We start from the raw sequence: 56,315 nt of genomic DNA on the forward strand, positions 1-56,315 counted from the left end.
GCGGCATGAGCCCCGAGATGTCCTTGAGCCGCCAGGGGCTGTCGCCACTGCAACCGGCTACCAGCAGCAGGGCTCCGAGGAGCAGCAGGGCGGGGAACCGGCGGCGGGGCATTATCCGGGGCATGGGGCGCTCCTCAGCGCGTTCCCGCGGGGTCGGCCATGGTGGCCCGGCCCCGGGGCCGGTGGCCTTCCCGCATCCACATGCGCAGCACGATGAGCCCCACCACCACGCTCATCATGGCCGCCGGGATCCAGGTGAGCAGGCCGCCGATCTGCTGGTCGAGCAGGGGCGCGATGGGCCAGGCCCGCCCGCAGACCTGGTAGATGTCGAACAGCACCTCGTTGCTGAGGCTGATGTAGGCGCCCAGGGCGATCTGGGGAAGCATGATGGCCCACAGCATGATGATCCGCGTACCGAAGCCGACGCCCCCGCGAGCCGGGGAACGCGGGTCCACCGCCAGCCACCAGAACAGCAGGCCTTCCACCACCATGCTCCAGTTCATGGCCTGGTACAGGGGGAGGCTGAGCATGGCGTCGAAGTGGACGGGCGGATACAGCCACAGGAAGATCAGCCCCACGAACAGCAGGGGGGCCACCAGGGGATGCTGGATGCCGCGGTAGGGTCCCCGGATGGCGGGGTGCCGCCAGAGGCGGCGCAGGCCCTGCTTGAGGCGCCCCTCGGGCAGGCCGCGGCCCAGGATCTCATGGGGCGTTGCCAGCACCATGAGCACCGGGCCCACGTGGTGCAGCACCAGGTGCTGGGCGCGGTGGATCCAGAACATGTTCTGGGCGTAGTAGTCGATCTGGGTCTGGAGCATGGCGTAGGTGAGGCCCAGACCCAGGAGGAAGGAGGCGGAGCGCCAGAAGCCGGTGCCCTCGCCGGTTCGCCGGCGGATCAGCAGGCCGCGCAGGAACAGCGCGGCCGCCCCCAGGGTGACGGCCAGCACGGTGGGGGAGAACTCGTAGGGCAGCAGGAAGCCGGCGACCGATTCCATGGGTGGGCGCGCCCGCGAAAGCCTGGAACTCGGCCAGAATGCCTCGGGGCGGAGGCGGGGGCAAGCGGGGCGCGCCGGGGTCCGGCCGCGGCCCCGCCCGGGCAGGGGGTGCGTTCCGCTTACTTCCCCGCGGGGCGCTGGATGCCGCCGGAGGGCAGGCCGGCCTTGCCCAGCATGGAGTCCAGCGGGCAGAAGCGGGTGAAACCGCTCTGCAACAGGTTCAGGCCCACGAAGCCGGTGAGCAGCAGCCACCACTGGCTGTGGTAGATCACCAATGCAACGGACACCAGGATCACGGTGCCGGCGAAGATGCGGACCACGCGTTCGGTCGTCATGGACTCGTTTCCTCCGTTGTGCGGTTCAGGGTGCGAACGGACCCGGCTCAGCCGGCCCGGCCCGCCTCGATCACCCGATCCATGCGCTTGCGCATGAAGGCGAAGTACATCACCGGGATCACCACCAGCGTCAGCAGGGTGGCGGCGGCGATCCCGAACAGCAGGGAGATGGCCAGACCCTGGAAGATGGGGTCAAACAGGATCACGAAGGCGCCCACCATGGCGGCGGCCGCGGTGAGGACGATGGGCCGCAGCCGCACCGCGCCGGAGCGGATCACCGCCTCCTGGAAGTCCACCCCTTGAGCCGTCTCCTGGTTGATGAAGTCCACCAGCAGGATGGAGTTGCGGACGATGATGCCGCCCAGGGCGATCATGCCGATCATGGAGGTGGCGGTGAAATGGGCGCCGAACAGTGCGTGCCCGGGCATCACCCCCACCACCGTCAGCGGTATGGGCGCCATGATGATGACGGGCACCAGGTAGCTGCGGAACTGCCCCACGATGAGCAGGAAGATCAGCACCAGGCCCACCGCGTAGGCGGCGCCCATGTCGCGGAAGGTCTCGTAGGTGACCTGGGCCTCGCCGTCCCACTTGAGGGCGTACTTGTACTCCTGCTCCGGCTGCTGGGTGAACAGCTGCGGGATGGTGTAGCCCTGGTCGAGCGGCTCCTCCTGCAGGCTGTCCCAGATGTAGTAGAGGCCGTAGAGGGGGCTGTCGTTGGGCTGCGCCTTGTCGCCCGTGACGTAGACCACCGGTTTCAGGTTCTTGTGGTAGATGGTCTGGTCCCGCGTGGTCTCCACGGGGGTCACCAGCTCCGCCAGCGGCACGAGGGCGCCGTCGCGGGACTGCACCCGCATCTCCAGCAGGGAGTCGATGCGCGCCTTCTGGGCGTCGGGCAGCTCGGCGCGGATCAGCAGCGGGTACTTCTGGTTCTCGCGGTGCAGCGCTGAGATGTCCTCGCCCTCCAGGGCCATGGAGATGGCCTGGGCGATGCGCTGCTCGGAGACCCCGGCGCGGGCGGCCTTCTCCTTGTCCACCACCAGCCGCACCTTCTCGCCCTGGGCCTCCACCGTGCTGTCCACGTCGGTGACGGTGTCCACTTGGCGGAAGCGCTCCTCCACCTGCCGGGCCACGTCCAGCTGGCCCTCGTAGGAGGGGCCGTAGATCTCCGCCACCAGGGGGGAAAGCACCGGCGGGCCCGGCGGCACCTCCACGATCTTCACGTTGGCCCCGTGCTCCTCGCCGATGGCGTGCAGCTCGTCGCGCACGTCCAGGGCGATCTCGTGGCTGGAGCGCTCGCGGTGCTCCTTGTGCGCCAGGTTCACCTGGATGTCGGCCTGGTGGGGCGCCTCCCGCATGTAGTACTGGCGCACCAGGCCGTTGAAGTTGATGGGCGAGTGGATGCCCACATACTCCTGGTAGTCGGTGACCTCGGGGACGGTGGCCAGGTACTGTCCCAGCTCCTGGGTCACCTGGGCGGTGGTCTCCAGGGCCGTGCCTTCGGGCATGTCCACCACCACCTGGAGCTCCGACTTGTTGTCGAAGGGCAGCATCTTGAGGGTCACCAGCTTGAAGTAGGCCAGCGACATGGCCGCCCCCATGAGCACGAGCACCACCGCGAACATGGCCCAGCGCTTGCCGCGGCTCTCGAAGAACGGCGTCAGGAACCAGCGGTAGAACCGGAAGGTCCAGCCTTCCTCGGGATGGCGGTCGGCGCCCCCTTCCTCCAGGGGCTGCTCCCCGCCGGGCTCCCCCTCATGGTGGGTCCCGCTGCGTTTGAGCAGCAGGTAGGCCAGCCAGGGCGTGATGATGAAGGCCACCAGCAGGGAGAAGAACATGGCGAAGGAGGCGTTGATGGGGATGGGGCTCATGTAGGGCCCCATCAGCCCCGTCACGAACGCCATGGGCAGGAGGGCGGCGATCACCGTGAAGGTGGCCAGGATGGTGGGGTTGCCCACCTCGTCCACGGCGTAGGGGGTGGCCGCGTCCAGGGAGCGCTCGCCGAGCATGTGGTGGCGGTGGATGTTCTCCACCACCACGATGGCGTCGTCCACCAGGATGCCGATGGAGAAGATCAGGGCGAACAGCGACACCCGGTTGATGGTGAAGCCCCACATGTAGGAGGCGAACAGGGTCAGGCCCAGGGTAATGGGGATCACCACCAGGACCACGGTGCCCTCCTTGCGGCCCAGGGCCAGGCCGATGAACAGCACCACGGAGACCGTGGCCACGCCCAGGTGGAACAGCAGCTCGTTGGCCTTGTGGTTGGCGGTGTAGCCGTAGTCCCGGGTGACGCTGTACTCGATGTCCTCGGGGACGATGTGGCCGCTCAGGTCCTCGAAGCGCTCCACCACCGCCTCGGCGACCTCCACGGCGTTGGTGCCCTTCTTTTTGGCCACCGCCACGGTCACCGCGGGGGTGCGCGTCCCGGCCTCCAGACCCTTCTGTCCGGCGGACGGTCCGGTGCCCATCCACACGTACTGGTCGGGATCCCCCGGGCCCTCGGAGACCTCGGCCACGTCCTTGAGATAGACCGGGGCCTGCTCGTGCACCCCCACCACCAGGTTGCGGGTCTCCTCCACGGTGGTCAGGAAGGTGCCCGTCTGCACGATGACGGACTGGTTGTCGCGGGTCAGCTCGCCGGAGGGCAGGCTGCTGTTGGAGACCTTCAGGGCGTCCCGGATGGCCCCCGGGCCGACGCCGAATTCGGCCATGCGGTCGGGCTGCATGTGGATCCGGACGTTGTGATCGGGGCCGCCGAGGGTGTAGACGTCGGCGGTGTCCTGCACCTTCTTGAGCTCCGCCTCCACCGCATGGGCGGTCTGGCGCAGCTCGTACCCGGTGTACTCGTCCGAGAACAGAGTCAGGTTGACCACCGGGACGTCGTTGATGCTCTTGGGCTTGACGATGGGCTCGCCCACGCCCACCGCCTGAGGGATCCAGTCGCGGTTGGCCATGACCTTGTTGTAGGTCTTGACCAGGGCGTCGGTGCGGTCCGAGCCCACCTCGAAGCGCACCGTGATCACCGCCATGTCCGGGCTGGAGGCCGAGTAGACGTACTTGGCGCCCTTGATCTCCGAGAGGACCTGCTCGGCGGGGGTGGCCACCAGGGACTCCACCTCCTCCGCCGAGGCGCCCGGGAAGGGGATGAAGATGTCCACGAGGGGCACCTTGATCTGGGGCTCCTCCTCGCGGGGCGTCAGCATCACCGCCAGAAGGCCGGCCAGCAGGGCCAGGATCCCTAGCAGCGGGGTGATCCGGGCCCCCATGAACTTGGCGGCCATCCGTCCGGCGATGCCGTAGGTTTGCTCGGCCATGGGCTAGTCCTTGCCTGGTTCGCTGACCGTGGAGCGATATAAAGGGGGGCGCGCCCGCCGCGCGGCCCCGGCGCGTCCGGTTAGTGGGCGGCCTCCGTGGCCTCGTCTCCCGCGGCGGGCTGCTCCTCCTTGAGGTAGCGCAGCGCCCGCTCGGGGTCCAGGGCGATGCGGTCGCCTGCGCGCAGGCCGGCGAGCACCTCGCGGCCCTCCTGGGAGTGCTCGCCCAGTTCCACCAGGCGGAACACCACCCGGTTCTCCCGCACCACGTACACCCCGGTGATCTCGTTGCGGTGGACCAGGGCCCGACGCGGCACCACCAGGGAATCCTCGGCGCCCATCAGGAACTCCGCCCGGCCGAACATCCCAGCGGACACGGGGGCTTCCTCGGGGAGCCGGAGGCGGACCTGGAAGGTGTGGGTGGTGGGGTCGCCCTGCGGCACGATGGTGACCCGCTCGGCCGGGAAGCGCTCGTCCAGGGCGGGGATCCAGGCGCGGGCCTCGCCGTCCGCCAGCAGTTCGGGGATGCGGCTCTCCTGGACTCGGGCGGTCAGGCGCAGCCGGCTGGGATCCAGGACCGTGATCAGGGGAGCCCCGGGCTGGGCCAGCTCGCCCTCCTCCATGTGGGTCGCCGTCACCACGCCGTCCACCGGGGCCTGGATCTCGGTCTTGTCCAGCCGGATGCGCAGCTTGCGGATCTCGGCCTCCGCTTGGCTGCGCTGGGCCTCCGCGCGGCTCAGGGCCGCGCTGGCCTCGTCCATCTGCTGCTCGGAGGCGGAGTTCTGCTCGTAGAGGCTCTTGGTCCGCTGGAAGGTGCTCCGGGCCTCCTCGGCCCGCGCCTTCGCGGCCTCCAGGGCGGCCTCGGTCACCGCCAGCTGGGCCCGCAGGCTCTCGTCGTCGAGGCGCACCAGGGTGTCGCCCTTGGCCACCGAGTCGCCCACGTCGTAGGGCATGGCCACCACCTGGCCGCTCACCTCCGCGGAGATCCGGGAGGCGCGCCGGGACTCCACGGTGCCGGGGGCGCTGCGTATCCGTTCCACGGGCTGGGGCTCCAGCACCATGGTCTCGAAGGGCATCTCCGCCGCTTCGGCGGACACCGTCGCGAAAAGGGCAGCTCCGGCCAGGACAACGGCGAGCCTTTTCATGCGGTGCTCCTGTGGTTGGGATCGTCGGGCCGGGGCGCGCCGGGCGCCCCGAGGGCAATGGGGCGGCGGTGCGTCAACCGTGGGGGGCGCCGCCGGTCCCGTCCGGGCCCGCGAGGCGGTCCAGGACGGGGGTCTGGCCCACCGCCTTCTGCAGCCGCGCGTGGCTCAGGCGCAGGTCGTAGAAGGCCTCCACCTGCCGCAGCCGGGCCTGTTGGCGGGCAAGCTGGGCGTCAAGGACCTCCACCATGGTGGCCGCTCCCTGCCGGTAGCGGTCCGTGTTAGTGCGCAGGCTCTCCCGGGCGCTCGCCACGGCGTGGCCCACGGTGTCCAGGCGGCGCCGGGCGGTATCCAGGTCGAGCCTGGCCCGCTTCACCTCCAGCCGGACCTTGCGCCGGATGTCGGTGAGCCGGGCCCGGGCGGCGTAGCGCTCCGCCTCCGCCGCATCGCGGCTGGCCCAGCGGCCGCCGCCGAACAGCCGCCAGTCCATCCGCACCCCCGCCAGCCAGCTCTGGTCGGCGGTGCTGGCGCGATGGTCCTCCAGTCGCGCCTCCAGATTCACGTGGGGGAGGAGCTCCGCGGTGGCGGCATCCACCCCCGCGCGGGCCGCGCCGAGCTGGGCCTCGGTGGCGGCGATGGCGGGTCGCTTGGCGATGGCCCGCTCCACCAGGGCGTCCAGCCCGGGCGCCTTGGCGGGCAGGTCCTCGCCCAGGTCACGGTCGAGGTTCACCGGGGCGTCGAGGTCGCGCCCGAGCCGCTCGTTGAGGGCGCTCTTGGCCACGGCCACCCCGTTGCGGTGGGCGAGGAGCTGCTCCTCCAGCTCGCTGACCCGGGTCCGGGCCTGGAGCATGTCCCCGCGCATGGCCGCGCCCGTCTCCAGACGGTTCTCGGCGATGCGCAGGTGCTCGCGGGCGGCCTTCAGGGCCTCCTCGGTTACCGCCACCCGCGCCTCGGCCAGCTGCACCCGCAGGAAGGCCTTGGTGGCGCCCAGGGCCACGTCGAGCCGGGTCTGATCGAGTTGGCGGCTCATGGCCTCCCGGTTGGAGCGGGCCCGGCGCACCTCGGCGCTGGTGGCCCCGCCGCGGTAGAGCGGCTGGCGCAGCACCAGGGCGGTGGCGAGGTCGCTGGTGGTGTCGGGGTCGTTGAGGGTGCCGAAATCCCCCTGGGTCAGGTCCCCGAAGTCCTCGCCCTGCACGTCCCCCTGGCTCAGCTTGGCCATGAAGGCCTGGGCGGGGCTGTTGGTGGCGCGGGCGCCCACCTCCAGGTCCACCACGGGCAGGTAGCCGCTGCCGGCGGCCTCGGCGCGGTATCCGGCGGCTTCCTGCCGGTAGCGCTGGGCCTGAACCTGGTTGTTGTTCTCCAGGGCCTGGCGCACGGCCTCGGGAAGCTCCAGGGCCTGGGCGGTGCCCGGGGCGAGAGCGGCGCCGAGGAGGCCCACGGGCAGGAGTCGGAGCAGGTCTTTAATAACCATATTATTAAATTACCATTTGCTTATATTAAAAACCATAAATAAATCCGAGCACCTTGCCCGGACGTTCCCGTACGGCCATCTGGGAGAACCTTTCCCGCATGGGCCTGTCCTTCGCGGTCAGGTGGGGGCGGCCGACCCGTTCCCCTGGGGTCCGGCCGAGCCGGACCCACCCATGATAGAAGTTACGCGTGATCGTCGTCGAATGGGCAAAAGACCTCGCGCATCAGGGAGATCAGCTTCAGGGTGCGGGGGTCGCCGACCCGGTAGTACACCTTGTTGGCGTTCTTCCGGGCCTTGAGGATGCCCTTGTCGCGCATGATCCCCAGGTGCTGGGAAATGTTGCTCTGAGACGTGCCCACCTCCTCCACGATCTCCTGCACGCTCATCTCCTTGTCGTTGAGCGTGCACAGGACCTTGAGGCGCAAGGGGTGCGACATCGCCTTGAGGGAGCGAGAGGCCTGCTCGATGTTCTCGTCGCCCTCGAGCAGGTGTTCGGTGGACTCCATGACCTTCCTCCCCCAGAATTCTGGGCTGTTTTACTGAGTAATAATAATATTATATGTCCGAGTCAAGGAACCTGGGGGTTCCCCGGGCGTCACATGGCTATGGGTTTTTGCTAGAATTTAGAACCTTTCTATAAGTCCCGCGGGCTCCCGCGGGGTTGTCCGTGACCGCGGCGGGAGACGAAGAGGGAGGCCCGATGGCGCTGCCGCATCGTCCTATGGTGCTTATGATTCTCGATGGCTGGGGGTACCGGGAGGACCCGGAGTCCAACGCCGTCCATGCCGCGCATCTGCCGGTGATGGACGGCCTGTGGCGCGATTACCCCCATACCTTGATCCAGGCCTCCGCCGCTTCCGTGGGGCTGCCCTCCGGCCAGATGGGTAGCTCCGAGGTGGGCCACCTGAACCTGGGCGCGGGGCGCGTCGTGTACCAGGAGTACGCCCGGATCAATCGTGCCATCGAGGACGGTTCATTTTATAGCAACCACGAGCTTACCGCCGCCGTGGACGCGGTGAAAGCCAGTGGCAAGGCCCTGCACATCATGGGGCTGCTCTCCGACGGCGGCGTGCACAGCCACCAGTCGCACATCGAGGCCATGGTGAAGCTGGCGGTGGAGCGCGGCGCCCCGGAGGTCTATGTCCACGCCTTCCTCGATGGCCGCGACACCGCGCCCCAGAGCGCCCACCGCTACGTCCACCGCCTGCAGAAGTTCATGGCGGAGGTGGGCGGGGGCCGTATCGCCACCGTGGTCGGCCGGTACTACGCCATGGACCGCGACCGGCGCTGGCAGCGGGTGCAGGCGGCCTACGACCTCCTCACCCAGGGCACGGGGCACGCGGCCCGAGGCGCCATCGAGGCCGTGGACATGGCCTACGAGCGGGGCGAGACCGACGAGTTCGTGGAGGCCACGGCCATGGTCGACGATGCCGGGGCCCCGATCGGGGTGGTGGGTGACGGCGACGCGGTGGTGTTCATGAACTTCCGCTCCGACCGCGCCCGGCAGATCACCCAGCCCTTCATCGAGCCCGGGTTCGACAAGTTCGAGCGGGCGGTGGTCCCGGACCTGGCGCACTTCGTGTGCCTGACCGAGTACAACGACGCCTTCGACGTGCCCATGGCGTTCCCGCCTCAGCGCCTGAAGCGCATCTTCGGCGAGTACCTCGCCTCCCTGGGCATGGGGCAGCTGCGCATCGCCGAAACGGAGAAGTACGCCCACGTCACCTTCTTCTTCAACGGGGGCGAGGAGACGCCGTTCCCCGGCGAGGACCGGATCCTGATCCACTCGCCGCAGGTGGCCACCTACGACCAGCAGCCGGAGATGAGCGCCCACGAGCTCACCGACGAGGTGGTGAAGGCGGTGGACGCCGGCACCTACGACGTCATCATCATGAACTACGCCAACGCGGACATGGTGGGCCACACCGGCAACTTCGACGCCACCGTGCAGGCCCTGGAGGCGGTGGACGAGTGCGTGGGCCGGGTGGTGGAGTCCGTGCGCGCCCACGGCGGGGAGCTGCTGGTCACCGCGGACCACGGCAACGCCGAGCAGATGGCGGACCCGGAGACCGGCAAGCCGCACACCGCCCACAGCATCAATCCTGTGCCCTTCATCTACGTGGGCGACCGCAAGGTGACCATGGCCGAGACCGGGGCCCTGGAGGACGTGGTGCCGACCATGCTCCACCTCATGGCGCTGCCCCAGCCCCACGAGATGACCGGCCACGCCCTGGCCCAGCTCGACGTGGCCACGGAACAGGCCGAAGGGGTGTGACCGCGGGGCGGGCCGCGCGGTCTCCCCTGCCGCGGGCCGCCGGGCTGCTTTTGCTCGGTGCCCTGGGGGGGCTGACCGCCTCCGCCGCGGCGGAGGACCCGGAGGCCCGCCTGGAGCGGAAAAAGGAGGAGCTGGCCGAGCTGCGCCGGGCCGCCCGGGAGATCGGCGAGGAGCTGGAGCGCACCCGGAAGCGCGAGGCGGACGCCCGCGAGGCCGTCTTCGAGCTGGAAGAGCGCATCTCCGTTCTGCGCAACCGCCGCCGGCGCAGCGAGCGCAACCTGGCGGCCAACACCGAGCGCCGGGAAGAGCTGAAGGCCGAACGGCAGCGCCTGCGGGAGCGGGTGGACCGCCACCGCGACCGCCTGGAGGCCTATCTGCGGGCCGCCCACCGCGCCGGCCAGAGCGGGTTCCTGCGCCAGCTCTTCGAGCACCGGGATCCTGGACGCATCCGCCGCGCCCTGACCTTCATGAGCTACCTGCACGAGGCGCGCCGCCAGGAGATGGAGCGCCTGCGGGAGGCCCGCGAGCGGGCCGCCGATGTGATGGACGAGCTGGCGGCGGAACGGACGGAGGAGACGCGCCTCCGGGACCGGCTGGCCGAGCAGAAGCGGGCCATTGCCCGGCGCCTGGAGGAGCGCCGGGCCCTGCTGGAGGAACTGGAGGCCCAGTCCGAGCGGAAGCGGAACCGCCTAGCCGCCGTGCGGTCCGACCAGCAGGCCCTGAAGAAGGTCATCGAGCGGCTGCGCGGGCTGCGCGAGGATGGGGTCCTCGAGAAGGTGGGCGAGAAGCACATGGCGGCCCGCAAGGGGGAGCTTCCCCTGCCCGTGGCCCGGCCCGAAATACTGGCCCACTACGGGGACTCCCGGGAGCGCCGCTCCATGCGCTGGAGGGGCCTGCTGCTGGGCGCCGAAACCGGAGCCGAGGTCCGCTCCATCTTCCGGGGCCGGGTGGCCTACGCCGGACGGCTCCGTGGCTACGGGCTCATCACCATCATTGACCACGGCGACAATCTGCTCTCGTTGTATGCCCATAACCGTGTGGTATACAAAGAAGTAGGGGAATGGGTGGAAACGGGGGCGCCGGTGGCCGCCGTGGGCACCACCGGCGGGCGGTCCCGGCCGGCCACCTACTTCGAGATCCGCCAGGGCGGCGAGCCCGTGGACCCCCTGCAGTGGTGTCGCGCGCCGGGCGGGAGCGAGCAACGCTCCGCCGGGCGCTGAAAACTCCCGGTCTGCCTCCTCGGGACGGCCGAGCCTCCCGGGCGGGTCGCGTCCGGAGCCTCCTCGCCGGAGCCTGATCCCCCTGCACACCGGCGCGGTACGGGGAACGTATTCGCCATATGGAGCCATGCATGAAACCGCCGAAACGCCTGCAAACCTTTTTCGTCCTGATGCTGGGCATCCTCATCGGGACCGGCCTGACGCTGGAGCGGATCTCCCAGGCGGAGCGGGGGGTCTCCTCGGAGGAGGTGCCCATCCCCTACGAGCAGCTCCAGCTCTTCAGCGAGGTGTACTCCCAGATCAAGGGCAAGTACGTGGAGGACGTGTCCGACGAGGACCTGATGAAGGGGGCCATCGACGGCATGCTCCGCGAGCTCGACCCCCACTCCTCCTACCTCACCAGGGACATGCTCGGCGAGATGCAGGTGGAGACGGAGGGCAAGTTCGGCGGCCTTGGCATCGAGGTCACTACCGAGAACGGCTTCATCAAGGTGGTTTCGCCCATCGACGGTACCCCCGCGGATAAGGCCGGCCTCCAGGCGGGCGACCTGATCGTGCGCATCGACGACACCCCCACCAAGGACATGAACCTCATGGAGGCGGTGGACCAGATGCGGGGCGAGCCGGGCTCCGACATCAAGCTGACCGTGGTTCGCGAGGGCTTCGAGCAGCCGCGGGACTTCACCGTCACCCGGGACGTGATCCGCATCGAGAGCGTGAGCTCCCGCATGCTGCCGCACGGCGTCGGCTACCTGCGGGTCAAGCAGTTCCAGCAGGACACCGGGGCCAAGGTGCGCGAGCATCTCAACAAGCTGCAGGACAAGCGGGAGAGCGGCGAGCTTCGGGGGCTGGTGCTCGACCTGCGCAACAACCCCGGGGGCGTCCTCTCCGCCGCGGTGGAGGTGGCCGATGCCTTCGTCGAGGGCGGCAAGATCGTCTACACCGAGGGCCGCGAGTCCAACAGCGACATGACCCTCAACGCCAACCCGGACCAGGCCCTGAACGGCAAGCCCATGGTGGTGCTGGTGAACAGCGGCTCCGCCTCGGCCTCCGAGATCGTCGCCGGTGCCCTGCAGGACGCCGAGCGGGCCCTTGTGGTGGGCACCCCCACCTTCGGCAAGGGCTCGGTGCAGAGCATCCTGGAGCTGTCCGACGGCTCCGGGCTCAAGCTCACCACCGCCCGGTACTTCACCCCGGCCGGCCGGTCCATCCAGGCCGAGGGAATCGACCCGGACATCGCCGTCAAGCCGCTGGAGGTTTCCCAGCCCGAGGACAACGGCAATCGCCTGACCGAGCGGGACCTCCCCGGCCATCTGATGAACAACAGCCTGGAGGGCGAGGAAGGCGGCGAAGAGGGCCAGGAGCAGTCGGAGGAGGGCGAGGCCCCGGATTACATGGACGACTATCAGCTCAACCAGGCCCTGAACCTGCTGCGCGGCATCATCCTTATGGAGTCCAAGCAGGCCTCCTGAGGGAAGCAGAGCGTGGCCCGGAAACGTAGTGGCAAGCGCAAGAAGCCGAGCCCGGCCCAGCGCCGGCGGCGGTACCTGGCCGCCGGCCTCCTGGGTCTCGGGCTGCTCCTGGGGTTGGTGGGCGGCATAGGGGTGTGGGTGTACAGCGGGGGGGATCCCGCCGGCCACCGCACCGTGCAGCGCACGCCCTCGGTGGAGGCCGAGCCCGAAAAGGGTCCTGCCGACCCCGCGGAGGAGGAGCCGGGGCTGCGGGACCGCGGCCCGCGCGCCGCCATCATTATCGACGACATGGGCCGCAGCCGGGCCCAGGCGCGGGCCATCAGCCGGCTTCCCTACCCGGTGGCCATGGCCGTCCTGCCGGGCACCCCCCACGCCGACGACACGGCGCGGCAGGCTCATGCCCGGGAGAAGGAGGTCCTGGTGCACATGCCCATGGAGCCCGGGGACAGCGCCATCCCCCTGGGGCCCACCTTCCTGCGGGAGGACATGGACCGGGAGGCCCTGGTGCGCCAGCTGCGCGCCAATCTGCGGGTCATCCCCCACGCCGTGGGCATCAACAACCACATGGGCAGCGCCCTGACCGCCGATGCACGGTCCATGGGCTGGGTGATGGAAGCCCTGGGGGAGCACGACCTGTTCTTCGTGGACTCGCGCACCACCCATAAGACTCGGGCGCTGGACGAGGCCCGGTCCGCCGGAATCCATTCGGCGAGCCGGGACGTCTTCCTCGACCACGAGCCGACGGAGGAATACGTCCGCGCCCAGTTCCGGGAGCTCCTGCGGCTGGCCCGGAACCGGGGCACGGCCATCGCCATCGGCCACCCGCACCCCGCCACCCTCAAGGTGCTGCGGGAGATGCTGCCCGCCGCCTCGGCGGCGGGGGTGGAGATCGTCCCGGTGCGCGAGGTGGTGGCGGTACGCTCCAGCGAGGCGGCCCGGGCCGGCACCCTGGCCTACAGCGACACCAACCAAGGCGAAGGAGAGGCACCATGAGCCGCGTCGTCGTACCCCTCGTGGAAGGCTTCGAGGAAGTGGAAGCGCTCACCATCGTGGACATCCTGCGGCGCGCGGGGGTCGACGTGGTCACCGCCGCGGTGGCCGAGAGCCCCGTGCGCTCCTCCCACGACGTGCCGGTGGGGGCGGACACCACCGTCGCCGCCGTCAAGGACGACCCGGAGGTGGAGATGGTGGTGCTTCCGGGCGGCCCGGGCACGCCCCGGCTCGCCGAGAGCCCCGACCTCAAGGCCCTGGTCCAGCGCCTGCGGGATGCGGACCGGGAGGTGGCCGCCATCTGCGCGGCCCCCTCGGTGCTCGCGGAGTTCGGCGTCCTCGACGGCAAGCGCGCCACCAGCTTCCCCGCCGTCAAGGAGAAGCTCACCGCCGTGGGTGTGGACTACCAGGAGGACACGGTGGTCCGCGACGGCAAGGTGACCACCTCGCGGGGCCCCGGCACCGCCATGGACTTCGCCCTGGAGCTGGTGGGGATCCTGGAGGGCCCGGCCAAGCGCGACGAGGTGGAGTCCGGCCTCATGCGCCCGGAGGCGGCCGCCACCGCCTGAGGGGGGCTGCAGGGAAGCCACCAGGAGCAGGAAGAAGGGCCCGCCCCCGCAGGGGCGGGCCCTTCTGCGTTGGGGCGGGGCGGCTCGCTAACTAGGTTTCCTAGGCCAACCCGGCTCAGGGCGAGGCGAGGAAGCGCCGATAGGCGAGCACCTTGATGCCGTCAAGCAGGACCATCCACGCGATGGCATACCCCCACACGATCCCCGCCCATACCCAGCCGATGGGCGCCATCAGGAACCCATATACCGCCGCGAGGGTCCCGGCGACCTGGGTGGCCTCCAGGGCGATGAACAGGGTCGCGCTGGGGAACGGGCGCTGCCAGAACCAGCCCTGCTGTCGGGTCAGGAACAGGGTCATGTGCCCGGCTACCAGGAGCTTCAGGAACAGGAGGGTCTGGATGAGGTGGGCGGGATGCCCCACCAGATCCCGCAGGATCCAGTACAGAAAGAAGCTGGACACCACCCCGGCCGGACCCAGCAACCCCGCGATGGCCAGAATGCGCGGCATCCGCCATCGGACCGGCCGCCCGGGGGTGGGAGCGTTGTCCCAGGCGATGGCGACGATGGCGATGTCGTTGAGGATCACCAGCAGGATGATCATGATCGGGGTGATGGGGTGGAAGGCGAAGGCCGCCACCGCGATGGACAGGAACAGCAGCAGACGGATGGTTTCCGTGATGCGGTAGGTGGCGTAGCCCGTCATGCGCCCGAAGATGCGCCGGGCCTCCTCCACGCCCCGGATGATGACGTCCAGGCCGCTTTCCGTGAGGACCAGGTCCGAGGCGCTGCGGGCCGCATCGGTGGCCCCGGGTACCGCGATGCCCACATCCGCCTGCTTCAGGGCCGGCGCGTCGTTCACGCCGTCCCCGGTCATGCCGACGATCCGGTCCGCCGCCTGGAAATGGCGGATGATCTCGAACTTGTGCTCCGGGGTCACCTCGGCGAAGCCGTCGGCGGCCAGCACCTCTTCGTGGATGCTCCAGTCGATCTCCCCCCGGCCCGGCCCCCCGGCCTCCCCCGGTCCGAACAGGTCCGCGGCCCGCACTAGGTTGGTGTTCAGGCCGATCTGCCGGGCAATCTGCCGGCCGATGGCGGGGTGGTCCCCCGTGACCATGCGCAGGTCGAGGTGGCGGGCCTTGGCGTCCCGGACCATCTGGGCCTTATCCTCCCGGGGCGGATCCAGGAGGGGCAGGATGGCCAGGTAGCGCCACCCCTCCTCCGGATCGTGGCGGGCCACCCCCAGGGAGCGGAAGCCCTGCTCCCCGAGCCGGTCCGCCTCCCGATGGACCCGGTCGGTCACGCCCTCCGGCTCCCCCATGAGGTCCAGGACCACCTGAGGGGCGCCCTTGACCACCGTGAAGCGTCGGCCGTCCCGGGCCACGTCCGCCTCGGCCCGCTTGCGGTTCGGGTCGAAGGGCCGGAAGGCCTCCACCCGGTAGCCCTCCAGGCCGTCCGGGGGGTGCGGGTAGCCGAGGATGGCGCGGTCGATGGGGTCGGGCTCCTCGCGGTCCGTGGTCAGGGTGGCCGCGAGCACGGCCTCCCGGGCGTCCCTGCCCTCGATCAGGACCGGCTCCTGGAGGGCGAGCTGGTTCTTGGTCAGGGTCCCCGTCTTGTCGGCGCAAAGCACCTGAAGCCCCGCCATCTCGTCCATGGCGGCGAGGCGGGAGACGATGGCCTTCATGCGGGCCAGGCGACTGGCCCCGATGCTCATGGTGACGGAGAGCACGGCCGGCATGGCCTGGGGGATCCCGGCCAGCACCAGGCCCAGGGCGAACAGGATCACCGTCCAGACCGGGGTGCCGCGATGGAGGGAGAGGGCGACGACGAGCGCCACCAGGAGCAGGGAGGCGGCGATCAGGAAATAGCCGATGCGCAGGACCGCCCGCCGGAAATGGGACTCCCCGCCGGCCTCCCGCACCAGCGCCACGGTGCGGGCGAACCGGGTGGCGGGTCCCGTGGCCACCACCACCGCCCAGGCCTTGCCCAGCTGGGCGGTGGTGCCGGAGTAGAGGAGGTCGCCGCCCTCCTTGGTCACCGGCAGCGACTCTCCGGTCAGGGCGGACTCATCGGCGCTCAGGGACTGGTCCTCCAACATCCGCGCGTCGGCCGGGACCACGTGGCCGAGGCTCACCAGGATGATGTCCCCGGGCACCAGGTCCCGCGCGGGGATCCTCGCCCGCCGGCCGTCGCGCAGGACCAGGGCCTCAAGGGCCAGGCGTCGCTTGAGGGCGTCGATGGCCTGGCTGGCCTTGTGTTCGTGCCAGAAGCTGACCCCGCCGTTGATGGCGAGCAGGACCATGATGACGGCGAAGTCCTCCCACCGCTGGGAGATCCCGGCGAGCAGGGCGGCCACCTCGATCATCCAGGGTATTGGTCCCCAGAAGTAGGACAGGAACCGGAGCAGGGGATGGGCCTTCTCCTCCTCCAGCGCGTTGGGACCGACCTGCTCCCGGCGGCGGTCGGCCTCCTGGCTGGACAGGCCGGCAGCCGGGTCGGTTTCCAGCTCCTCAAGGGTCCGGGCGATCGGCTGGCTGCCCGCCGTGTCCGGATCCAGGGATGGGGGAGGTCTGCTTCCTGCCCGCGCTTGGGCCATGCCTCCTCCTGCGCAGGGTTGTTGTAGGGAGCCAGGGGCGGAAGTCGGAGGGAAAGATCCCGGGAGGCACCGGGCCATGGATCCAGGATCCAGTGCCGCGCCCGGCCGGGCAATTGGCCCAATCCCTACGGAGCAGGGGTTGCGCGGTCCCGGCTGCGGTAGGGGGCGCCGGGATTCGGCGAGGGCCGTGCCGGGGCTCGGGGGTACACCCCAGGGCCATTGGGAAGGGCCCGAATCCTGGGAACCGTACTGACACTTTACGATGGTTGCGCACGGTTTGGCCGTACCCGACACGGCTCCGGGAAGGATGGTCGGCTTTCCCTCTTCGACTTCCGCGCACCCGTGCCGGAGAGCCCCCCTTCCCGATCCGCGCCCGCCGGAGGACCTCGCCATGGAGCTGCAGGAGCGGGGGACCATCTACCTAGTGGGCGCCCGCTAGCGGCCCGCTTGGTGAGAGGAAGGAGACCCATCCATGCCCGCTCCCGATCCCGGCGCCGGGCCCCTCTACGACCGGGGCATGGTCTTCCACCAGGGGCTCCCCGTCGCCATGGGGGCCGTAACCCGGATCAACCGCGACCGGGTGGACCTCGAGGTGGGTCCCCTGGGCTTCGAGGCCGAAACCCCGGTCTCCGTGGACCTCTACCCCAGGGGCGACGTGCATGCCCCCGAGCGACGGGTGACCGGCTACGTGGAGGCCGCGGACCGGGGTCTCCTGGCCATCCGCCTGGAGCGGTGACGGCCGGTCAGCGCCTCCCGCGGATGGTTTCAAGGAGCCACCGCTCCAGGTCCCGGCAGAGACGCGCCAGGTTGCGCTCCTGGCCCTCCGCGGCCGCCGGGGCGTCGGCGCGCGGGGTGCCCCGCTTGTAGGAAAACCGCTCCTGTTTCGGGAGCTCCTCCGGGAAACCGCGCCGCCCACCAGGAAATTGATCGGGATCACCAGCGGGACGGCCTGGTAGTCGGCAGTGCCCAGGCGGTCGATGGCCCGCCGGTCCCAGCCCATGGCCACGTGGCGGGCGAGGGAGGCGAGTTGGTCCCGGGCACGGTCCCGCTCCCGCGGGGCTAGCCCGCGCCCCCGGGACCGCGAGGCGCCGGTGGATGGTCCGGGGCTCGCTCCAGGCGATTGCGGCCGGCGGTCTTGGCGGTGTAGAGGGCGTCGTCCACCCGCTTGAGCAGGGCCTTCATGGAGTCCCCCCGGTGGATGCCGGCCACACCCACGCTGATGGTGAGGGACAGGCCCCCGGCGAAGGTGGTGCCGGCCACCAGGCGGCGCAGGTCCTCGCCCACCTTGACCGCCGCCGCGGCGTCCGTCTCCGGCAGGAGCACCAGGAATTCCTCGCCGCCCCAGCGGGCCAGCACGTCCGTGTCCCGGAGCCGCCCCTGGACCCGGGCCGCCATCTCCCGGAGCACGGCGTCCCCCGTGGCGTGGCCGTGCGCGTCGTTGACCGCCTTGAAGAAGTCCAGGTCGAACATCACCAGGGCCGCCTCCGCTTCGTAGCGGTTCACCCGGTACAGCTCCCGGTCCAGGAGGTCCTCGAAATGCAGGCGGTTCACGGCGCCGGTGAGGGCGTCGTAGGTGGCCCGGTACTCCAGCTCCGCCTCGGCGGCCTTCCGCGCACGGATGTCGTTGGCCACGGCGATGTAGCGGATGTCTCCGGCCACCGTGTCCCGCAGCCGCGACAAAGTGAGGTCCACCCACACGGAGCGGCCCCCGTGGTCCAGGAAGCGCTTCTCCAGGCGCACCGAGCCGAAGCCGGCGGCCAGGCCCTCGCGGATCCGCTGGGTCTCCTTGGCCACGTCGTCGGGGTGGGTGAGCTCGCGGAAGGAGCGGCCCTCCAGCTCCGCCACCGGCCGCCCGAGCAGCTCGGCGAAGGCCGGGTTGGCGAGGACGATGCGCCCCTCCTCGTCCCCCAAGGCGATGGCGTTGGCGCTGTGCTCGAACACGGAGCGGAAGAGGCGCTCGCTCCGGCGTCGGGAGGTCACCTCGCGCTCCAGGGTGCGGCGCAGGTCCAGGGTGATCAGCCACAGGAAGCCCAGGGTCCAGCCGGCCACCGCCGCGACGAGCACGGCCTTGGAGACGCCGTGGACCAGGGGTTGACCGAAGGGCCCGGCGGGCGGCGCGACCAGGGCCAGTCCGGCTCGGGCCGCGAGCCCCGCCGCGGCGAACAGGAAGGCCCCGCTCATGAGGAGGTGGGTCCAGGTGCGCTGCCTGACCGGGGTGGCGAGGAGGACCGCGCTACAGGCGCCCAGGAGCCCCGCACCGGCCACGGTGTACAGCACGATCCGGGCGGGTGGGCTGGGCAGCGGGTAGGTGTAAAAGGCGATCCCGAGCCCCGCCGCGATCACCCCGGCCAGGGCCCAGGCGTCGGCGAAGGGGCGGCCGGCGCGCTGGTGGAGGGCCTTGAGGATGAGGACGGCGCCGGCGAGCACCAGGGTCTCGCCCAGCACCGTGCCCAGCAGTTCCGGGGCGCTTCCGCGCAGGGCGGAGAGGAGGTAGCCCAGGCCGGCCAGGCCGTGGCCGGCGGCCCAGGGCCCCGATTCCGGCCGGCCCACCCCCTGCACCCACAGCCCGCCGAACACCACGGCCACCAGCGCCCCCAGCACCGCGAGCAGGAGGAACAGGGTCTGGATATCCAGGTGCAGGAGCACGCTGTCCGGCATGGGCCATGCCCTCCGGGGGCGCCCACGGGGCGGGTTGCCCAGGGTCGAGGCGGAGCCTCAGCGCCGCCGGTCGACGAGGCTCCACAGGATGGCGGCCAGGCCCGCCCCCGCCAGCCCGGCGGCCAGCCACCACGCCGGGAAGCCCAGGCGTGCGCCGAGGCCGGGAATCAGGGCGGACGCGGCCCCGGCCACCAGCAGGGTGGCCCCGGTCCAGGTGAAGGCCAGCCGGCGGATGCCGGCGCGCACCTCCTGGCGGAGCTGGTCCAGCTGCGGGCCGCGGAGGTTGAGGACCAGCTCGTCGTTCACGGCCCGTTCCAGGAAGGCGGAGGTGACCCGGGGCAGGCGGGGCAGCAGCCGGTTCCACTCCGGGGCCTCCTGCCGCAGCTCGTTCCACAGCCGCGTGGGCCCCTTCTCCTCCTCCATCCACTCGCGCAGCAGGGGCTGCAGGGCCAGCCAGATGTTCATCTCCGGATTGAAGTCCCGGGCGATGCCCTCCACGTTGACCATGGTCTTCTGCAGCAGCACCAGTTGCGGCTGGGTGGGCATGTGGAAGCGCCGGGTGGTCTGGAACAGCCGCATGAGCAGGTTGGCCATGGAGATCTCCTGCAGCGGCCGGTCCAGCACGGGCTCGGCGATGGCGCGCAGGGCGTCCTCGAAGGCCACCATGTCGGTGTCCGGCGGCACGTACTCCGCCTCCAGGTGCACCTCGGCGGCGCGGGTGTAGTCGCGGCGCAGGAAGGCCAGCAGCATGTCGGCCAAGTAGCGGCGCTGGTCCGCGGCCAGGATGCCCATGATGCCGAAGTCCACCACCCGCAGCTGGTTCCCCGGCCCCACGAAAACGTTGCCCGGGTGCATGTCGGCGTGGAAGTAGCCGTCCCGGAACACCTGCTGGAAGAACACCTCCGCGGCGTTGCGCGACACCTCCACCACGTCCACCTTCGCCTCGGCGAGCTTGTCGGGCTCGTCGATGGGGAGCCCTTCCACCCATTCCATGGTAAGCACATCGCGGGTGGTGTGCCCCCAGTAGATGCGCGGTACGCGCAGCACGGGGTTGTTGTGGAAGTTGCGGCGCAGCTGGCTGGCGTGGGCCCCCTCCTTCTCCAGGTCCAGCTCGTCGTGGATGGTCTTGGCGAACTCCCCCACCACCGCCACGAAGCGCAGCCGGCGCGCCTCGGTGAGGTAGCGCTCCGCCTGCGCGGCGAAGGCGAACATCACCGCCAGGTCCGTCTCGATGACGCGCTCGATGCCGGGCCGGCGCACCTTCACCGCCGCCACTTCGCCGTCGGGCAGCACCGCCCGGTGTACCTGGGCGATGGAGGCGGAGGCCACCGGCTCCCGGTCGAATTCGAGGAAGCTCTCCTCCAGGGGCGCGCCCAGGGAGCGCTCCACCATGGCCGCCGCCTGGTCGCTGGGGAAGGACGGTACCGCGTCCTGCAGGGCGGAGAGCTCGCCGATGATGTCCTCGGGCAGCAGGTCGCGGCGGGTGGAGAGGATCTGGCCCAGCTTGATGAAGGGTGGGCCCAGCTCCTCCATGGCCAGCCGCAGGCGGGCGCCGTGGGTGTGGGTGCGGACGACGCGGTTGCGGAAGGGCACCAGCCGGCTTACCCAAGCGTAGGGCCGGAAGAAGGGGATGGCGCCGATCAGCTCGTCCAGGCCGTACTTGGCGAAGGTGCGGGCGATGCGCAGCATGCGCAGCACATGCCGCGGCCGCAGGCGTCGGTAGGCGGCGGGCGGCTTGGCGGGGGGCGGGGCGGGCACGACGTTCCCCGGCGGTTAGGGCTTGAAGCCGGTGTGCAGGGCCACCACGCCCCCGGTGAGGTTGGTGTAGCCGGTGCGGGTGAAGCCGGCGTCGGCGAACATCTCGCGCAGGGTCTCCTGGTCCGGGTGCTGGCGGATGGACTCCACCAGGTACTGGTAGCTGTCGGAGTCTCCCGTTACCACCTTGCCCATGCGCGGGATCATGTGGAAGGAGTAAGCGTCGTAGAAGGGCTTGAGCGGCGCCACCGGGTGGGAGAATTCCAGCACCAGCAGCTGGCCGCCCGGCTTCAGCACCCGCAGGAATTCCTGCAGGGCCTTGCCCTTGCGGGTCATGTTGCGCAGGCCGAAGGCCACCGTGACCACGTTGAAGTGGTCCGAGGGCAGCGGCAGCCGCTCGCTGTCGGCGGTGAGCCAGTCCAGATTCCCCACCAGCCCCTCGTCCGCCAGCCGCCGGCGGCCCACGTGCAGCATCTCGTAGTTGATGTCCGACACCAGCACCCAGCCGCGCGGCCCCACCTTGGGGCTGAACAGCCGCGCCAGATCCCCCGTTCCCCCGGCCGCGTCCAGGACCCGGTCCCCGGGCTTGGGCTCGGCGCGCATGACCGTGTGGCGCTTCCACCAGCGGTGCAGGCCGCCCGACATGAGGTCGTTCATCAGGTCGTAGTTGCCCGCCACCGAGTCGAACACGCCCTTGACCCGCTTGGCCTTCTCGGAGAGCGGCACCTCCTGGAAGCCGAAGTGGGTAGTGGGCGTGGCGTTTTCCTGCTTGGTGTCGTCGCTGCGGTCGGCGCTCATGGCGGCTCGGTCCTCTGGCTCCGGAGTCAGTCCGCTCGGCGGGGACGGGGAAAGGGGGCAGCCTACTGCAGATCCGGGATCCCTTCAATTCGGGACGGTTTGTGTGCGCTTACAATGTCCGAAAGGCCGACGAAAATGGCCCCCGCTTCCGGCGGAGGGCCAGGGACAAAGTCCTCCTTGCGGTCGGCCATATATTTGGTTAGCTTGAATCGGGAGACACAAGATATTGTGTTTTTCCACAGATTCCACATTTTCCACAGGGCCGCGTCCGCCCGGCGCCGGCCTGCTGTGGCTGCCATACCGTCACCCGGAGGAAGCCCATGACCGCCAAAGTCCAGCCGCTCAATGAGAACGCCGCGCAGGCCCGGGTGGAGTTCCAGGACGCCTCCCTGGACATCTGGGACAAGAAGTACCGCCTCAAGGACCTGCGCGGCGAGCCGGTGGACGCGGACGTGGACGGCACCTACCGGCGCGTGGCCCGCGCCCTGGCGGACGTGGAGGAGGCCGATCAGCGCGAGCACTGGTACGAGCGCTTCCTGTGGGCCCTGCGCCAGGGCGCCATCCCCGCGGGGCGCATCGTCTCCAACGCCGGCGGCCAGGACTACAAGCCCGCCACCTCCACCATCAACTGCACCGTCTCCGGCACCGTGGACGACTCCATGGACGGCATCCTCCGCAAGGTGCACGAGGCGGGGCTGACCCTGAAGGCGGGCTGCGGCATCGGCTACGACTTTTCCACCCTGCGGCCCAAGGGCGCCTTCGTGGCGGGCGCCGGCGCCATCACCTCCGGGCCGCTGTCCTTCATGGACATCTTCGACCGCATGTGCTTCACCATCTCCTCCGCGGGCGGGCGCCGCGGGGCGCAGATGGCCACCTTCGACGTGGGCCACCCGGACGTGCAGGACTTCATCCGCGCCAAGCGCGAGGACGGCCGCCTGCGCCAGTTCAACATGTCCCTGCTGGTCACCCACGACTTCATGGAGGCGGTGAAGAGCGACGGCTGGTGGCCGCTGGTGTTCCCCATCTCCGAGAAGCAGGCGGAGGTGGAGGACATCGACTTCCAGGATCCCGAGCAGGTGGTCTGGCGGGACTGGCCCGGCAAGGAGGGCTACATCACCGGCAACGACGGCCGCGTGGCCTGCAAGGTGTACCGCACCATCAAGGCGCGCCACCTGTGGAACGCCATCATGTCCTCCACCTACGACTACGCCGAGCCCGGCTTCATCCTCATCGACCAGTACAACGACATGAACAACAACTGGTTCGTGGAGAACATCCGGGCGACCAATCCGTGCGTGACCGCCGACACCTGGGTGCAGACCGGCGAGGGGCCGCGCCAGGTGCGCGATCTCATCGGAACCTCTTTCCATGCCCGGGTGGACGGCACCGACCATCCCACCGCGCCCGAGGGCTTCTTCCATACCGCCGACAAGCCGGTGGTACGCCTGACCACCCAGGAGGGCTATAGCCTGCGGCTCACCAGTGACCACCAGGTACGCAAGGTGGTGCGCCAGACCCGCTGGTCCACCGAGACCGCCTGGGTGGCTGCCGGTGAGCTGGAAGCCGGGGACCGGGTGCTGCTTCACGACCATCGCGGAAACGCTGATTGGGAGGGTCCCTATAACCACGAGCAGGGCTATCTGACCGGCCTGCTGGTAGGCGACGGAACGCTCAAGGCCGACCAGGCGGTACTGTCCGTTTGGCAGTCCGCCCCTGCCGCTGACGGAGCCCAGGCGATGGGCCCGAAGGCGGTAATGGCGGAAGCCCTAAGGGCTGCCGAGGGCCTGCCCCATCGAGCCGATTTCGCGGGTTGGCGGGAGATCCCCGACAGAAATGAGTCCCGCCTTACCATGAAGGCGCTCAAGGAACTGGCCGACGAGCTGGGCATGGCCCCAGGCGACAAGGCCATCACCCCGACGATGGAGCGTGCCTCCGCCGATTTCTATCGTGGTTTCCTGCGGGGGCTGTTCGACGCCGATGGCTCGGTGCAGGGCACCCAGGCCAAGGGCGTATCCGTGCGCCTGGCGCAGTCGGACCTCCCGCGCCTGGAGGCGGTGCAGCGGATGCTGCTGCGCCTGGGCATCAAGTCCACTGTCTACACCGATCGCAGGGCGGGCGTTGGCACCGCCGAGCTTCCCGACGGCAAGGGCGGCAGCGCCGACTACGCCATCCAGCCCCAGCACGAGCTGGTGATCGCCGGCGAGAACCTAGCCCGCTTCCGGGAGGAGATCGGCTTCGCGGATACCGACAAGCAGGCCCGGCTCACGAACCTGCTTGGCAGCTACAAGCGTTCCCTCAACCGTGAGCGCTTCACCGCCAGAGTTGATTCGGTCGTGGAGGAAGGGGTCGAGCCGGTCTACGACGTCCAGGTGCCGGGGGTGAATGAGTTCGACGCCAACGGCATTCACGCCCACAACTGCGGCGAGCAGGGCCTGCCCCCCTACGGCGCCTGCCTGCTGGGCTCGGTGAACCTCACCCAGTTCGTGCGCAATCCCTTCACCGAGGACGCCTACTTCGACTGGGAGCAGTACCGCGAGGTGGTGGCGGTGTTCACCCGCATGCTCGACAACGTGGTGGAGATCTCCGGCCTGCCCCTGGACCGGCAGCAGGAGGAGATCCGCCGCAAGCGCCGCCACGGCATGGGCTTCCTGGGCCTCGGCTCCACCCTGGCCATGCTGCGCATGAAGTACGGCGAGCCCAAGTCGGTGGACTTCACCGAGCAGGTGGCCCGCGAGCTGGCCGAGACCGGCTGGCGCGCCAGCGCCGAGCTGGCAAAAGAGAAAGGCCCGGCACCGATCATGGAAGAGGTGTTCACCGTGGACGAGGAGATGCTGCGCCTGCGCCCGGAGATGGCGGAGGACGGCTACAAGCCGGGCGACCAGGTGCCGGGCAAGGTGCTCATGGCCCGCTACAGTCGCTACATGCAGCAGTTCCCCAAGGAGGTCACCGACCCCATCGCCGAGCACGGGGCGCGCTTCACCCACCACAGCTCCATCGCCCCCACGGGCACCATCTCGCTGTCCCTGGCCAACAACGCCAGCAACGGCATCGAGCCGAGCTTTGCCCACAAGTACTTCCGCAACGTGATCCGGGACGGCAAGAAGTCCAAGGAGAAGGTGGAGGTGGATTCCTACGAGCTGCTTGCCTACAAGCAGTTCGTGAACCCCGAGGGCGACCCGGAGGCCGAGGATCCGGAGAACCGGCTGCCCGACTACTTCGTGGACACCAACACCATCTCCCCGCAGCAGCACGTGGAGATCCAGGCCGCCGCGCAGAAGTGGATCGACAGCTCCATCTCCAAGACCATCAACGTGCCCCAGGACTTCGACTTCCAGGACTTCAAGGACATCTACCTCTACGCCTACGACAAGGGCCTCAAGGGCTGCACCACCTTCCGCTTCAACCCCGAGGCCTTCCAGGGCGTGCTGGTGCAGGACAAGGACCTCAAGAACACCACCTACCGCTTCGAGCTGGACGACGGCAGCGTGGTGGAGGCGCGGGGCGACGAGGAGATCGAGTACGACGGCGAACTGCACAACGCCGCGAATCTGTATGACGCGTTGAAGGAGGGGTATTACGGGCGGTTTTAGGCCTTAAGGGGAGGACCTTTCCTCCCCTTAACAACCCCTTGAGAACATCGGTTGAAAGTTCAATGTTTGGAACAAAAAATAAATATTTGCAGAGAAAAACCGTTGAAAATGCCTTCCAGCCTGCCAAAGAGGTTTCAGATCCGGAGAGGTTTGCCGGAAGGCGGGGTGTTGTGGAGAGTTCCTACTATGGCTTGATTGATGAAGGATCAAATATTGCCATTGTGGGAAATAGAGGTGTGGGGAAAACATCTTTGGCCAGGCAGATTTTGGCGATATCAGAGGGTGATAATTCTCTTCTAAATCAACTTGGCCTGCCTTCAGATGAAGTAATGGATTTTCTGCCCATTTATTTCTCAGCGAGCAGGTCCATAAGTTCTTTCCAAGAACTTCTACATAAGATTCTTACTGCTCGAGAAGGTCTTTGGGATTGGGTTTACGATGTGCCTAAGGCCAAAGAAGTGATGGAGTCATATACTCCAAAATTCTCGGCGGGGGTAGCCTCTTTAGGGGGTGAGAAAAAAGAGGTGGAGCAAACCGCTTCTGCAATTGATGACCACGATGTTGAAACCGTTTTCACAAATATTGTGCAAGAGATTGTCAAGGAACGGATTGCACGTGATGGGATACTGATCGTAATTGATGAATTTGATCAAATTCAAAATCCTGAAGGTTTCGCGTCATTTTTGAAGTCGCTTTCAACTAATGCGCCAAAAGTCAAATTTGTAATAGTCGGTGTTGCTCAGGACATTCAAAACCTTATTAGGGAGCACCAGTCGTCCGACAGGTTGTTTGCTGGAAGCATTGTTAAAGTTCCTCCAATGGAAAAGGAGGAGCTTAGGCAAATTGTCCGTATAGCAGAGAGGCATGTTTCTAATAAGATTGAATTTGACGAGGAAGCCACTGAAAAGCTTGTCTCCCTGGCTCAGGGGCATCCGTATATGGTCCATTTGATTGGGAAGTTTGCCCTTCGAGAAGCGTTTATGAAGGAGGTGGATGTAATTGGCGAGGAAGATATTCAGGCTACTTTGCGTCGGATAGCTGAATCTGAGGCGGACCCTATTTTGGAAGGCCGCTATAAAACTGCGGTGGCTTCTTCAAGGCATCGGGAGTTGGTCCTTAAGGCGATGGCAGAAATGCAATCTGAAGAAGATGAGGTTTTTACAGGTACTGCTTATAAGCTCGCCTTGGATTGGGGGGTAGATAATGCTAGTCAATTCGTTGGCCATCTTACCTCTCAAGATTATGGCGGTGAGCTAATCAAAGTCCGAGACCGTTACTATCGTTTCAGAGACTCCCTTTTCGCCGCCTATGTGAAAGCTAGGCCTAACCTGTACTGAGGTGACCAAATGACCATCAAGATCGACCAGCAGATCACCGGCTATTCGGTGGTGAAGGACGACAACGAGCAGAATCAAGGCCCGCAGGTGGCCGCCGAGCAGGGCGAGGCGGACGTGGTGCACGTGACGCCGCCCGACGAGCGCCCGGAGCGGCTGGAGGGCTCTACCTACAAGATCAAGACGCCCCTGTCCGAGCACGCCCTGTACGTGACCATCAACGACGTGGTCATGCACGAGGGCACGCCCAAGGAGCACCGCCGGCCCTTCGAGATCTTCATCAACTCCAAGAACATGGAGCACTTCCAGTGGATCGTGGCCCTGACGCGGGTGATCTCCGGGGTTTTCCGCAAGGGCGGCGACGTCTGCTTCCTCGTCGAGGAGCTGCGTTCCGTGTTCGATCCCTCCGGCGGCTACTTCAAGAAGGGCGGCCGCTACATGCCCTCGCTGGTGGCCGAGCTCGGCGAGGTGCTGGAGATGCACCTGCAGCGCATCGGCATGATCGAGAAGCAGGAGACGCCGGAGGCGCTCAAGGCCAAGAAGGCCAAGGCCGAGGAGTCCGGAGCGCTTTCCAACGCCACCCAGTGCGGCGCCTGCGGCGCCATGGCCATGGTGCGCATGGACGGCTGCAACCTGTGCCTGGAGTGCGGCGATTCCAAGTGCGGCTGATCGGTAAGCCCGAGACGGGCGAAAGGGGGAGGACGGTGGGTTTTCCTATTTCTTCGCGCGCCGCGTGGCGCTCCGGCTTGGCGCTGGCCATGGGCCTGTGGTCCGTCCAGGCGATCCCCGCCCAGGGGGAGGAACAGAACGTCCAGGTCCCGATCACCCCGCCGGGTGCGGGTTCCGCCGATATCGATTTCAAGGATTTGCCAAGGGCGATCGATTCCGAATCCGGAGTCTTCGGTCTGCCGCTCGGAGCCTCCCTGGAGGACACGGTCGCTCGCTTCGGATCCCCGAACGGCTTGGCCCGCCTGGGTGGGGGGCGAACCGCGCTCTTCTATGGCACGGCTCTTACCATGGTTTTCGAGGACGGGGCCCTTTCCGAGGTCCAATACCAGAACATGGGACAGCTGAAATTCAACCTGGAGTCGGAGGAGCACCCCTTCTTCGACCACGTGAAATGGGAGCTGGGCCCCGGAATCCAGCGGGGAATGAAGTTCAAGGAAGCCGCAGAGCTCTTGGGCCGGGAGGACGCGGAACCGGATTACGAGCTGACCGCGGTGGCCGATAACGGGGTGCGGTTCAAGCTTAGCTTCTCCAGCACCCAATGGTCTGAGGACCGGTGGTTTAAGCTTACCGGTTTCACCATGCGCCGGGGATCCTCGGATTCCTCGGCCCAACCCTTCATGGTTCCTATCCCCGCAGGCCCTGACCAGGAGTAGCTGCCCCTGGTGTGTCGCTCCCGATGGGTGGTTCAGGGGGCTTACGCGCCCTGATGGTCCATGCGGAAGGCTTTGCGGTTCCCCCGGGATTGGCTTACGACCTCTGCATCCCAAGCGCGGAGGCCCGGCAGGATATCCCGCCCAACGGTCGAAGCCGATAGCCGCTCCCACCGGGCCAGCGCTGCCGGACGCCGGCTACACCCGCTCCTCCTCCACCTCCGCGAAGCCTTCCGCCTCGGTGTCCACGCCCGTCCAGGGCTCGTCGGGCAGGTGGTGCTTGAGGCCTTCGCGCGGGGCGAAGCGCTCCTCGCGCAGTCCCTTCATGACCCCCGCCACCATCAGGATCATGATGACGGAGAAGGGCAGCGCGGCGGCGATGACCGCGTCCTGCAGGGTCTGGGTGCCGCCGCCCACCACCAGCACGGCGGTGAGCACGCCGATGCCCAGGCCCCAGGCGATGCGGTGGCGCAGGGGCGGGCTGGGGTTGCCGTAGGCCATGATGGTGTTGATCACCAGGGTCCCGGAGTCGGCGGAGGTGATGAAGAAGATGGCGATGAGCAGGGTGGCCAGGGCGGCGGTGCCCGTGGCCAGGGCGTCCACGGTGGTGAGGGCCTCGATGGTGCGGTACAGGGCCACGGTGACGTCCTGCTGCACGGCGCCGGCGATGGCCACCGTGTCGTTCATCTCCAGGTCGATGGCGGTGCCGCCGAGGGCGGCGATCCAGACGAAGTTGAACACGGTGGGCAGCAGCAGGACGCCGAAGACGAACTCGCGCAGGGTGCGGCCCCGGGACACGCGGGCGATGAACATGCCCACGAAGGGCGACCAGGCGATCCACCAGCCCCAGTAGAACACCGTCCATTCGGTGTGCCAGTCGCGGTTGCCGTCCATGCCGGTCCAGAAGGAGTGGCCGATCAGCGTCTGGAAGTACTCGCCGCCGGCCTGCAGGAGGTAGCCGAGCAGCTGCCAGGTGGGACCGAGGACCAGGAACAGCACTAGCAGCACCACCGCTAGCCACAGGTTGATCTCCGACAGCCGTCGCACGCCGCGGCGCACGCCCGAGGCCACCGAGGCGGTGGCGGCCAGGGTGACCACGGCGATGATGCCGAGCTGCAGGGTTTGGCTGCGCTCGATGCCGAGCAGCTCCGAGAGGCCGGTCTCCATCTGCTGGGCGCCGAAGCCCAGGGTGGTGGCCACGCCGAACACGGTGGCCAGCACGGCGAAGATGTCCACCAGGTGGCCGGCGGTGCCGTGGATGCGGTTGCCGAGCAGGGGGTACAGGGCCGAGCGCAGGGTCAGGGGTAGGCCCTGACGGTAGGCGAAGTAGGCCAGGGCCAGGGCCACCACGGCGAACACGCTCCACGCCGACAGCCCCCAGTGGAAGTAGGTGAGCCGTAGCGCCGCCATGGCCGCCTCCGGGGAGCCGCCGTCCTCCACCAGCGGGTTGTCGCCGAGGTGGAGGATGGGCTCGGCGATGCTCCAGAACAGCAGCCCCACGCCGGTGCCGGCGGCGAACAGCATGGCCAGCCAGGGGACCAGGGTGAACTCCGGCTGCTCGAAATCACTGCCCAGGCGGACGTTCTTGTAGCGGCCAGCGCCGAGCCAGATGACGAAGGCGAGAATGAAAGCCACCAGCCCCACGTAGTACCAGGCGAGGAAGGGGCTCACGCGGTCGCGCAGCTCCTCCAGGAAACGCGCCGTCTCCCCGCTGGCCAGGGTCCCCATCAGCAGCATGGCCACCATGAGGGCGGAGGCGCCCAGGTAGACCACCGGGCTCATGCCCTTCAGGGGGCCGCGCGTGGCCCGTTTGCCTTCCTCCATGACCGTTTCCTTGTCTGCTCGGGAGTTTCCCGGGTTGGGGCCGGGTGCCGGTGGCGTCCCGCGCCGGTTTCCGCCGCCGGAGACAGGCCCTAGAATGAGGCAGTTCCCCACCCGCCACTCAGGGGCTTGCGATGGCCTCCACCTACCACGAGATCGCCCTGCTGCTGCTCATCTCCGCGGGGGTGGGGTTGCTGGGCATCCGGCTGCGTCAGCCCCTGATCGTGGCCTTCATCGTGGTGGGGCTGGCGGTGGGGCCCGCCGGGCTGGGCCTGGTCACCGCCCATACCCAGATCGAGCTGCTGGCCGAGATCGGCATCACCATCCTGCTGTTCCTGGTGGGCCTGAAGCTGGACCTCCACCTGGTGCGGCGGCTGGGGCCGGTGGCCCTGGCCACGGGGCTGGGCCAGCTCGGCTTCACCATCGCCTTCGGCTACCTGATCGGCCTGGCCCTCGGGCTGGAGCCCATGACGGCGCTGTACGTGGCGGTGGCCCTCACCTTCTCCAGCACCATCATCATCGTCAAGCTCCTGTCCGACAAGCACGAGATCGACGCCCTGCACGGGCGCATCGCCATGGGCTTCCTGATTGTCCAGGACATCGCCGTGGTGGTGGCCATGGCCCTGCTGGGCGCCTCCGGGGGCCAGGAGGGCGGCGTCGTGACCGCCGCCACGGCGGCGGCCACGCTGGTGGCCGTGATGGGGGCGGTGCTGCTGCTCATGCGCTACGTCTTCCCCCGTCTGGTGCCGGTGCTCGGCCAGTCCCACGACCTGCTGCTGATCTTCGCCGTGGCCTGGGGCACCGGCCTGGCGAGCCTCGGCGAGGTGGCCGGCTTCGGCAAGGAGGTGGGGGCCTTCCTGGCGGGGTTCTCGCTGGCCTCGGCGGGTCATCGCGAGCTGATCGGGGAGCGCCTGGCCAGCCTGCGCGACTTCCTGCTGCTGTTCTTCTTCATCGACCTCGGCAGCAAGCTGGACCTCTCCACCCTGGGCGGCGAGCTGGGCTCGGCCGCGGTGCTGTCGGCCTTCGTGCTGGTGGGGAACCCCCTGGTGGTGCTCGCCATCATGGGCTTCATGGGCTATCGCAAGCGCACGGGCTTCCTCGCCGGGCTCACGGTGGCCCAGATCAGCGAGTTCTCCATCATCTTCATCGCCCTGGGCATCTCCCTGGGGCACATCGGCGAGGAGGCCCTGGGCCTGGTGACCATGGTGGGCCTAGTGACCATCACCCTGTCCACCTACATGATCCTCTACTCCAACCGCCTGTTCGGCTGGGTGGAGCCCTGGCTGGGGCCCTTCGAGCGCCGCCACCCCCACCGGGAGATGGCGGTGGAGGAGCGGGCCCGGGCCCTGCGCGAGGCGCGGGTGGTGGTCATGGGCATGGGCCGCCTGGGTCGCCGCATCGCCGCCCGCCTGCAGGCTGGCGGGACGCGCGTGGTGGGGGTGGACTTCGATCCCGAGGCGGCGCGCCGGGCCGAGGAGGCGGATATCACCGTCTTTCCGGGCGACGCCTCCGATCCGGAGGTGGTCAAGGCCCTGCCCGGCAAGCGCGGCACCTACATCATTAGCACGGTGCCCAAGGTGGAGCCCAACCTGGCCCTGTGGCGGGGCCTGGGGCAGACTGGGAACGAGGCCGAGGTGCTGGTGGCGGCCTTCAGCGACCGGGACACCGAGCGGCTTACCGAGGCGGGCATCCCGCGCCTGCTGCTGCCCTACGCCAGCGCGGCGGAGTACGCCGCGGAGACCGTGGCAGGAGAACTGATGAAGGGGAAGAGGGCGTGACCCTTCGGGCGGATCGCATCCTCGTGGCAACCGACTTCTCGGAGCAGGCGGAGCGGGCGACCCGCCGCGCCCTGGCCCTGGCCCCCGCCGACGGCAGCCTGCACCTGCTGCACGTGCTCGCCGAGGGCCCCCTGCAGCGGCTCCGCGAGGTGCTGGGCGTCTCGGTGGGCCGGGAGGCCCGCGAGGCCGTGCTGGCCGCCGCCCGGGAGCGCCTGGAGGACCTGCGCGCGCGGCTGGCGGCGGAGTACGCTGGCACCGTCAGCGCCGAGGTGGTGGAGGGCCACCCCCGCACCGCCATCGGCGACTACGCCCGCGCCGGCGGCTACGACCTGGTGGTGGCGGGCGCCTATGGGCAGGAGGGCGAGGAGCGGCTCTTTTCCGGGGTCACCGCCCAGAAGGTGGTGCGCACCGCCGACCGGCCGGTGCTGCTGGTTCGCGCGGGGGAGGGGGCCGGGCGGGGCTACCGTCGTGTGGTGGTGGCCGTGGACTTCTCGGCGGCCTCGAGGAAGGCCCTGGAGTGGGCGCTGGCGCTCTGTCCCCAGGCCACCCTCTACGTGCTGCACGTCTTCGAGCTGCCCTTCCAGCAGAGCATCGACTACGACGCCTTGCCCCTGGAGGTGGCCGAGCGCTACCGGGAGGAGGGCCACGCCCTCGCCAAGGCCGAGCTGGACCGCTTCCTGGACGGCTTCGGCGACCGCGGCCGGTGCCGCCCCCTGGTCCGCCAGGGCGATCCGTCCCGCGTCATCCTCGGCCAAGCCCGGGCCCAGGAGGCCGATCTGGTGGTGGTGGGCTCGCGGGGCCGGGGCGGGATGAGCGAATCCCTGCTGGGGAGCGTCAACCTCCACCTCCTGCACCGGGCGGAATGCGACGTCCTCACCGTCCGGCCCTGAACGCCGTGGCCCGCTCCCCCGAGGACACGGCGCCGCGCGCCATCCTGGTCATCCGCCTGAGCGCCATCGGCGACGTGGTCATGGCCTCGGCCGTTCTCCCCGTCCTGCGCCGCGCCTACCCCGACGCCCGCATCGACTGGCTGGCCGAGCCGCCCGCCGACGCCGTCCTGGCGGCCCGGGAGGAGCTGGGGGAGGTGATCCGCTGGCCCAAGGCGGAATGGCGCGGCCTGCTGCGGCGGGGACGCCTTTGGGCCCTCCTGCGGGCCTTCCTGGGCCTCGCCCGGGGCCTGCGGCGCAACCGCTACGATCTGGTGCTGGACCTGCAGGGTTTGGCCAAGAGCGGGCTGTGGGCCCGGCTCACGGGCGCGCCGGAGCGGGTGGGCCTGGGCTCGCGGGAGGGCAGCCGCTGGCTGATGACCCGGGTGGTGGCGCGGGACGGCAACGAGGAGCGCATCGCCTCCGAGTACCGGAATTTGGTCCGGGAGCTGGGCCTGGAGCCCGGGGCCTTCCCCCTGGCCCCGGCCGTTTCCGGGACGGCCCGGGAGGAGGCTGCCCGGGCCCTGGCGGAGGCGGGCATCAAGGGCCCCTTCGCGGTCCTCGCCCCCTTCACCACCCGCCCGCAGAAGCACTGGCTGGAGGAGCGCTGGGCGGACCTCGCCGCGCGGATCCGGGACGGGATGGGCCTGCCAGTGGTGCTGGTGGGCGGCCCGGGCGACCGGGCGGCCGCCGCCCGCATCGCCGCCCGGACCGAGGGGGAGGTGGCGGACCTCGCCGGGCGCACGGGGCTGGCCGGAAGCCTCGCCGTGCTGCGGGAGGCGGCCCTGTGCGTGGGGGTGGACACGGGGCTCACCCACGCCGCCATCGGCTTCGGCACCCCCACCGTGGCCCTGTTCGGCTCCACCCGCCCCTACCTGGATCCGGCCACGCCGAGCGCCCGGGTGCTCTACTCCGGCCTGCCCTGCGCACCCTGCGGGCGCCGGCCCACCTGCGGCGGGGCCTTTCACTGCATGGCGGCCATCCCCGTGGACGACGTGCTGGCCGAGGCGCGGGCGGTGCGCGCCTCGACCGGAGACACGGCGTGAGGATCCTGCACGTTGAGACCGGGCGCCACCTGTACGGCGGCGCCGCCCAGGTGCTCTACCTGCTGGAGGGGCTGGCCCGGCACGGCGACAGCGAGAGCCACCTGGCCTGCCCGAGGGACAGCGCCATTGCCGCGGCCGCGCGGGAGGCGGGAATCCCCGTCCACGACACCGGCCGGGGCGGTGACCTGGCCCCGGGTATGGCCCTGCGGCTGCGCCGCCTCCTGGGCCGCCTGCGGCCGGACCTGGTCCACGTGCACAGCCGCCGCGGGGCGGACCTGTGGGGCGGCCTGGCGGCGCGGTGGGCCGGGGTCCCTGCGGTGCTCAGCCGGCGGGTGGACAACCCGGAGCCGCGCTGGTGGGTGGCCCGCAAGTACCCCCTGTACGCCCGGACCATCGCCATCTCCGCCGGCATCCGGGAGGTGCTGCTCGCCGAGGGCGTGCCGGCGGAGCGGGTGGTCACCGTCCCCAGCGCCGTGGACGCCCGGCGCTACGCGTTGCCCTGCGATCCCGCGTGGTTCCGGGGTGAGCTCGGGCTGCCCGACGGCGGGCCGGTGCTGGGGGTGGTGGCGCAGCTCATCGAGCGCAAGGGGCATACCTACCTGCTCCAGGCCCTGCCGGTCCTCCGCGAGCGCTTCCCGGACCTCCGGGTGGTGCTGTTCGGCCAGGGCCCCCTGCGCGCGGCCCTGGAGGACGAGGCGCGGCGGCGCGGGGTGGCGGAGGCCGTCCGGTTCGCCGGGTTCCGTGAGGACCTGGCGCGGATGCTGCCCTGCCTGGACCTGGTGGTCCATCCGGCCCTGCGCGAAGGGCTCGGGGTCTCCCTGCTGCAGGCCGCGGCCGCCGGCGTCCCCATCGTCGCCGCCCGCGCCGGCGGCATCCCCGAGGCGGTCCGGGACGGGGAGAACGGCCGGCTGGTGGCGCCGGGGAACGCCCCCGCCCTGGCCGCCGCCGTCGGGGACCTCCTGGCCGACCCCGGCGCCGCCGCGCGCATGGGCCGGGCCGGGAGGGAGCTGGTGCGCCGGGAGTTCGACATCGAGGCCATGGTGGCGGGCAACCGCCGGGTCTACCGGGAGGTCCTCGGGCGCTGAACCGCCGGCGGGATATGGGGTACCCTGTCCGCGGGGCGCGGCCCGGCGCCCTCCCCATGCGGACCTTCCAGAGGGGCAGGACATGCGCAACCGATTCCGATGGCGGGCCCCCGGCCGGTGGGGCGTTCCGATCCTCGCGGTCGCGCTCGGTCTGGCTGCCGCGCCGGCCGGTGCGGGGGACGCCGGGGAAGAAGCCGCCCCCGTGGAGGAGCCGCCCGCCGAGGCCGGCCCTCCGGAGGCCGAGCAGCCCGCCGCGGCGCCCCCGGAGCCGGAGAGCGCACCCGAGCCGCCCCCGGGCCTGGACCGCTCCTTCCCGGTGGAGCCGGGACCGCCCGCGTCCGGGGACGACGAGCGGGACTGCTGCTCCATGGAGCATTAGCTCCCCCCCCCATCCCCCGATAAACACAGGAAGACGATCCATGGAAGCCAGCCCCGTCATCGACCGCCTGCGCTCCCTGGTGGAGCCGGGCACCATCGCCTCCATGGCCCACCTGGGCATCAACACCGAGCACGCCCTTGGGGTGCGGGTGCCCCGGCTGCGGGAGCTGGCCCGAGAGATCGGCACCGACCACGATCTGGCCCTGGCCCTGTGGGGCTCCGGCATCCACGAGGCGCGCATCCTCGCCTCCATGGTGGCCGACCCCGCCCGGGTGGACGGCGACCTCATGGAGGCCTGGGTGGCGGATTTCAACTCCTGGGACCTTGCGGACCAGTGCTGCGCCAACCTGTTCTGGAAGGCGCCCGCCGCGTGGGATAAGGCGCGGGTCTGGTCGGAGCGGGAGGAGGACCTCCCCCGCCGGGCCGGCTACGTGCTCATGGCCACCCTGGCCCTCCACGACGCCGAGGCCGGCGACGACGCCTTCGCGGCCTTTTTCCCGGCCATCGAGCGCGGCGCCGGCGATCAGCGGGAGCGGGTGCGCAAGGGGGTGAGCTGGGCGCTGCGCCAGATCGGCAAGCGCTCGCAGGGCCTGAACGCCCGGGCCCTGGAGGTGGCCGAGGCCCTGCAGGACCAAGTCAGTCAGCCCAAGGAGGCCCACCGCCTCGGCCACGAGGCGGCGCTGGAGCTGCGCTCGGAGCTGGTGCAGCAGCGCCTGGACTAGGACACTAGGCCTCGCCTCAGGAAGGGGCGGGACGGGGCTGGGAGGGGCCCAGGGCGACCGTCAGCACCAGCGCCCCGGCGACGATCAGCCCGTAGTCCTGCGGTACGCCCAGCAGCACCGCGGCGCTGCCGCCGATCCCGGTCCAGGCCAGGGGGATGGCGAGCAGCCGCCAGGGAGGCCCGCCGGAGGTGAGCAGCAGCACCCCCAGGGTGAGAAGGGTGGTGGGACAGGGGGCCACCCCCGCCAGGGAGATATCGGGGTAGTCGCGGGGCCCCAGCAGGCTGACCAGCGGTTGAATCGCCAGGGCGTACACCACCAGCAGGGCAGCGAGCCAGCCGCGCCATCCGGTGGCCGGCCCCAGCCGCCAGCGCGCCTTCCAGGCGCCGTCCCAGGCCAGCAGCACGCCCTGCACGATGAACAGGGCGGCGTAGGCGTAGGCCAGGGGATTGATGGCGGTGAAAAAGGCCAGGTGGTAGACCCCGCCCACGAGCAGCCAGAAGGCCGCCAGGATCCCCGCCACCGCCCGGTCCCCCCAGGGGGGGCGGGCGATGTACAGGGCCACCACCGTGAGCCCAAGTAGCGTCCCCAGGAGGGGCAGGGGCCAGAGGGCCTGGTTGTAGGCCGCGTAAACGGCGAGGAATTCATCCAGGGTGTACGGCATCCCGTAATCCCGGGTTGCGGGTTACGGGACCAGTCTACACCACCTGTTGCCTTTACCCGACAGGTTGGAGGAAACCGTCCCCCCTCTTTTCCGGGGGCGAGCCGGGGACTCCCGGCCGCCGTTCAGGCGGTGGCCGGATGCTGCTCCTCGTGGCGCTCCAGCTCATTGAGCACCGTGGCAAGGCTGGCGTCGAGCTGCCGGGCCCGCAGCTCCAGGGAGTCCAGGGTCCGGCGCCGCTGGTAATCGTTCAGGTCCGGAATCTCCCCCGCCTCGCGCAAGAGGGCGAGCTGGGTCTGCCGGAAATGGGTGCGCAGGAACTGCCAGCGGGTTAACAGCTGGGAGGCGGCGATGTAGGGGTCCTCGCCGTCCTCCACCTCCCGGCGCAGGCGCTCCAGGATCTCCTCCTGGGCGCGGAGGCTGGCGTGTGCGGTGTCCAGGTTGGTTCTCCAGTCCTTTTGCTTCATGGATGCCGACCCTGCTGAATGTGTGGTTGCCTTCCCGGTCGGGGGTCCCCGGGCTGAGGGGAGCATTAGGCCTCGATTCGGGTCGGGCGGCCAATTAGGTGAACCCCCTATGTCTATAAGGCTGCATGGTTTTTCCGTATCGCACGCGCCCGGGGCGGGAGGGCCGCGTCGCTGAATCCTGGCGGCCCGGGGGGGACGGCGGAGATTTCGGCTTTTCGGAATTTTTCCGTTCCTGGGTGTCCGCCTGGTCGGAAGGCCAAGGAGACCATGCCATCCCCTTGCCACTCGGGGCGATTTTGCGATTGCCCCGGGCCGGTCCTTGCGGTAAAAATCCCCGAAAACCCTTGTCTTTTCCACGCGCCCTGGGACCTGCCCGGGCGGTGGGGTGGTGCGCCGGGCGGGCTAGGGGTGGGCCGGGGCGCGCGCCATCGGTGGCCCGGCCCGAAGGGCTTCCCCCGGGGAGCGCCCGTCCACGGTGCAGACCCGGTAGTACCCCTGCTCCCGGAGGGCCATGCGCCACCACAGGTTGCCGCGCCGCCCGGGGACAAGGGCGATGGCCGCCGCCGTCAGTCCGACGGCGAGCGCGAGAACCGGGGCGTCCCGGAGGACGGCCGTGCCGGCGAGTCCGCTGAGGGCCAAGGCGATGCCCAGCAGGGCCAGGCCCAGGCGCCCCATGCCCTTGCTGAGGGCCCACAGCCCGCCGCCCAGGAAGGCGGGCCAGGAGAACCCCTGCTTCACGGCCCGGATGCCGTGCGCGGGATGGCGATAGATGTCGTAGATCTTCATGGGTACGAGCTCCGTCGGGAGAGGCTGTCCTCTTCTCCACCCATAACGGTGGGTGGGTCGGACATCAATGGGGACGGACGGAGCCGGTCAGCCAAAGGGGGACGGAAATGGCAGACCGCGCGGACATCGAAGCCGGGGGGGGTCGACCCCCGCCTGCGGACGGCGAGGGCGGGCTGATGGCCTGCCACCTGGAGGAGGTGGCGCCCTGGGGGCGCTCCTTCGAGGAATACCGGGACCTGTTCCGGCTCGAGGACGCCGATCTGGAGCGGTCCATCCTGGGCGTGGGGGACGGGCCGGCCAGCTTCAACGCCGAACTCACCCGGCGGGGCGGGACGGTGGTCTCGGCGGACCCCCTGTACCGCTTTCCCCCCACCGCCATCCGCCGCCGGATCGACCGGGCCCGCCCGGGCATCGAGGCCGAGCTCATGGCCAACCTGGAAGGCTACAGCTGGGACTACCACGGCTCCGTGGGGGACCTGATCGAGGCCCGCCGCGCGGCCATGGACGCCTTCCTGGAGGATCTGGAGGGCGGGGAGCACTCCGGCCGCTACGTGGCCGCCGAGCTGCCCCGGCTGCCCTTTGCCGATGGCGCCTTCGACCTGGCCCTCATCTCCCACCTGCTGTTTTCCTACAGCGGCCGCCTCTCCCCGGCGTTCCACCTCCAGGCCGCCGGCGAGGCCGCCCGGGTGGCCCGGGAGGTGCGCATCTTCCCCTTGCTGGGGCTGGAAGGGCTGCCCGCCCTGGACGTGGCCCCGGTCTGGGAGTGGCTGGAGGGGCAGGGCTGGACGGTGACGGTGGAGGAGGTGGCCTACGAGCTGCAGCCCGGCGGCAACCGCATGCTGCGGGCCCGGTTCACTCCGGCCTGAGGGCGCTCTCCAGCAGGTCCCGCACCGTTTCCGGGCGGCCCTCGGTGGCGACCCAGTCGGCGCGGCTGTCCTTCCGCGCCGGGGTCTCGCGCCGGGTTACCTCCCCGTTGGCGATCTGCAGGACCCACCAGCCGCGCTCGGTGCGGAAGACCCCCTTGAGCCGTTCCACGCGGACGCCCTCCATCCCCTCCCGGGCCAGGCCCTCCAGCACCGCGGTCAGGCGGTCGTGGTGGAAGCACCGCGCCGCGGGCCACGTGGCGCCCCCGCTGGGGTCGTTCGCCGTGTCGCCGAGCGCGTGGGTGTGGCCGTGCGGGTGGCACGCCTCCGCCGCCGGCTCGGGGAGCCGCAGGGCGAACAGCTCCTCGTCGAGGTGGCCGTGCTCGGTGGTCACCACCCGCAGCTTGGGCGGCTCGAGCGTCGCCGCCCACTCCCGGAAGGCCTCCTCGGTACCGGGTTCCGCGGCGTCGCAGCGGTTCAGCACCAGGATATCGGCGGCGTCGGCCATGTGCCGGAAGAAGGGCATCTGCGAGGCGCGCCGGGGCTCGAACTCGGCGGCGTTGAGCAGGGCGATGGTGGGCCGTAGCTCCAGGCGCGACTGCCCGGCCATCTGCCGGAGCAGGACGAGCACCTGGGCCGGGTCGGCCATGCCGCTGGGCTCGATGATCAGCCGGTCGAGGTCGGGCAGCTCCAGCATGCGCTGGATGGTGGTCACCAGCCCCTCGGCGGCGGCGCAGCACACGCAGCCTCCCGGCACCGTGGCCACCTCCGGTCTCCCGCCCTCCCCCTCCAGGATGGCGCCGTCCAGCCCCACGGGGCCGAAATCGTTGACCACCACGCCTACCTCCTGCTCGCCGGTGTGGCGGCGCAGGTAGTCCAGGATGGCCGTGGTCTTGCCGACGCCCAGGGGGCCGGCGATCACGTGGCAGGGCAGGGGGGACGGCTCGGGCATGGCTGGACGGAGTGCCTCCGGTGCGGCGGATGGACGGATATCCTGACGGAGCCGCCCGGGCCCGTCCACCGCCCCGCCTATTCAGATTCATTGAAAAAGGACGCCGCGGGCGTCAAGATTGAGCGCACCAAACCTGCGCTGGGAGGAAGGTGCGTTGACATCCGCGAGCTTCGGCAAGCGCCGGGTGGCCGTCTGGGACGGGCCGCTCCGGCTCTTCCACTGGTCCCTGGTGGCCCTGATCGGCTTCGGCTGGTGGAGCGGCGAGCAGGGCCTGGACTGGATGGACGCCCACATGCTGGCCGGGCAGGCGGTGCTCGGGCTGGTGGCCTTCCGCCTGCTGTGGGGGCTCTGGGGGAGCCGGCACGCCCGTTTCGCCGACTTCCTGGCCGGCCCCCGGCGCGTGGTGGCGGAGCTGCGCGGCCTCCTGCGGGGGCGCCCCGAGCCGCACCTGGGCCACGGACCGGCGGGCGGCTGGGCGGTGATGCTGATCCTGCTGCTGGTGGGGGCGCAGGCCTTCACCGGGCTGTTCGCCAGCGACGACATCCTCACCGACGGGCCCCTGGTGGGCACCCTCCCCGGCGACATCGAGAGCTTCCTCAATAGCGCGCACTACACCTTGTTCGACGTCCTGCTGTGGGTGGTGGGCCTGCACGTGGCGGCGGTGGTCGTGGTCTATCCCTTGCTGGCCCGGGAGGATCTGGTGCGGCCCATGATCACCGGCTGGAAGCGGCTCGCCTCCGCTGCCACCGGTCGGCCGGAGCGGTTCGGCTGGGGCGTGGTCCTGCGGGGGCTGCTGCTGATGGTGGCGTGCCTGGCGGCGGTGTACGGAGGGATCGCCGCGGCGGGGTGAGCCGGGCCGGGGCCGGGCCCCGGCCGCCGGCTGTCAGTCTTCCTTGTAGTCGTCGTGGCAGGCCTTGCAGGATTCGCCCACGGCCTTGAACTTGGGGGCGATGGCGCCCTTGTCCCCGCCCTGCGCCACCTCGGCCAGCTCGGCGGAGGTCTCCTGGAGGTCCTCCATCTTGCCCTGGAAGTCCTCCCAGTTCTCCCAGATACCGGGCTTGGCCTCGCTGTCGGCCACGTCGGCGGTGCCCTCCATGAAGCCCTCCATGGGCATGTGGGCGAGCTGGGAGACGCGCTCGGCGCGGGTGGCGAACTCCTCGGCGTCGAAGTCGATCTCGCCCTTCATCATGGCGCCCATGGGCTTGAAGTTGTGGCCCATGACGTGGAACACGGACTCGCGGTACTCAACGGCCTTCTCTTCCTCGTCGCCGGCGGCGTGCGCCGTGGCGCCGGTGGCCAGCAGGGCGCCCGCCAACAGGGTGGCCATCTTGCGGTGCATGGGGTGCTTCCTCCAGCTTCGGTTAGTGGTTGCATGGTCCGCCTTGCCCGGGCCGCTCCATGGGCGGGACCGGCAAGGGGCAGTCCCGAACCTAGGTAGTGGCCGTCCGCAAGTAAATAAGAAAGTTTCGATGGAAATTTTCAAAAATTTTGAATAATTATCCGGAGGGACGGCCATGGCCCTGACCCTCGAGGCCCTGCAGGTGCTCGACGCCATCGACCGCAAGGGCAGCTTCTCCGCCGCGGCGGCGGAGCTCCACCGCGTTCCCTCCGCTGTCACCTACACCGTGCAGCGCCTGGAGGAGGGTCTGGGGGTGGCCCTGTTCGATCGGCGCGGGCACCGCCCCGTGCTGACCGAGGCGGGGCGGCTGGTGCTGGAGCAGGGCCGGCCCATCCTGGATGCGGCCCAGGACCTGGAGGCCACGGCGCGGCGGGTGGCCACCGGCTGGGAGGCGGAGCTGCGCATCGCGGTGGACGCCCTGTTTCCCGTGGCGGGGCTGTTCCCCCTGGTGGAGCGGTTCTACGCGGAGCAGCCCGGGGTGCGGGTGCGGCTGGGTCGGGAGGCCCTGGCGGGGGCCTGGGAGGCCCTGCTGGACGGCCGGGCCGATCTGGTGGTGGGCGCCACCGGGGACGGGCCCCCCGGGCGGGAATACGCGGTGCGGCCCCTGGGGGAGGTTGAGCTGGTTCCGGTGGCCGCCCCGGACCTGCCCCTGGCCGACCTCGACCGGCCCCTGAGCCCCGAGGATCTGCGCCCCTACCGGGTGGTGGCGGTGGCGGATTCGGCGCGGGAGCGGCCGGAGCGCAGCACCGGCCTGCGGAGCGGGCAACCCGTGCTCACCGTCCCCGACCAGGAGTCCAAGGTGGCGGCCCTGCTGCGGGGGCTGGGCGTGGGCCATCTGGCCCGGCACGCCGCCGCGCCCCACCTGCGCGCGGGGGCTCTGCGGGAGCTGCGGCTGACCAACCCTGTGCCGCCCACCACCACCTACCTGGCTTGGCGTACTCCCGTGCGCGGCCTGGCCCTGCGCTGGTTCCTGGATGCGCTGGCGGAGCCCGGAGCCCTGGAGACCTGGCTCGCCCCCCGGTCCGAGCCGGAGGACGCCTACCCCTAGGCTCGCCGGCGCAGCCGGGCGGGGCTCAATGGATGGAGTGGCGCGCCGAGGCCGGCAGTTCGGCGGGCGGCGCCACCCGCCGCCCCCAGGCGTCCGCCACCAGCTCCCGCACCCCCTCGGGGGTCACCGACTCCAGGTCGGCCTCCGCCAGATCCCCGGCGCCGTGGAGCCCGCCAAGGGCCAGGGCCTCCATCTCCACCAGCAGGTCGTCCCGCTGCAGGGCGGCCACCGCCCGCCAATGCGCCACGGCGTCTTCCAGCTCTGCGTCCGTGGGGCCCTCCGCCGCCAGCTCCCGGACGGCCTCCTCCACCACCCGGCGGCAGGCATCGCGCCATTCGGGATCCGTGTCCACCTCCAGCCACCACAGCCCCTGGTCCGAGTAGGTCTCCTGGTGGGCGCGGAAGCGGTAGGCCAGCTGGGCCTCGTGGCGGAGCTTGCGGTCGAGCCGGCTGTCCATGCCCTCGCCCAGGATGTGGTTGGCGAGGCGCGCCGTGGGACGCCACGGCGAGGCGGCCCCGGGGGCGGGCAGCAGCCAGAGCAGCTGGCCGAAGCCGTCCGCCCTTGAGGGCGCGGCCCGCACCGGCCCGTGCCAGCGGGGCGGGGTCACCTCCGGCGGGCCTCCGGCGGGGAGGTCCCGCAAGGGAGCCAGGGCCTCCGCAAGCTCGGCGGGGTCCACGTTTCCGGCGGCCGCCACCAGGACCCGCCCCCCGCGGGCCACCGAGGACCAGTAGCGGGCGAGGGAGGCGGGGGTGGCCCGGGCGAGGGCATCGGCCTCCCCCAGCAGGGGCCGGGCCAGGGGGTCGTCGCCCAGCGCCGCGCCCAGGGCCCGCTCCTCCAACCGGGTGGCCGGGTTGGTTGCCCAGGCCTCGCGCTCCCGGTCCACGGTGGCGCGGGCGCGGTCCAGGGCCTCGCGGCCCAGGGGACGGGGCGGCACGGCCTCGGCCAGGATGCGGGCCAGCTCCGGGGCCCGCGCGGCCGGGACGGTGCCGTGGAGGGCGGTCAGCTCCCGTCCGGTCTGGGCGTTGACCCGGCCGCCCAGGCGCTCGTAGGCCCGCAGCCGCCCCTGGCCGGGCTCCGGGCCCTCCAGGAGAAAATGCTCCAGCAGGTGGGCGTGGCCGTCCTCCCCCGGGGTCTGGTGGCGAACCCCGTTCACCAGCCACAGGCCCAGGGCGGCCCCGGCGAAGCCGGGCTTGGTTCGCACCGCCAGCCGCACCCCGTTGGGCCATTCCTCGTGATGGTATTCCCTCGTCAACGCTCCGTCCTCGCCTCTTGCAGGTGCGCGGGTCCGGGACCCCTCCGGGCCGCCTTTTCCGCCGATCAACAATCCACCGTATCAGGAAAACCCGCAGCGGGTGTGGACCAGGGCGCCCGTCGCGGGCTCGTCCTTGCACCTTCTTGGTGCCCGGGTCGTGGGCGGCGGCCCCTTTCGGTGCACAACTGGGGGGCTTCCCCGGCGAGTATTTTAATAATTAACTGAAGTTTAAGGGGTTTGAGGAATGGCACGATCCCTGCCTAGGAGGGGCCGTACATTCGTGACGCCACGCAAGGAGATTCCCATGCCCAAGCACGTTCCGTCCCGCATCGCCCCGTTCGCCGCCTCGGCGGCCCTGCTCGCCGGAGCCGCCACGGCCCAGGCCGAGGTCACCGGCAACATCGGGGCGGTGTCCCAGTACATCTTCCGCGGCGGTGTGGAGGACAGCCGCACGGCGCTTCAGGGCGGCCTGGACTACGGCCACGACTCGGGGCTTTACGCCGGCACCTGGTTCTCCACCCTCGACTACGGCGCCCCCAACAACAACGAGGTGGACCTCTATGCCGGCTACAGCGGCTCGGCGGGGGACTTCGGCTACGACCTCGGCCTCCTCTACTTCCTCTACACCGGCAATGGCGAGGGCGATTCCGACGCCAATACCCCCGAGGCCTACGTAGCGGGCTCCTACGGCCCCGTCGGCCTGTCCGTGAACTACGCCCTGGACGACTCCACCTGGACCAACCAGGGCGACGTCTACGTCAAGCTGAGCTTCGAGCAGGCGCTGCCCCGGGAGTTCACCTTCGCCGCGGACGCCGGCTACTACTTCTACGAGAGCGACGGCGAATTCATCACCGGCGGCACGGAGGACGGCGCCTTCCGGGACGCCACGGTGAGCCTCTCGCATCCGCTGGCGGCCACCGGGGCCGACATGAGCCTCAACTACACCTGGGGAGGCAGCGACCGCTTCGACAGCAGCGGGGATGGCTACCTGGACAACCACTTCTGGGCCGGGGCCACCTGGACCTTCTAGAGGAGCGCAGCCATGAAGCTCGTTACCGCCATTATCAAGCCGTTCAAGCTGGACGACGTGCGCGAGGCCCTCGGCGAGGCCGGTGTGCAGGGCATCACCGTGACCGAGGTGAAGGGCTTCGGCCGCCAGAAGGGCCACACCGAGCTCTACCGCGGCGCCGAATACGTGGTGGACTTCCTGCCCAAGGTGCGCATTGACGTGGTGGTGCCCGCGGACCAGGCGCAGGCGGTGGTGGACGCCATCACCGACACGGCCCAGACCGGCAAGATCGGCGACGGCAAGATCTTCGTGTCCCCGGTGGAGCAGGCGGTACGCATCCGCACCGGCGAGACCGACGCGGACGCCCTGTAGGCCCAAGGAGCCGAACGAATGGAAGCACTGAATGGACTGAAAGAGCTGAGCTACGCCCTGGACACCTTCTATTTCCTGATGTCCGGGGCGCTGGTGATGTGGATGGCGGCGGGCTTCGCCATGCTCGAGGCGGGGCTGGTGCGGGGCAAGAACACCGCCGAGATCCTGACCAAGAACGTGGCGCTGTTCGCCACCGCCAGCATCATGTACCTGCTGGTGGGTTACCAGATCATGTACGGATCGTCGCTGACCTCGGTCATTCCCGGGCTCGGCTTCCTGATCGGGGCGGACAACACCACCGAGGCGGTGCTCGCCGGCGGCGACGGTGCCCCGTACTACTCCAACCTGTCGGATTTCTTCTTCCAGGTGGTGTTCGTGGCCACGGCCATGTCCATCGTCTCCGGAGCGGTGGCGGAGCGCATGAAGCTGTGGGCCTTCCTGGCCTTCGCGGTGATCATGACCGGCTTTATCTACCCGGTGCAGGGCATGTGGACTTGGGGCGGCGGCTGGCTCGACCAGGCGGGCTTCTCGGACTTCGCCGGCTCCGGCATCGTGCACATGGCGGGCGCCTCCGCGGCCCTGGCCGGGGTGCTTCTGCTCGGGCCACGGCGGGGCAAGTACGGCCCCGGCGGCGTCATCAACGCCATCCCCGGCGCCAACTTGCCGCTGGCCACGCTCGGCACCTTCGTGCTGTGGCTGGGCTGGTTCGGCTTCAACGGCGGCTCCGAGCTGGCGGTGGCCAGCGTGGAGTCGGCCAACAACGTCGCCCGGGTCTTCGTCAACACCAACGCCGCCGCGGCTGCCGGCGTGGTGGCCGCGTTGCTGACCGCGCGCGTCCTGTTCGGCAAGGCCGACCTCACCATGACCCTGAACGGCGCTTTGGCCGGGCTGGTGGCCATCACCGCCGAGCCGCTTGCGCCGACGCCGCTGCTGGCCACCGTGGTCGGTGCCGTGGGCGGGATCCTGGTGGTGTTCTCCATCGTGGGGCTCGACAAGCTCAAGATCGATGACCCGGTGGGCGCCATCTCGGTCCACGGCGTGGTGGGGATCTGGGGGCTGCTGGCGGTGCTGCTGTCCAACGAAGGCGCCAGCCTGGGCGGTCAGCTCCTCGGCATCGTGGGCATCTTCGCCTGGGTATTCCTTGCCAGCCTCCTGGTCTGGGGCGTGCTCAAGGCGGTGGTGGGCATCCGTGTCTCCGAGGAGCTGGAGTACGAGGGCCTGGATCTGAGCGAGTGCGGTCTGGAGGCCTACCCGGAGTTCGAGGGGTCCCGCACCTGAGCGGGGCGGTCGGGGAGCAGGTCGGTTCCGGAGGTTTGGGCGGGCGATAACCGGCCGCCCCCGGCCAGGAGGACTTCGGAGGGCCCCGGGAGCCGCCCGCGGTGGGCGGCCCGGGGCCTTTCGGGGACGGGAGATGCCACAAAGAAGGCCCGCGGCCGGGACGGCCGCGGGCCTTCTTCTTCCTATGGTGCGCGGGGTGGGACTTGAACCCACACGAGCGTAAGCCCACTAGCCCCTCAAGCTAGCGCGTCTACCGATTCCGCCACCCGCGCGAGTAGCTGGTGCCCGCGACTGGACTTGAACCAGTGGCCTCACCCTTACCAAGGGTGTGCTCTACCGGCTGAGCTACGCGGGCATCCGACTGGTGGAGTTCCCGGTTGGGGAACCTCGCAAGCCTAAAGACCAATTTGTATGGTAGGGGTGCCCGCCCTGCGGCGCGCCCCCGAGCCTGCTTAGACCATGAATATGGTCGGGGTGTGCGCTCTGCAGCGCTCCCCACGGTCCTGCTTAGACCAATAAATTGGTCGGGGTGGGCGGATTCGAACCACCGGCCCCCGCCTCCCGAAGGCGGTGCTCTGCCAGGCTGAGCTACACCCCGTGGATACCGGCCGCGTGGCGACCCGGTTCCCGGAAAATGGAGCGGGCGATCGGATTCGAACCGACGACATCCACCTTGGCAAGGTGGTGCTCTACCAGCTGAGCTACGCCCGCTTTACAGCTTGAAATATGGTGCGCGGGGTGGGACTTGAACCCACACGGCCTTGCGGCCACTAGATCCTGAATCTAGCGCGTCTACCGAATTCCGCCACCCGCGCTTCTGACGCCCGTCTCGGGGCTATGGTTCCCTGCAGCCAGGGTGGCCGTTCATGGCTTCCCGCTGCAAGGGTCGTTTAGGATAGGATTCTGCGGCCTTGGACACAAGGGGGGGGAGGCGGTTTCTTGCAATTTTCTTGGAGCGTGGCAACAATCGGAAACCAGAGGGGTTTGCAAGTGCCTGAAAGATCGGAAAACCAAGGTGCATCCGGGACGCCCACGTTCAAGGGCTTCGCCCACCCCCAGGGGACGGGCCTGACCCTGAGCGTGCGCGGCTGCCGCTGGTCCCTGACCCTCAAGACCCCCGATGGCGGGCCCTATCCCCCCTTCGAGGAGTACCACCAGCTGGAGATGACCGCCGCGGACCTGCAACGGTTCATCAACGGCCGGGGACTGGACTGGAAGCGGCAGACCGGGGAGACCGGGCGGGAGGAGCTGGTGGCCATGGACAACGGCTTCTCCGTCCACCTCACTCCGGCCCTGGAGACCCCTTTGGACGAGGCGGCCATGGTCGCGGAGCTGGAGGCCCGGCTCGCGTAACGCGCCGGGGGAAACGGGCGCCCCCGCGGGGGCAGAAGGGGAGAAGCAGCATGGCACAGCGCAGTCGGACCCGCTATTCCGTGGCAGGGGCCGCGGCCAAGGGGGTGGAGGGCGGCCTGCCCCGGCCCCTCTACGAGGCCCTGCCGGTGCTGTACATCGGTGCCGCCGTCGCTTTTCTGTACCTGGTGGAGTCCCCCCTGGTGTTCCTTTCCAGCGCCCTGTTCGGGGCAGCCGGCATGGGGGTGCTCTGGATGCGGTTCCAGGCCCGCCGCGGCGGCTGACCCGCCGCCTCAGTCCCGCCCCGGGGTCCAGTGGCCCGGACACTCCCATTGCCAAAGGGCCGGAGGGTCCGCGTCCAATCGGGCGGCGGTGAGCGCTCCGCCCCAAACGCAGCCCGAGTCGAGGCCGAGGACGTCCCCGGAGCGGGTGAGCCCGTTGGCGGCCCAGTGGCCGTAGACCACCCGCGTCCCCCGCCAGCGCCGTTCCGAGTGGGCGTACCAGGGACGGAAGCGGGGGTCCGCCGGCGGGGCTCCTCCCCAATCGAACTCCCCCTCCGCCGTGCAGTAGCGGGTGCGGGTCAGCACCGCGGCGGTGAAGCGGAGCCATTCCCACTCCCGCTCGGGTGGGGGGTCGTGGGTGGGCAGCGTGGCGGTGGACAGGGATCCGGCCAGCTCCGGGCCCCACCGGTCCCGCAGCACCTGGCTGACCGCCTCCGCCCGGAGGCGGGCCTCGGCCAGGTCCCAGCCGGGGGCCAGGGCGGCGTGGACCATGGTCCAGCGGGGGTCTACGGCCTCGTGGAGCAAGGGCTGCCGCCGCAGCCAGTCCGCCAGGGCCGGTCCGTCCTCCGCCTCCAGGAGCTCCGCCAGCGTGTCCTTCCTGCGGAAGGCCGCGTAGCCGTGCGCCAGGGCGATGAGGTGCAGGTCGTGGTTGCCCAGCACCACTTGGACGGCGTCCCCCAGCCCGCGCAGCCGGCGCAGCACCTGCAGGGACCGCGGCCCCCGGTTCACCAGGTCCCCCACCACCCACAGCCGGTCCCGTTGGGAGTCGAAGCCGATCCGGCCCAGCAGGCCTTCCAGCTCTTCCCCGCAGCCTTGGATGTCACCGATGGCGTAGACGGCCAATGTTCTCCCCGAGGTCGGACGCGGGCTGTATTCTACCGGCCGGGGTAGGGGGCGGGGCTAGCCTTCGCCAACGGCGGGCCGGGGCCGGCGGAGCACCGGGGCCGGTTCCGCCTGCGGGGGGCCGAGGTAGGCGCCCTGGCCGTAGTGCACGCCCATCTCCTGGAGCAGGGCCAGGGTCTGGCCGTTCTCCACGAACTCGGCCACCACCTCCTTGCCGAGGGTGTGGGCGATGTCCACCAGGGAGCGGACGATGGCCAGGTCGAGGGTGGAGCCGGAAAGCTCGCGGATGAAGTGGCCGTCGATCTTGACCAAGTCCACCGGAAGCTCCCGCAGGTAGGCGAAGCTGGCGAAGCCGCTGCCGAAATCGTCGAGGCTGAAGCGGCAGCCCATCTCCTTGAGGGTCCAGATCATGGCCTTGGCCGCCGCCATGTTGGCGATGGCCACCGTCTCGGTGATCTCGAACACCACGGCGGAGGGGTCCAGCTCCCAGCGCTCGATCTCCTGGCGGATCTCGTCGCAGAGCTGCTGGTCGTTGAAGGCACTGGCGGAGAGGTTGATCGAGAAGGTGAGCCCCGGTCGCTCCCGGCGTTCGGTGGCCAGCTTGGCCAGGGCATGGCGTACCACCCAGCGGTCGATCTCGCCCATGAGGCTGAAGCGCTCGGCGGTGGGAAGGAACTCGGCGGGAAGCAGGAGCTCACCGTCCTCCTCCATGCGCAGCAGGGTCTCGTGGAAGTCCCCGGTGTTGCCGCCGAGCCCGCGGATGGGCTGGTAGACCAGCCGGAAGCGGTCCTGATTGAGAGCTCTGCGCAGCCGGTGGAACATCTCCAGCCGCTTGCTCATGAGCTGACCGGCCGTCTCGCCGGGCTGGTAGAGGCTGATGCGGTTGCGCCCCGCCTCCTTGGCCTGGTTGCAGGCGAGGTCGGCGCGGGCCAGGAGGTCCCCGGCCGTGTCCGAGGTGTCCCGCAAGGGGGCGACGCCGATGCTTACCGAGAGGGTCATGTCCCGCTTGCCCACCCGGAAGCCGAAATGGGCCAGCCGGTCGCGGATGGTCTCCCCCACCCCGCAGGCCGCCTGCTCATCCAGCCCGGGCACCGCCAGGACGAACGCGTCGCCTCCCACGCGCCCGAGCAGGGAGTCGGTGGGCTGGGCGGCGATGAGCTCCTTGCCCACCTCGGCGAGGAGGTGGTCACCGGTCTCGTGGCCGAGGGTGTCGTTGACGTAGCGGAACTGGTCGATGTCGATGTAGAGCAGGGCCAGGCGCGGCTCCCCAGTGGCCTCTTGCCGCTCCACCTCCTCCTGGAGGCGCTGCTGGAGGTATTGCCAGTTAAGGAGCCCGGTCAGCGGGTCCAGATAGGCCTGCTGGGCGAGCTGCTCCGCGCGCTTGCGGTGGCGGCCCGCGGTGCGGGCCAGGGCTACCAGATCGGCGATGGAGCCGGCGAAGGCCACCTCCGCCTCGCTCCAGGCGCGCCGTCCGCCGGTGTGCTCGAAGCAGACCACCCCCGCCACCTCGCCCTCGAGGAGGATTGGGGCGTCCAGCAGGGCCCGTACACCGTGCCGGGCCAGATAGGTAGGCGTCAGTTCGCGGAGGTTGGGGTCCGAGGCCGAATCCTCCACCTTTAGAACCCGGTTGGCACGTAGGGCCTCCACGTAGACGGGGGCCTGCGCCGTATCCAGCACCTCCCCGGCGGTGTGGCGCCCCGCTGTGCGATCGAAGTTCTCGGCGCAGCGCAGGTGCTGGTAGTCGGGGGAGAACCACCACACGTTGAACCGTTCCACGTTCAGGGCGGCGGCGGCGCGCTCGGCGATGTGCACCAGGCCCCAGCCCTCGTTGGTGATGATGTCCTCCGCCTCCCGGGCCAGGTCGGCGATGGTTTCCTGGAGCTGGCGTGCCTGCACCTCCTCCCGGCGGTCCGCGATTACCAGGTTGTAGTGACGGCGCTCATACAGGGGCGTGCCCAGGTGGCGCAGGAAGATCCGCACCGGGATCCGCTGGCCGTCCCGGGACAGCAGAACCGCCTCTCGGCGGAGGCCGCGGACCAGGTCGGGCGCCTCCTGGGGCGTGGGGAGCTCCCGCAGCGGCGAACCGGGCGCGGTGAGGGAGTGGAAAGTCCGGCCCGCCAGGGCCTCGGGGGAGTACCCCAGCAGTTCGCGGATATTGGTGGAGACGCGGCGCAGGGTCTGATCCGGGGCCACGGTGGCGAAGGCGAAGCCCGCCTCGCGGGACACGTTGTCCCAGAAGGAGAACTGCCGGCCCTCCTCGCGGAGGAGACGCATTGAGGCCAGCACCACCCCCAGTATCAGGAAGGAGACGGCCAGGCCGGGGAGCTCGGAGATCCAGGGCCCGCCCAGCCAGGGGGTGTCCATCTGGGCGAAGGTGATGCCCTGGCGGGCCGCCATGAGGGAGGTGAGCGCGGCGAGGAAGAGGATAGGCATGCGGCGGTCCCGGAGCAGGAGCCAGAGGGTCAGGCCCAGGCCCGCCAGGCGGACCGTGATGGAGAGGAGGAGCAGGGTGCCCATGGTCCGGTGCTAAGCTCTTTGCAATGGGGTTCCGCCCCGGAAGGCCCGGGGTAGGCCGCGGTCCGGCCTAGCGTAGCGCGAAAAGGGTTCTCATGCATGGGGCTGTGCCGCTCAGTGGCCGTTCCCCATGCCGCCGTGGCCGCCGCCGAAAACCATCCACAGGGTCCACAGGCCGAACCCGACGAGCAGGGCCCCGGCCGCCCGGCGCACCCAGGGGTTGCCGAGCCAGCGGCCCAGGGCGGCGGCGAACATGCCCATGGCCATGAGGTTGGGCAGCGTGCCCAGGCCGAAGGCTAGCATGAGCAGGCCGCCCTGGGCCGCCCCGCCGGCGGTGAGGGACTGCACCAGGACCATGTACACCATGCCGCAGGGCAACCAGCCCCAGACGGCGCCGAGCCCCAGAGCGGTCCCCACACCCTGGACGGGGAGCAGACGCTGGCCGAGCGGCTCCAGGCGCCGCCACAGGGGCATGCCGATGCGCTCCACCCGGCTGAAGGAGGGCCACCAGCCGCCGATGTACAGGCCCAGGGCCACCATGATGATCCCGGCCAGGCTGCGCAGGATGACCGGGCCGGTCTCGTGCGGGGTCCCTAAAGCAAGGGCGGTGCCAAGGGCCCCGGCGAGGACGCCGGCCACGGTGTAGCTGGCGACGCGGCCCAGATTGTAGGCCGCCAGGAAGGGCAGCTGCCGCCATACCGAAGCGCGGATGCGCTCGTCCAGGCCGAAGGTGAGGGTGGCCGTGATGCCGCCGCACATGGTGGCGCAGTGCGGGCCGCCCAGCAGGCCCACCAGGAAGGCGGCGGAAAGGGTGAGGGCTTCCATCTCCAAGGGGGAATGCTCCGCATGCCGGAAAGGGGGAAGGGTAAGCCATCCCCGGGCAGGAATCCATAACCTTATTGCGAGTATGGGAATTCGGACAAAAAAATGGAGCGGGCCGGGAAAAGGGGGGGGAAACCGGCAACCGCTCCACCGGGCCGCGAACGACCCTAAACCAACCGAAATGTCGATGCCCGAAGGCATCCAAGGGAGGGCTTGGCCCTCGCTATGGCCTCGCCCTTCCCTTTGCAAACCCGATGCCAAAACCGTCGCTACGCTGCAACCGGCATCGGGCCGGGGTGTTCGTTTCTTGCGACACTGTTCCTAGGCTATCGCATTGCTCCAAACGGGACAAGGGGTGTCCGGATCGGAACGGGGTAGGGGTTCGCGACGGTAGCCAAAGGGGGAGTGGGGGGATACATTGGAGCCATGGACCGTGTCTTGACACGGGTCAAGGCACGACCCCGCAAGGGAGGAGGTTGTCCGCATGCGTTACCTGTTGGCCGTCGCTGTCCCGCCCGCCTCGGTCTGTCGGCTCGGCTGTCACACCGCGCCGCCCATAGCGATCTTCTGGCTGGCGGCCCTGACCACCCTCTTTCTGGCCCCGTCCTGGAACGTGGTGTGGCTGTCGCTGGCGGCCTTCTTCTGGGTGGCCGCCACCACCTGGGCCGTGCTCACCCTGAGAAGCGCCGAGGCCGATACCCGCAACGCCCCGGAGAGCAACCGGCGCCGGTCCGTGCGGCCCGACCGCCAGTATCCCGGTGAGGAGGAGATTCCCCTGAAGGACTGAGGGGGACTCCCGGGTACCGGAACCTCAGCGGGCGGCGGTAGCGGGTCCCAGCCGGTGGGAGAGGACCTCGGCGAGGTAGCGCCCGGTGTGGCTCTCCGGTTCGCGGGTTACATCCTCGGGCGTGCCGGTGGCCAGGATCCGCCCGCCTCCCTCGCCGCCCTCCGGGCCGAGGTCGATGATCCAGTCGGCGGTCTTCATGACGTCCAGATTGTGCTCGATCACCAGCACCGTGTTGCCGTGGTCCCGCAGGCGGTGCAGCACCGAGAGCAGCTGCCGGATGTCGTCGAAGTGCAGGCCGGTGGTGGGCTCGTCGAGGATGTACAGGGTGCGGCCGGTGTCGCGGCGGGACAGCTCGCGGGCCAGTTTGACCCGCTGCGCCTCGCCGCCGGACAGGGTGGTGGCGCTCTGGCCCAGCTTGACGTAGGACAGACCCGCATCCATCAGGGTCTGGAGCTTGTTGGCCACCGCCGGCACGGGGTCGAAGAACTCCCGCGCCTCCTCGATGGTCATCTCCAGCACCTCGTGGATGTTCTTGCCCTTGTAGCGTACCTCCAGGGTCTCCCGGTTGTAGCGCTTGCCTTCGCACTCGTCGCACGGCACGAAGGCGTCGGGCAGGAAGTGCATCTCCACCTTGATCACCCCCTCCCCCTGGCAGGCCTCGCAGCGCCCGCCCTTGACGTTGAAGGAGAACCGCCCGGGCTTGTAGCCGCGGGTACGGGCCTCCTGGGTGCCGGCGAACAGCTCGCGAACGGGGGTGAAGATGCCGGTGTAGGTGGCCGGATTGGAGCGGGGCGTCCGGCCGATGGCCGACTGGTCGATGTTGACGATCTTGTCGATGCGCTCCAGGCCGTGGATGGCGTCGTGCGGCGCGGGCTGGGCGCGGGCGCCGTGGAGCTCGCGCGAGACGCCCTTGGCCAGGGTCTCGTTGATGAGCGTGGACTTGCCGGAGCCGGAGACCCCGGTGATGCAGGAGAACAGCCCCAGGGGGATGTCCACGCTGACGTCGTCCAGGTTGTTGCCGCGCGCCCCTTCCACCGTGAGGGTGTAGCCGTCCTCGGGCGGGTGGCGCTCCGCGGGGATGGCGATCTCCTCGCGGCGGGAGAGGTAGGCGCCGGTGAGGCTATCGGCGTTGCGCGCCACCTCGTCCGGCATGCCGGTGGCCACCACCTCGCCGCCGTGGGTGCCGGCGCCGGGGCCCATGTCCACCACATGGTCGGCGGCGCGGATGGCCTCCTCGTCGTGCTCCACCACGATCACCGTGTTGCCCAGGTCACGCAGGTGTTTGAGCGTGCCGAGCAGGCGGTCGTTGTCGCGCGGGTGGAGGCCGATTGAGGGTTCGTCGAGCACGTACATGACGCCTACCAGGCCGGCGCCGATCTGGCTGGCCAGCCGGATGCGCTGCGCCTCGCCGCCGGACAGGGTATCCGCCGACCGGTCCAGAGTCAGGTAGTTCAGGCCCACGTCCACCAGGAACGACAGGCGGTCGTTGATCTCCTTGAGGATGCGCTCGGCGATCTGGGCGCGGCTGCCGTGCAGGTCCAGCTCCCGGAAGAAGTCCAGGGTGCGGTGCACGGGGTCGCGCGTGACCTCGTGAATGGCCCGCCCGCCCACCAGCACGTTGCGGGCCTCGATGCGCAGGCGCGCGCCGCCGCAGTCGGGGCAGGGCTCCTCGGTGATGTACTTGGCCAGGTCCTCGCGGACCGCCGCCGACTCGGTCTCGCGGTAGCGCCGATCCAGGTTGGGGATCACGCCCTCGAAGGGCATGTCCCGGTAGTGGGCGCTCCCCGACTCCGACTCGAAGGTGAAGCGGATCTTCTCCTCGCCGGAGCCGTAGAGGATGACCCGCTGCGCCTCCTCGGGCAGCCGCTCAAAGGGGGTCTCGGTGTCGAAGCCGTAGTGCTCCCCGAGCGCCTCCAGCATCTGGAAGTAGAAATGGCTGTGGCGCTTGTCCCAGGGGCGGATGGCGCCCTCGCGCAGGGTCCAGTCCGTGTGCGGGATGACCCGCTGCGAGTCGAAGGAGCTGATCACCCCCAGGCCGTCGCAGGTGGGGCAGGCGCCGTGGGGGTTGTTGAAGGAGAACATCCGGGGCTCGAGGTCCGGATAGGAGACGTTGCAGTCCGGGCAGGCGAAGCGCTCGGAGAACAACAGCTCCGGGCCGTCGAGCACCTGAACCTGGGCCAGCCCCTCGCCGTAGCGCAGGGCGGTCTCCAGGGACTCGGCCAGCCGGTTGCGGGCGTCCTCGCGGACCTTGAGCCGGTCCACCACCAGCTCCACCTGGTGGGCGCGCTTGCCGTCGAGCTCCGGGATGCCGCCGTCGAGCTCCACCATCTCGCCGTCCACCCGCGCCCGGATGAAGCCCTGGGCGCGCACCTTCTCCAGCAGCTCGCGGTGCTCGCCCTTGCGCCCGCGCACGATGGGCGCGAGCACGTGGATGCGCGTGCCCTCCTCCATGCCCAGCACCTGGTCCACCATCTGGGTGACGGTCTGGGCGCGGATGGGCTTGCCGCAGGAATAGCACACCGGCTGGCCCACCCGCGCGAAGAGCAGCCGCAGGTAGTCGTAGATCTCGGTGACCGTGCCCACCGTGCTGCGGGGGTTGTGGGAGGCGGTCTTTTGCTCGATGGAGATGGCCGGCGACAGCCCTTCGATGGACTCCACCTCCGGCTTGCTCATCATGTTGAGGAACTGCCGGGCGTAGGCGGAGAGGCTTTCCACGTAGCGCCGCTGGCCGTCGGCGTAGAGGGTGTCGAAGGCGAGCGAGGACTTGCCGGACCCGGAGACCCCGGTGATGACCACCAGCCGGTCCCGCGGGATGTCCACATTGATGTTCTTCAGGTTGTGGGTGCGCGCGCCGCGGACCTGGATCCAGTCCATGGTTATCCGTTGTGCTGGAGGGGCCCGCCGGGGCGGGCCGTAGGAATCAGGGTGTGGCCGGCCGTTATGCCGGGCCGGGGAAACGAGGTATCATAGCCCCTTTCGCGCGGGAGGGGCAAAGCCCGCCAGGAGGAACCCCAGGAGTACCGTTCTTGAGCGAGGAAAAGACCGTAATGTCCCCGGCCGAGCGTCGGGCCTCCCTGTCGCTGGCGGGGATCTTCGGCCTCCGGATGCTTGGACTCTTCCTCATCCTTCCCGTCCTCAGCCTCTACGCCCACGACCTGCCCGGCGCCACCCCGCTGCTGGTGGGCACGGCCATCGGCGCCTACGGCCTGACCCAGGCCCTCCTCCAGATCCCCTTCGGCGCCGCCTCCGATCGGCTGGGCCGCAAGCCGGTGATCGCCTTTGGGCTGTTGCTGTTCGCCGGGGGCTCCGTGCTGGCGGCCATGGCCGACAACATCTATCTGCTCCTGCTCGGGCGCGTCCTTCAGGGTGCCGGGGCCATCGGCGCGGCCGTGATCGCCATGGTCGCCGACCTGACCCGGGAAGAGACCCGTACCCGGGCCATGGCGCTGATCGGCATGACCATCGGCGTTTCCTTCGCCGTCTCCCTGGTGCTGGGGCCCACCCTGGAGCACTGGATCGGCGTGCCCGGCATCTTCTGGCTCACCGCGGTGCTGTCGGCGGGGGCCATCGGGGTGGTGTACCTGGTGGTGCCGGAGCCGGAGCATTCCGGCCGCCACCGGGACGCCGAGCTGTCCCGGGAGATGCTGGGGAGCATCCTCCGTAACCCCACCCTGCTGCGGCTGGACTTCGGCATCTTCGCTCTGCACCTGGTGCTCACCGCCCTGTTCGTGGTGATCCCGCCCGTGCTGGTGGAGGAGGTGGGCTTGGCCACCTCGTGGCAATGGATCCTGTACCTGCCGGTGGTGCTGGCCTCCTTCGTCCTCATGTTCCCCCTGGTGTTCCTGGCCGAGGCGCGGCGTCTCATGCAGCCGGTGTTCCTGGGGGCCATCGTCGTGCTGTTGGCCGCCCTGCTCCTGTTGGCCTGGCTGCCCCCGGGACCGTGGAGCCTGGGCCTGGCCTTGGTGGCCTTCTTCACCGGCTTCAACGT

Annotated in this window: 48 protein-coding genes and 5 tRNA genes (2 of these 53 running past the window's edge); 26 read left to right on the forward strand and 27 right to left on the reverse strand. The window is 69.8% G+C overall.

The features are described 5' to 3' along the window. The 7 genes from AN478_RS03715 to AN478_RS03745 all read right to left on the reverse strand — a co-directional run. A protein-coding gene (locus tag AN478_RS03715) for an SCO family protein (protein ID WP_074471382.1) crosses the window boundary here: on the reverse strand, positions 1-124 show its 5' end (the start). The gene continues 506 nt to the left of window position 1, outside the view; only the first 124 of its 630 coding nucleotides appear in the window; the start codon lies at positions 122-124; its stop codon lies beyond the left edge, outside the window. Positions 125-134: 10 nt separating this feature from the next. Next, on the reverse strand, positions 135-995 hold the full coding sequence (locus tag AN478_RS03720) for a cytochrome c oxidase assembly protein (RefSeq protein WP_054965284.1): 861 nt from the start codon (positions 993-995) through the stop codon (positions 135-137). A gap of 119 nt (positions 996-1,114) precedes the next feature. Further along, on the reverse strand, positions 1,115-1,330 hold the full coding sequence (locus AN478_RS03725) for a YgaP family membrane protein (protein WP_054965285.1): 216 nt from the start codon (positions 1,328-1,330) through the stop codon (positions 1,115-1,117). Between the two features lie 47 nt (positions 1,331-1,377). Then, positions 1,378-4,647, reverse strand: coding sequence for an efflux RND transporter permease subunit (locus AN478_RS03730; protein WP_054965286.1), 3,270 nt, complete (start codon positions 4,645-4,647; stop codon positions 1,378-1,380). An 80-nt stretch (positions 4,648-4,727) separates the two neighbouring features. Then, positions 4,728-5,789, reverse strand: a complete 1,062-nt coding sequence (locus AN478_RS03735; protein ID WP_054965287.1) for an efflux RND transporter periplasmic adaptor subunit — start codon at positions 5,787-5,789, stop codon at positions 4,728-4,730. 73 nt (positions 5,790-5,862) lie between these two features. Beyond that, the gene (locus AN478_RS03740) at positions 5,863-7,257 is read right to left on the reverse strand and encodes a TolC family protein (RefSeq protein ID WP_054965288.1); all 1,395 of its coding nucleotides are present in this window, start codon (positions 7,255-7,257) and stop codon (positions 5,863-5,865) included. Positions 7,258-7,439: 182 nt separating this feature from the next. Beyond that, the gene (locus AN478_RS03745) at positions 7,440-7,763 is read right to left on the reverse strand and encodes an ArsR/SmtB family transcription factor (RefSeq protein ID WP_054965289.1); all 324 of its coding nucleotides are present in this window, start codon (positions 7,761-7,763) and stop codon (positions 7,440-7,442) included. A gap of 194 nt (positions 7,764-7,957) precedes the next feature. Here AN478_RS03745 and gpmI point away from each other — a divergent pair, with 194 nt between their 5' ends. The 5 genes from gpmI (at position 7,958) to AN478_RS03770 (ending at position 13,783) form a co-directional block, all read left to right on the forward strand. Further along, positions 7,958-9,532 (forward strand): 2,3-bisphosphoglycerate-independent phosphoglycerate mutase, encoded by a 1,575-nt coding sequence (gene gpmI / locus AN478_RS03750; protein WP_054965290.1) that lies wholly within the window; start codon positions 7,958-7,960, stop codon positions 9,530-9,532. Then, on the forward strand, positions 9,529-10,752 hold the full coding sequence (locus AN478_RS03755) for a murein hydrolase activator EnvC family protein (protein WP_054965291.1): 1,224 nt from the start codon (positions 9,529-9,531) through the stop codon (positions 10,750-10,752). The genes gpmI and AN478_RS03755 overlap by 4 nt, the downstream gene beginning before the upstream one ends. Positions 10,753-10,883: 131 nt before the next feature. Then, the gene (locus AN478_RS03760) at positions 10,884-12,224 is read left to right on the forward strand and encodes a S41 family peptidase (RefSeq protein ID WP_054965292.1); all 1,341 of its coding nucleotides are present in this window, start codon (positions 10,884-10,886) and stop codon (positions 12,222-12,224) included. Positions 12,225-12,236: 12 nt separating this feature from the next. After that, on the forward strand, positions 12,237-13,217 hold the full coding sequence (locus tag AN478_RS03765; protein ID WP_054965293.1) for a divergent polysaccharide deacetylase family protein: 981 nt from the start codon (positions 12,237-12,239) through the stop codon (positions 13,215-13,217). After that, positions 13,214-13,783 carry a DJ-1 family glyoxalase III gene (locus tag AN478_RS03770; protein ID WP_054965294.1) on the forward strand — a complete coding sequence of 190 codons (570 nt, stop codon included), beginning with the start codon at positions 13,214-13,216 and terminating at the stop codon, positions 13,781-13,783. Before AN478_RS03765 ends, AN478_RS03770 begins: the two co-directional genes overlap by 4 nt. Positions 13,784-13,898: 115 nt before the next feature. Here the strand turns inward: AN478_RS03770 and AN478_RS03775 are convergent, their stop codons facing one another. Continuing rightward, entirely contained in the window at positions 13,899-16,376 is a 2,478-nt protein-coding gene (locus AN478_RS03775) for a plasma-membrane proton-efflux P-type ATPase (protein ID WP_054965295.1), read from the reverse strand. A 472-nt stretch (positions 16,377-16,848) separates the two neighbouring features. Here AN478_RS03775 and AN478_RS03780 point away from each other — a divergent pair, with 472 nt between their 5' ends. Then, positions 16,849-17,112, forward strand: a complete 264-nt coding sequence (locus tag AN478_RS03780) for a hypothetical protein (protein WP_054965296.1) — start codon at positions 16,849-16,851, stop codon at positions 17,110-17,112. A 323-nt stretch (positions 17,113-17,435) separates the two neighbouring features. Here AN478_RS03780 and AN478_RS03785 read toward each other — a convergent pair whose 3' ends face one another. The 3 genes from AN478_RS03785 to AN478_RS03795 are packed head-to-tail and all read right to left on the reverse strand — an operon-like array spanning position 17,436 to position 21,587. Continuing rightward, positions 17,436-19,034 carry a GGDEF domain-containing protein gene (locus tag AN478_RS03785; protein WP_054965297.1) on the reverse strand — a complete coding sequence of 533 codons (1,599 nt, stop codon included), beginning with the start codon at positions 19,032-19,034 and terminating at the stop codon, positions 17,436-17,438. A 57-nt stretch (positions 19,035-19,091) separates the two neighbouring features. Beyond that, on the reverse strand, positions 19,092-20,792 hold the full coding sequence (gene ubiB, locus AN478_RS03790; RefSeq protein WP_054965298.1) for a 2-polyprenylphenol 6-hydroxylase: 1,701 nt from the start codon (positions 20,790-20,792) through the stop codon (positions 19,092-19,094). Between the two features lie 15 nt (positions 20,793-20,807). Then, entirely contained in the window at positions 20,808-21,587 is a 780-nt protein-coding gene (locus AN478_RS03795; protein WP_054965299.1) for a class I SAM-dependent methyltransferase, read from the reverse strand. A gap of 320 nt (positions 21,588-21,907) precedes the next feature. Here AN478_RS03795 and AN478_RS03800 point away from each other — a divergent pair, with 320 nt between their 5' ends. The 4 genes from AN478_RS03800 to AN478_RS03810 all read left to right on the forward strand — a co-directional run bounded on the left by AN478_RS03800 (position 21,908) and on the right by AN478_RS03810 (position 27,893). Then, the gene (locus AN478_RS03800) at positions 21,908-25,177 is read left to right on the forward strand and encodes an LAGLIDADG family homing endonuclease (protein ID WP_054965300.1); all 3,270 of its coding nucleotides are present in this window, start codon (positions 21,908-21,910) and stop codon (positions 25,175-25,177) included. A gap of 62 nt (positions 25,178-25,239) precedes the next feature. Then, positions 25,240-26,514 (forward strand): nSTAND1 domain-containing NTPase, encoded by a 1,275-nt coding sequence (locus AN478_RS13465; protein WP_082432796.1) that lies wholly within the window; start codon positions 25,240-25,242, stop codon positions 26,512-26,514. Positions 26,515-26,523: 9 nt separating this feature from the next. Further along, positions 26,524-27,180 carry a TSCPD domain-containing protein gene (locus AN478_RS03805; protein WP_054965301.1) on the forward strand — a complete coding sequence of 219 codons (657 nt, stop codon included), beginning with the start codon at positions 26,524-26,526 and terminating at the stop codon, positions 27,178-27,180. Further along, positions 27,171-27,893 (forward strand): hypothetical protein, encoded by a 723-nt coding sequence (locus AN478_RS03810; protein ID WP_143004133.1) that lies wholly within the window; start codon positions 27,171-27,173, stop codon positions 27,891-27,893. Before AN478_RS03805 ends, AN478_RS03810 begins: the two co-directional genes overlap by 10 nt. 195 nt (positions 27,894-28,088) lie before the next feature. Here the strand turns inward: AN478_RS03810 and AN478_RS03815 are convergent, their stop codons facing one another. Then, positions 28,089-29,714, reverse strand: coding sequence for a BCCT family transporter (locus AN478_RS03815; protein WP_054965303.1), 1,626 nt, complete (start codon positions 29,712-29,714; stop codon positions 28,089-28,091). A 131-nt stretch (positions 29,715-29,845) separates the two neighbouring features. Between AN478_RS03815 and AN478_RS03820 the strand changes: the two genes are divergently transcribed. The 6 genes from AN478_RS03820 to AN478_RS03845 all read left to right on the forward strand — a co-directional run bounded on the left by AN478_RS03820 (position 29,846) and on the right by AN478_RS03845 (position 35,646). Next, positions 29,846-31,489, forward strand: coding sequence for a cation:proton antiporter (locus tag AN478_RS03820; protein WP_054965304.1), 1,644 nt, complete (start codon positions 29,846-29,848; stop codon positions 31,487-31,489). Further along, entirely contained in the window at positions 31,486-32,379 is an 894-nt protein-coding gene (locus AN478_RS03825) for a universal stress protein (RefSeq protein ID WP_054965305.1), read from the forward strand. The genes AN478_RS03820 and AN478_RS03825 overlap by 4 nt, the downstream gene beginning before the upstream one ends. After that, entirely contained in the window at positions 32,352-33,461 is a 1,110-nt protein-coding gene (locus tag AN478_RS03830; RefSeq protein ID WP_054965306.1) for a glycosyltransferase family 9 protein, read from the forward strand. The genes AN478_RS03825 and AN478_RS03830 overlap by 28 nt, the downstream gene beginning before the upstream one ends. Then, the gene (locus AN478_RS03835; protein WP_054965307.1) at positions 33,458-34,546 is read left to right on the forward strand and encodes a glycosyltransferase; all 1,089 of its coding nucleotides are present in this window, start codon (positions 33,458-33,460) and stop codon (positions 34,544-34,546) included. Before AN478_RS03830 ends, AN478_RS03835 begins: the two co-directional genes overlap by 4 nt. An 82-nt stretch (positions 34,547-34,628) precedes the next feature. Further along, positions 34,629-34,925, forward strand: coding sequence for a hypothetical protein (locus AN478_RS03840; protein WP_054965308.1), 297 nt, complete (start codon positions 34,629-34,631; stop codon positions 34,923-34,925). 40 nt (positions 34,926-34,965) lie between these two features. After that, complete coding sequence (locus AN478_RS03845; RefSeq protein ID WP_054965309.1) at positions 34,966-35,646, forward strand: DNA alkylation repair protein; 681 nt, start codon at positions 34,966-34,968, stop codon at positions 35,644-35,646. Positions 35,647-35,662: 16 nt separating this feature from the next. On the opposite strand, the gene AN478_RS03850 is transcribed toward AN478_RS03845, so the two are convergent. From AN478_RS03850 to AN478_RS03860, 3 genes are all read right to left on the reverse strand, one after another. Then, positions 35,663-36,307: a DUF6064 family protein gene (locus AN478_RS03850; RefSeq protein ID WP_054965310.1), complete on the reverse strand. Its 645-nt coding sequence runs from the start codon at positions 36,305-36,307 to the stop codon at positions 35,663-35,665. A gap of 122 nt (positions 36,308-36,429) precedes the next feature. After that, on the reverse strand, positions 36,430-36,771 hold the full coding sequence (locus tag AN478_RS03855; protein WP_054965311.1) for a hypothetical protein: 342 nt from the start codon (positions 36,769-36,771) through the stop codon (positions 36,430-36,432). A gap of 402 nt (positions 36,772-37,173) precedes the next feature. Beyond that, on the reverse strand, positions 37,174-37,557 hold the full coding sequence (locus tag AN478_RS03860; RefSeq protein WP_054965312.1) for a hypothetical protein: 384 nt from the start codon (positions 37,555-37,557) through the stop codon (positions 37,174-37,176). A 107-nt stretch (positions 37,558-37,664) separates the two neighbouring features. Here AN478_RS03860 and AN478_RS03865 point away from each other — a divergent pair, with 107 nt between their 5' ends. Next, positions 37,665-38,423 (forward strand): SAM-dependent methyltransferase, encoded by a 759-nt coding sequence (locus AN478_RS03865; protein ID WP_231627328.1) that lies wholly within the window; start codon positions 37,665-37,667, stop codon positions 38,421-38,423. Here AN478_RS03865 and AN478_RS03870 read toward each other — a convergent pair. After that, positions 38,410-39,372 (reverse strand): CobW family GTP-binding protein, encoded by a 963-nt coding sequence (locus tag AN478_RS03870; protein ID WP_054965313.1) that lies wholly within the window; start codon positions 39,370-39,372, stop codon positions 38,410-38,412. The genes AN478_RS03865 and AN478_RS03870 overlap by 14 nt on opposite strands. A gap of 154 nt (positions 39,373-39,526) precedes the next feature. Here AN478_RS03870 and AN478_RS14660 point away from each other — a divergent pair, with 154 nt between their 5' ends. After that, a complete protein-coding gene (locus tag AN478_RS14660) occupies positions 39,527-40,222 on the forward strand; it encodes a cytochrome b/b6 domain-containing protein (protein WP_054965314.1) in 696 nt (231 codons plus the stop codon). Positions 40,223-40,255: 33 nt separating this feature from the next. Here AN478_RS14660 and AN478_RS03880 read toward each other — a convergent pair whose 3' ends face one another. Beyond that, positions 40,256-40,711 (reverse strand): c-type cytochrome, encoded by a 456-nt coding sequence (locus tag AN478_RS03880; protein ID WP_054965315.1) that lies wholly within the window; start codon positions 40,709-40,711, stop codon positions 40,256-40,258. Between the two features lie 175 nt (positions 40,712-40,886). Between AN478_RS03880 and AN478_RS03885 the strand changes: the two genes are divergently transcribed. Continuing rightward, entirely contained in the window at positions 40,887-41,819 is a 933-nt protein-coding gene (locus AN478_RS03885; protein WP_054965316.1) for a LysR substrate-binding domain-containing protein, read from the forward strand. A 25-nt stretch (positions 41,820-41,844) separates the two neighbouring features. On the opposite strand, the gene AN478_RS03890 is transcribed toward AN478_RS03885, so the two are convergent. Further along, a complete protein-coding gene (locus tag AN478_RS03890; RefSeq protein WP_054965317.1) occupies positions 41,845-43,071 on the reverse strand; it encodes a M16 family metallopeptidase in 1,227 nt (408 codons plus the stop codon). A 304-nt stretch (positions 43,072-43,375) separates the two neighbouring features. Between AN478_RS03890 and AN478_RS03895 the strand changes: the two genes are divergently transcribed. Genes AN478_RS03895 through AN478_RS03905 form a run of 3 tightly spaced genes read left to right on the forward strand, consistent with a single transcriptional unit; the run spans position 43,376 to position 45,730 of the window. Further along, entirely contained in the window at positions 43,376-44,101 is a 726-nt protein-coding gene (locus AN478_RS03895) for a TorF family putative porin (protein WP_054965318.1), read from the forward strand. Positions 44,102-44,113: 12 nt separating this feature from the next. Continuing rightward, on the forward strand, positions 44,114-44,452 hold the full coding sequence (locus AN478_RS03900) for a P-II family nitrogen regulator (RefSeq protein ID WP_054965319.1): 339 nt from the start codon (positions 44,114-44,116) through the stop codon (positions 44,450-44,452). Positions 44,453-44,479: 27 nt separating this feature from the next. After that, positions 44,480-45,730 carry an ammonium transporter gene (locus AN478_RS03905; RefSeq protein ID WP_054965521.1) on the forward strand — a complete coding sequence of 417 codons (1,251 nt, stop codon included), beginning with the start codon at positions 44,480-44,482 and terminating at the stop codon, positions 45,728-45,730. A 185-nt stretch (positions 45,731-45,915) separates the two neighbouring features. Here the strand turns inward: AN478_RS03905 and AN478_RS03910 are convergent. From AN478_RS03910 to AN478_RS03930, 5 genes are all read right to left on the reverse strand, one after another. After that, a tRNA-Leu gene (locus AN478_RS03910) sits at positions 45,916-46,002 on the reverse strand. Between the two features lie 7 nt (positions 46,003-46,009). Then, positions 46,010-46,085: transfer RNA gene (locus AN478_RS03915), tRNA-Thr, on the reverse strand. 166 nt (positions 46,086-46,251) lie between these two features. Next, positions 46,252-46,328 (reverse strand) — tRNA-Pro (locus AN478_RS03920). Between the two features lie 37 nt (positions 46,329-46,365). Then, positions 46,366-46,441, reverse strand: a tRNA-Gly gene (locus tag AN478_RS03925). A 16-nt stretch (positions 46,442-46,457) separates the two neighbouring features. Next, positions 46,458-46,545, reverse strand: a tRNA-Leu gene (locus AN478_RS03930). Positions 46,546-46,720: 175 nt separating this feature from the next. On the opposite strand from AN478_RS03930, the gene AN478_RS03935 reads away from it, so the two are divergent. Both AN478_RS03935 and AN478_RS03940 read left to right on the forward strand, forming a co-directional pair. Next, positions 46,721-47,083, forward strand: a complete 363-nt coding sequence (locus AN478_RS03935) for a hypothetical protein (protein WP_143004132.1) — start codon at positions 46,721-46,723, stop codon at positions 47,081-47,083. A 50-nt stretch (positions 47,084-47,133) separates the two neighbouring features. Then, positions 47,134-47,364, forward strand: a complete 231-nt coding sequence (locus tag AN478_RS03940; protein WP_054965321.1) for a hypothetical protein — start codon at positions 47,134-47,136, stop codon at positions 47,362-47,364. A gap of 9 nt (positions 47,365-47,373) precedes the next feature. Here the strand turns inward: AN478_RS03940 and AN478_RS03945 are convergent, their stop codons facing one another. The 3 genes from AN478_RS03945 to AN478_RS03955 form a co-directional block, all read right to left on the reverse strand. Further along, positions 47,374-48,204 carry a symmetrical bis(5'-nucleosyl)-tetraphosphatase gene (locus AN478_RS03945; protein WP_054965322.1) on the reverse strand — a complete coding sequence of 277 codons (831 nt, stop codon included), beginning with the start codon at positions 48,202-48,204 and terminating at the stop codon, positions 47,374-47,376. A 57-nt stretch (positions 48,205-48,261) separates the two neighbouring features. Beyond that, positions 48,262-50,721 (reverse strand): EAL domain-containing protein, encoded by a 2,460-nt coding sequence (locus AN478_RS03950; RefSeq protein WP_054965323.1) that lies wholly within the window; start codon positions 50,719-50,721, stop codon positions 48,262-48,264. A gap of 111 nt (positions 50,722-50,832) precedes the next feature. Next, the gene (locus AN478_RS03955) at positions 50,833-51,543 is read right to left on the reverse strand and encodes a sulfite exporter TauE/SafE family protein (protein WP_054965522.1); all 711 of its coding nucleotides are present in this window, start codon (positions 51,541-51,543) and stop codon (positions 50,833-50,835) included. Positions 51,544-52,024: 481 nt separating this feature from the next. Here AN478_RS03955 and AN478_RS03960 point away from each other — a divergent pair, with 481 nt between their 5' ends. Continuing rightward, positions 52,025-52,327, forward strand: coding sequence for a hypothetical protein (locus AN478_RS03960; protein WP_054965324.1), 303 nt, complete (start codon positions 52,025-52,027; stop codon positions 52,325-52,327). Between the two features lie 24 nt (positions 52,328-52,351). Here AN478_RS03960 and uvrA read toward each other — a convergent pair whose 3' ends face one another. Then, entirely contained in the window at positions 52,352-55,201 is a 2,850-nt protein-coding gene (gene uvrA, locus AN478_RS03965) for an excinuclease ABC subunit UvrA (protein WP_054965325.1), read from the reverse strand. Between the two features lie 152 nt (positions 55,202-55,353). On the opposite strand from uvrA, the gene AN478_RS03970 reads away from it, so the two are divergent. Further along, on the forward strand, positions 55,354-56,315 hold the 5' portion of the coding sequence (locus AN478_RS03970) for an MFS transporter (RefSeq protein WP_317622990.1). 439 nt of this gene lie beyond the right edge of the window; only the first 962 of its 1,401 coding nucleotides appear in the window; its start codon is at positions 55,354-55,356; its stop codon lies beyond the right edge, outside the window.

The organism is Thiohalorhabdus denitrificans (genome assembly GCF_001399755.1).
GTDB lineage: Bacteria > Pseudomonadota > Gammaproteobacteria > Thiohalorhabdales > Thiohalorhabdaceae > Thiohalorhabdus > Thiohalorhabdus denitrificans.

What these genes read in the sequence shown, in the direction of transcription:
- AN478_RS03720 (WP_054965284.1), bottom strand. Translation starts at nt 995, where the DNA reads ATGGAATCGGTCGCCGGCTTCCTGCTGCCCTACGAGTTCTCCCCCACC.
- AN478_RS03725 (WP_054965285.1), bottom strand. Translation starts at nt 1,330, where the DNA reads ATGACGACCGAACGCGTGGTCCGCATCTTCGCCGGCACCGTGATCCTG.
- AN478_RS03730 (WP_054965286.1), bottom strand. Translation starts at nt 4,647, where the DNA reads ATGGCCGAGCAAACCTACGGCATCGCCGGACGGATGGCCGCCAAGTTC.
- AN478_RS03735 (WP_054965287.1), bottom strand. Translation starts at nt 5,789, where the DNA reads ATGAAAAGGCTCGCCGTTGTCCTGGCCGGAGCTGCCCTTTTCGCGACG.
- AN478_RS03740 (WP_054965288.1), bottom strand. Translation starts at nt 7,257, where the DNA reads ATGGTTATTAAAGACCTGCTCCGACTCCTGCCCGTGGGCCTCCTCGGC.
- AN478_RS03745 (WP_054965289.1), bottom strand. Translation starts at nt 7,763, where the DNA reads ATGGAGTCCACCGAACACCTGCTCGAGGGCGACGAGAACATCGAGCAG.
- gpmI (WP_054965290.1), top strand. Translation starts at nt 7,958, where the DNA reads ATGGCGCTGCCGCATCGTCCTATGGTGCTTATGATTCTCGATGGCTGG.
- AN478_RS03760 (WP_054965292.1), top strand. Translation starts at nt 10,884, where the DNA reads ATGAAACCGCCGAAACGCCTGCAAACCTTTTTCGTCCTGATGCTGGGC.
- AN478_RS03770 (WP_054965294.1), top strand. Translation starts at nt 13,214, where the DNA reads ATGAGCCGCGTCGTCGTACCCCTCGTGGAAGGCTTCGAGGAAGTGGAA.
- AN478_RS03775 (WP_054965295.1), bottom strand. Translation starts at nt 16,376, where the DNA reads ATGGCCCAAGCGCGGGCAGGAAGCAGACCTCCCCCATCCCTGGATCCG.
- AN478_RS03780 (WP_054965296.1), top strand. Translation starts at nt 16,849, where the DNA reads ATGCCCGCTCCCGATCCCGGCGCCGGGCCCCTCTACGACCGGGGCATG.
- AN478_RS03785 (WP_054965297.1), bottom strand. Translation starts at nt 19,034, where the DNA reads ATGCCGGACAGCGTGCTCCTGCACCTGGATATCCAGACCCTGTTCCTC.
- AN478_RS03795 (WP_054965299.1), bottom strand. Translation starts at nt 21,587, where the DNA reads ATGAGCGCCGACCGCAGCGACGACACCAAGCAGGAAAACGCCACGCCC.
- AN478_RS03800 (WP_054965300.1), top strand. Translation starts at nt 21,908, where the DNA reads ATGACCGCCAAAGTCCAGCCGCTCAATGAGAACGCCGCGCAGGCCCGG.
- AN478_RS13465 (WP_082432796.1), top strand. Translation starts at nt 25,240, where the DNA reads ATGTTTGGAACAAAAAATAAATATTTGCAGAGAAAAACCGTTGAAAAT.
- AN478_RS03805 (WP_054965301.1), top strand. Translation starts at nt 26,524, where the DNA reads ATGACCATCAAGATCGACCAGCAGATCACCGGCTATTCGGTGGTGAAG.
- AN478_RS03815 (WP_054965303.1), bottom strand. Translation starts at nt 29,714, where the DNA reads ATGGAGGAAGGCAAACGGGCCACGCGCGGCCCCCTGAAGGGCATGAGC.
- AN478_RS03820 (WP_054965304.1), top strand. Translation starts at nt 29,846, where the DNA reads ATGGCCTCCACCTACCACGAGATCGCCCTGCTGCTGCTCATCTCCGCG.
- AN478_RS03830 (WP_054965306.1), top strand. Translation starts at nt 32,352, where the DNA reads ATGCGACGTCCTCACCGTCCGGCCCTGAACGCCGTGGCCCGCTCCCCC.
- AN478_RS03840 (WP_054965308.1), top strand. Translation starts at nt 34,629, where the DNA reads ATGCGCAACCGATTCCGATGGCGGGCCCCCGGCCGGTGGGGCGTTCCG.
- AN478_RS03845 (WP_054965309.1), top strand. Translation starts at nt 34,966, where the DNA reads ATGGAAGCCAGCCCCGTCATCGACCGCCTGCGCTCCCTGGTGGAGCCG.
- AN478_RS03850 (WP_054965310.1), bottom strand. Translation starts at nt 36,307, where the DNA reads ATGCCGTACACCCTGGATGAATTCCTCGCCGTTTACGCGGCCTACAAC.
- AN478_RS03855 (WP_054965311.1), bottom strand. Translation starts at nt 36,771, where the DNA reads ATGAAGCAAAAGGACTGGAGAACCAACCTGGACACCGCACACGCCAGC.
- AN478_RS03860 (WP_054965312.1), bottom strand. Translation starts at nt 37,557, where the DNA reads ATGAAGATCTACGACATCTATCGCCATCCCGCGCACGGCATCCGGGCC.
- AN478_RS03865 (WP_231627328.1), top strand. Translation starts at nt 37,665, where the DNA reads ATGGCAGACCGCGCGGACATCGAAGCCGGGGGGGGTCGACCCCCGCCT.
- AN478_RS03870 (WP_054965313.1), bottom strand. Translation starts at nt 39,372, where the DNA reads ATGCCCGAGCCGTCCCCCCTGCCCTGCCACGTGATCGCCGGCCCCCTG.
- AN478_RS03880 (WP_054965315.1), bottom strand. Translation starts at nt 40,711, where the DNA reads ATGCACCGCAAGATGGCCACCCTGTTGGCGGGCGCCCTGCTGGCCACC.
- AN478_RS03885 (WP_054965316.1), top strand. Translation starts at nt 40,887, where the DNA reads ATGGCCCTGACCCTCGAGGCCCTGCAGGTGCTCGACGCCATCGACCGC.
- AN478_RS03895 (WP_054965318.1), top strand. Translation starts at nt 43,376, where the DNA reads ATGCCCAAGCACGTTCCGTCCCGCATCGCCCCGTTCGCCGCCTCGGCG.
- AN478_RS03900 (WP_054965319.1), top strand. Translation starts at nt 44,114, where the DNA reads ATGAAGCTCGTTACCGCCATTATCAAGCCGTTCAAGCTGGACGACGTG.
- AN478_RS03940 (WP_054965321.1), top strand. Translation starts at nt 47,134, where the DNA reads ATGGCACAGCGCAGTCGGACCCGCTATTCCGTGGCAGGGGCCGCGGCC.
- AN478_RS03950 (WP_054965323.1), bottom strand. Translation starts at nt 50,721, where the DNA reads ATGGGCACCCTGCTCCTCCTCTCCATCACGGTCCGCCTGGCGGGCCTG.
- AN478_RS03955 (WP_054965522.1), bottom strand. Translation starts at nt 51,543, where the DNA reads ATGGAAGCCCTCACCCTTTCCGCCGCCTTCCTGGTGGGCCTGCTGGGC.
- AN478_RS03960 (WP_054965324.1), top strand. Translation starts at nt 52,025, where the DNA reads ATGCGTTACCTGTTGGCCGTCGCTGTCCCGCCCGCCTCGGTCTGTCGG.
- uvrA (WP_054965325.1), bottom strand. Translation starts at nt 55,201, where the DNA reads ATGGACTGGATCCAGGTCCGCGGCGCGCGCACCCACAACCTGAAGAAC.